General features: G+C 72.1%; 49 protein-coding genes, 1 tRNA gene and 3 pseudogenes (2 of these 53 running past the window's edge). 24 read left to right on the forward strand and 29 right to left on the reverse strand.

The window, feature by feature from the left end:
- Nucleotides 1–138, forward strand: partial view of a serine/threonine-protein kinase gene (locus CRP51_RS11260; RefSeq protein ID WP_097230956.1) — the 3' portion only. Its footprint begins 1,902 nt before the window's first position; only the last 138 of its 2,040 coding nucleotides appear in the window; its start codon lies beyond the left edge, outside the window; its stop codon occupies nt 136–138.
- Nucleotides 139–282: 144 nt separating this feature from the next.
- Nucleotides 283–2,433 carry a serine/threonine-protein kinase gene (locus CRP51_RS29150; protein WP_097230957.1) on the forward strand — a complete coding sequence of 717 codons (2,151 nt, stop codon included), beginning with the start codon at nt 283–285 and terminating at the stop codon, nt 2,431–2,433.
- Between the two features lie 107 nt (nt 2,434–2,540).
- On the opposite strand, the gene CRP51_RS11270 is transcribed toward CRP51_RS29150, so the two are convergent.
- Nucleotides 2,541–3,824: an adenylosuccinate synthase gene (locus CRP51_RS11270; RefSeq protein WP_097230958.1), complete on the reverse strand. Its 1,284-nt coding sequence runs from the start codon at nt 3,822–3,824 to the stop codon at nt 2,541–2,543.
- 130 nt (nt 3,825–3,954) lie between these two features.
- Between CRP51_RS11270 and CRP51_RS11275 the strand changes: the two genes are divergently transcribed.
- Complete coding sequence (locus CRP51_RS11275) at nt 3,955–4,728, forward strand: diacylglycerol kinase family protein (RefSeq protein WP_342749034.1); 774 nt, start codon at nt 3,955–3,957, stop codon at nt 4,726–4,728.
- Nucleotides 4,729–4,899: 171 nt separating this feature from the next.
- Here the strand turns inward: CRP51_RS11275 and CRP51_RS11280 are convergent, their stop codons facing one another.
- Nucleotides 4,900–5,418: a GbsR/MarR family transcriptional regulator gene (locus CRP51_RS11280; RefSeq protein ID WP_245880524.1), complete on the reverse strand. Its 519-nt coding sequence runs from the start codon at nt 5,416–5,418 to the stop codon at nt 4,900–4,902.
- Between the two features lie 87 nt (nt 5,419–5,505).
- Here CRP51_RS11280 and CRP51_RS11285 point away from each other — a divergent pair, with 87 nt between their 5' ends.
- The 4 genes from CRP51_RS11285 (at nt 5,506) to CRP51_RS11300 (ending at nt 10,259) form a co-directional block, all read left to right on the forward strand.
- Nucleotides 5,506–6,498, forward strand: a complete 993-nt coding sequence (locus tag CRP51_RS11285; protein WP_097230960.1) for an ABC transporter ATP-binding protein — start codon at nt 5,506–5,508, stop codon at nt 6,496–6,498.
- Entirely contained in the window at nt 6,495–8,174 is a 1,680-nt protein-coding gene (locus CRP51_RS11290; RefSeq protein WP_097230961.1) for an ABC transporter permease, read from the forward strand. The genes CRP51_RS11285 and CRP51_RS11290 overlap by 4 nt, the downstream gene beginning before the upstream one ends.
- 194 nt (nt 8,175–8,368) lie before the next feature.
- Nucleotides 8,369–8,992 (forward strand): hypothetical protein, encoded by a 624-nt coding sequence (locus CRP51_RS11295; protein WP_097230962.1) that lies wholly within the window; start codon nt 8,369–8,371, stop codon nt 8,990–8,992.
- 10 nt (nt 8,993–9,002) lie between these two features.
- Complete coding sequence (locus CRP51_RS11300) at nt 9,003–10,259, forward strand: class F sortase (RefSeq protein WP_097230963.1); 1,257 nt, start codon at nt 9,003–9,005, stop codon at nt 10,257–10,259.
- Between the two features lie 39 nt (nt 10,260–10,298).
- Here CRP51_RS11300 and CRP51_RS11305 read toward each other — a convergent pair whose 3' ends face one another.
- The 9 genes and pseudogenes from CRP51_RS11305 to CRP51_RS11345 all read right to left on the reverse strand — a co-directional run bounded on the left by CRP51_RS11305 (nt 10,299) and on the right by CRP51_RS11345 (nt 18,116).
- The gene (locus tag CRP51_RS11305; RefSeq protein ID WP_097230964.1) at nt 10,299–11,057 is read right to left on the reverse strand and encodes an alpha/beta hydrolase family protein; all 759 of its coding nucleotides are present in this window, start codon (nt 11,055–11,057) and stop codon (nt 10,299–10,301) included.
- Entirely contained in the window at nt 11,054–12,304 is a 1,251-nt protein-coding gene (gene kynU / locus CRP51_RS11310) for a kynureninase (RefSeq protein ID WP_439333153.1), read from the reverse strand. The genes CRP51_RS11305 and kynU overlap by 4 nt, the downstream gene beginning before the upstream one ends.
- 154 nt (nt 12,305–12,458) lie before the next feature.
- Nucleotides 12,459–12,872, reverse strand: a complete 414-nt coding sequence (locus tag CRP51_RS11315; RefSeq protein WP_097230966.1) for a DUF3151 domain-containing protein — start codon at nt 12,870–12,872, stop codon at nt 12,459–12,461.
- An 80-nt stretch (nt 12,873–12,952) separates the two neighbouring features.
- Complete coding sequence (gene fbaA, locus CRP51_RS11320) at nt 12,953–13,975, reverse strand: class II fructose-bisphosphate aldolase (RefSeq protein ID WP_097230967.1); 1,023 nt, start codon at nt 13,973–13,975, stop codon at nt 12,953–12,955.
- A gap of 189 nt (nt 13,976–14,164) precedes the next feature.
- Nucleotides 14,165–14,701, reverse strand: a complete 537-nt coding sequence (gene pyrE / locus CRP51_RS11325) for an orotate phosphoribosyltransferase (protein ID WP_097230968.1) — start codon at nt 14,699–14,701, stop codon at nt 14,165–14,167.
- Between the two features lie 10 nt (nt 14,702–14,711).
- A complete protein-coding gene (locus CRP51_RS11330; RefSeq protein ID WP_097231097.1) occupies nt 14,712–15,518 on the reverse strand; it encodes an aldose epimerase family protein in 807 nt (268 codons plus the stop codon).
- Between the two features lie 125 nt (nt 15,519–15,643).
- A complete protein-coding gene (locus CRP51_RS11335) occupies nt 15,644–16,672 on the reverse strand; it encodes an SRPBCC family protein (protein WP_097230969.1) in 1,029 nt (342 codons plus the stop codon).
- Nucleotides 16,673–16,758: 86 nt separating this feature from the next.
- A pseudogene (locus tag CRP51_RS11340) lies at nt 16,759–17,535 on the reverse strand (spermidine synthase); the annotation flags it as partial.
- Nucleotides 17,532–18,116: a DUF2617 family protein gene (locus CRP51_RS11345; protein ID WP_097231098.1), complete on the reverse strand. Its 585-nt coding sequence runs from the start codon at nt 18,114–18,116 to the stop codon at nt 17,532–17,534. The pseudogene CRP51_RS11340 and the gene CRP51_RS11345, both read right to left, overlap by 4 nt.
- A gap of 379 nt (nt 18,117–18,495) precedes the next feature.
- On the opposite strand from CRP51_RS11345, the gene CRP51_RS11350 reads away from it, so the two are divergent.
- From CRP51_RS11350 to CRP51_RS11370, 5 genes are all read left to right on the forward strand, one after another.
- Nucleotides 18,496–20,247, forward strand: coding sequence for an ABC transporter family substrate-binding protein (locus tag CRP51_RS11350; protein ID WP_097230970.1), 1,752 nt, complete (start codon nt 18,496–18,498; stop codon nt 20,245–20,247).
- Between the two features lie 226 nt (nt 20,248–20,473).
- Complete coding sequence (locus CRP51_RS11355; protein ID WP_097230971.1) at nt 20,474–21,985, forward strand: ABC transporter permease; 1,512 nt, start codon at nt 20,474–20,476, stop codon at nt 21,983–21,985.
- A 12-nt stretch (nt 21,986–21,997) separates the two neighbouring features.
- Entirely contained in the window at nt 21,998–23,014 is a 1,017-nt protein-coding gene (locus CRP51_RS11360) for an ABC transporter permease (protein ID WP_097230972.1), read from the forward strand.
- Nucleotides 23,014–24,156: an ABC transporter ATP-binding protein gene (locus CRP51_RS11365; RefSeq protein ID WP_097230973.1), complete on the forward strand. Its 1,143-nt coding sequence runs from the start codon at nt 23,014–23,016 to the stop codon at nt 24,154–24,156. Before CRP51_RS11360 ends, CRP51_RS11365 begins: the two co-directional genes overlap by 1 nt.
- Nucleotides 24,153–25,220 (forward strand): ABC transporter ATP-binding protein, encoded by a 1,068-nt coding sequence (locus CRP51_RS11370; RefSeq protein WP_097230974.1) that lies wholly within the window; start codon nt 24,153–24,155, stop codon nt 25,218–25,220. The genes CRP51_RS11365 and CRP51_RS11370 overlap by 4 nt, the downstream gene beginning before the upstream one ends.
- A gap of 91 nt (nt 25,221–25,311) precedes the next feature.
- On the opposite strand, the gene CRP51_RS11375 is transcribed toward CRP51_RS11370, so the two are convergent.
- From CRP51_RS11375 to clpB, 3 genes and pseudogenes are all read right to left on the reverse strand, one after another.
- Nucleotides 25,312–25,629: an MTH1187 family thiamine-binding protein gene (locus CRP51_RS11375; RefSeq protein WP_097230975.1), complete on the reverse strand. Its 318-nt coding sequence runs from the start codon at nt 25,627–25,629 to the stop codon at nt 25,312–25,314.
- Nucleotides 25,630–25,727: 98 nt separating this feature from the next.
- Nucleotides 25,728–26,291, reverse strand: a pseudogene (locus CRP51_RS11380) (YbjN domain-containing protein); the annotation flags it as partial.
- A gap of 202 nt (nt 26,292–26,493) precedes the next feature.
- Nucleotides 26,494–29,097 (reverse strand): ATP-dependent chaperone ClpB, encoded by a 2,604-nt coding sequence (clpB, locus tag CRP51_RS11385; protein ID WP_097230977.1) that lies wholly within the window; start codon nt 29,095–29,097, stop codon nt 26,494–26,496.
- Nucleotides 29,098–29,349: 252 nt separating this feature from the next.
- Here clpB and CRP51_RS11390 point away from each other — a divergent pair, with 252 nt between their 5' ends.
- A complete protein-coding gene (locus CRP51_RS11390) occupies nt 29,350–29,961 on the forward strand; it encodes a Uma2 family endonuclease (RefSeq protein ID WP_245880526.1) in 612 nt (203 codons plus the stop codon).
- Between the two features lie 176 nt (nt 29,962–30,137).
- Nucleotides 30,138–30,723 (forward strand): annotated as a pseudogene (locus CRP51_RS11395) (Uma2 family endonuclease).
- A gap of 138 nt (nt 30,724–30,861) precedes the next feature.
- Here CRP51_RS11395 and CRP51_RS11400 read toward each other — a convergent pair.
- Nucleotides 30,862–31,698 carry a trypsin-like serine peptidase gene (locus CRP51_RS11400; RefSeq protein ID WP_097230979.1) on the reverse strand — a complete coding sequence of 279 codons (837 nt, stop codon included), beginning with the start codon at nt 31,696–31,698 and terminating at the stop codon, nt 30,862–30,864.
- A gap of 154 nt (nt 31,699–31,852) precedes the next feature.
- Here CRP51_RS11400 and CRP51_RS11405 point away from each other — a divergent pair, with 154 nt between their 5' ends.
- Complete coding sequence (locus tag CRP51_RS11405) at nt 31,853–32,521, forward strand: phosphatase PAP2 family protein (protein WP_097230980.1); 669 nt, start codon at nt 31,853–31,855, stop codon at nt 32,519–32,521.
- Nucleotides 32,522–32,630: 109 nt separating this feature from the next.
- Here CRP51_RS11405 and CRP51_RS11410 read toward each other — a convergent pair whose 3' ends face one another.
- The 11 genes from CRP51_RS11410 to CRP51_RS11455 all read right to left on the reverse strand — a co-directional run bounded on the left by CRP51_RS11410 (nt 32,631) and on the right by CRP51_RS11455 (nt 42,536).
- Entirely contained in the window at nt 32,631–33,083 is a 453-nt protein-coding gene (locus tag CRP51_RS11410; RefSeq protein ID WP_097230981.1) for a heat shock protein transcriptional repressor HspR, read from the reverse strand.
- Between the two features lie 4 nt (nt 33,084–33,087).
- Nucleotides 33,088–34,290 (reverse strand): molecular chaperone DnaJ, encoded by a 1,203-nt coding sequence (dnaJ, locus tag CRP51_RS11415; RefSeq protein ID WP_097230982.1) that lies wholly within the window; start codon nt 34,288–34,290, stop codon nt 33,088–33,090.
- 81 nt (nt 34,291–34,371) lie between these two features.
- Nucleotides 34,372–35,058, reverse strand: a complete 687-nt coding sequence (grpE, locus tag CRP51_RS11420; RefSeq protein WP_097230983.1) for a nucleotide exchange factor GrpE — start codon at nt 35,056–35,058, stop codon at nt 34,372–34,374.
- Nucleotides 35,055–36,917 (reverse strand): molecular chaperone DnaK, encoded by a 1,863-nt coding sequence (gene dnaK, locus CRP51_RS11425; protein WP_097230984.1) that lies wholly within the window; start codon nt 36,915–36,917, stop codon nt 35,055–35,057. The genes grpE and dnaK overlap by 4 nt, the downstream gene beginning before the upstream one ends.
- 136 nt (nt 36,918–37,053) lie before the next feature.
- Nucleotides 37,054–38,169, reverse strand: a complete 1,116-nt coding sequence (locus CRP51_RS11430) for a PP2C family protein-serine/threonine phosphatase (RefSeq protein ID WP_245880527.1) — start codon at nt 38,167–38,169, stop codon at nt 37,054–37,056.
- Nucleotides 38,166–38,912, reverse strand: coding sequence for a peptidoglycan recognition protein family protein (locus CRP51_RS11435; protein ID WP_097230985.1), 747 nt, complete (start codon nt 38,910–38,912; stop codon nt 38,166–38,168). Before CRP51_RS11435 ends, CRP51_RS11430 begins: the two co-directional genes overlap by 4 nt.
- A 10-nt stretch (nt 38,913–38,922) precedes the next feature.
- A complete protein-coding gene (locus CRP51_RS11440; RefSeq protein WP_097230986.1) occupies nt 38,923–39,576 on the reverse strand; it encodes an NADPH-dependent F420 reductase in 654 nt (217 codons plus the stop codon).
- Nucleotides 39,577–39,724: 148 nt separating this feature from the next.
- Nucleotides 39,725–40,081 (reverse strand): DUF488 domain-containing protein, encoded by a 357-nt coding sequence (locus CRP51_RS11445; RefSeq protein ID WP_097230987.1) that lies wholly within the window; start codon nt 40,079–40,081, stop codon nt 39,725–39,727.
- On the reverse strand, nt 40,078–40,230 hold the full coding sequence (locus CRP51_RS28800; protein WP_170970516.1) for a hypothetical protein: 153 nt from the start codon (nt 40,228–40,230) through the stop codon (nt 40,078–40,080). Before CRP51_RS28800 ends, CRP51_RS11445 begins: the two co-directional genes overlap by 4 nt.
- A gap of 100 nt (nt 40,231–40,330) precedes the next feature.
- Nucleotides 40,331–41,797, reverse strand: a complete 1,467-nt coding sequence (locus CRP51_RS11450) for a DHA2 family efflux MFS transporter permease subunit (RefSeq protein WP_097230988.1) — start codon at nt 41,795–41,797, stop codon at nt 40,331–40,333.
- Between the two features lie 91 nt (nt 41,798–41,888).
- Nucleotides 41,889–42,536 (reverse strand): NADPH-dependent FMN reductase, encoded by a 648-nt coding sequence (locus CRP51_RS11455; RefSeq protein ID WP_097230989.1) that lies wholly within the window; start codon nt 42,534–42,536, stop codon nt 41,889–41,891.
- 241 nt (nt 42,537–42,777) lie between these two features.
- On the opposite strand from CRP51_RS11455, the gene CRP51_RS11460 reads away from it, so the two are divergent.
- From CRP51_RS11460 to dcd, 3 genes are all read left to right on the forward strand, one after another.
- Complete coding sequence (locus tag CRP51_RS11460) at nt 42,778–44,997, forward strand: (Fe-S)-binding protein (protein ID WP_097230990.1); 2,220 nt, start codon at nt 42,778–42,780, stop codon at nt 44,995–44,997.
- Nucleotides 44,998–45,064: 67 nt separating this feature from the next.
- A complete protein-coding gene (locus CRP51_RS11465; protein ID WP_097230991.1) occupies nt 45,065–45,874 on the forward strand; it encodes a Yip1 family protein in 810 nt (269 codons plus the stop codon).
- Nucleotides 45,875–45,984: 110 nt separating this feature from the next.
- On the forward strand, nt 45,985–46,560 hold the full coding sequence (gene dcd / locus CRP51_RS11470; RefSeq protein WP_097230992.1) for a dCTP deaminase: 576 nt from the start codon (nt 45,985–45,987) through the stop codon (nt 46,558–46,560).
- On the opposite strand, the gene CRP51_RS29465 is transcribed toward dcd, so the two are convergent.
- Complete coding sequence (locus CRP51_RS29465; protein ID WP_097230993.1) at nt 46,528–46,725, reverse strand: hypothetical protein; 198 nt, start codon at nt 46,723–46,725, stop codon at nt 46,528–46,530. The two genes, dcd and CRP51_RS29465, sit on opposite strands and share 33 nt — an antisense overlap.
- A 149-nt stretch (nt 46,726–46,874) precedes the next feature.
- Here CRP51_RS29465 and CRP51_RS11480 point away from each other — a divergent pair.
- From CRP51_RS11480 to CRP51_RS11490, 3 genes are all read left to right on the forward strand, one after another.
- Nucleotides 46,875–46,945, forward strand: a tRNA-Gly gene (locus tag CRP51_RS11480).
- A 183-nt stretch (nt 46,946–47,128) separates the two neighbouring features.
- Nucleotides 47,129–51,586 carry an RHS repeat-associated core domain-containing protein gene (locus CRP51_RS11485; RefSeq protein WP_245880534.1) on the forward strand — a complete coding sequence of 1,486 codons (4,458 nt, stop codon included), beginning with the start codon at nt 47,129–47,131 and terminating at the stop codon, nt 51,584–51,586.
- Nucleotides 51,565–51,924 (forward strand): hypothetical protein, encoded by a 360-nt coding sequence (locus CRP51_RS11490; protein WP_139642132.1) that lies wholly within the window; start codon nt 51,565–51,567, stop codon nt 51,922–51,924. The genes CRP51_RS11485 and CRP51_RS11490 overlap by 22 nt, the downstream gene beginning before the upstream one ends.
- A 405-nt stretch (nt 51,925–52,329) precedes the next feature.
- On the opposite strand, the gene CRP51_RS11495 is transcribed toward CRP51_RS11490, so the two are convergent.
- Nucleotides 52,330–52,992, reverse strand: a complete 663-nt coding sequence (locus tag CRP51_RS11495; RefSeq protein WP_245880528.1) for a hypothetical protein — start codon at nt 52,990–52,992, stop codon at nt 52,330–52,332.
- An 88-nt stretch (nt 52,993–53,080) separates the two neighbouring features.
- Between CRP51_RS11495 and CRP51_RS11500 the strand changes: the two genes are divergently transcribed.
- From CRP51_RS11500 to CRP51_RS11510, 3 genes are all read left to right on the forward strand, one after another.
- Nucleotides 53,081–53,320 carry a ribbon-helix-helix protein, CopG family gene (locus CRP51_RS11500; RefSeq protein WP_097230997.1) on the forward strand — a complete coding sequence of 80 codons (240 nt, stop codon included), beginning with the start codon at nt 53,081–53,083 and terminating at the stop codon, nt 53,318–53,320.
- A complete protein-coding gene (locus CRP51_RS11505) occupies nt 53,317–53,751 on the forward strand; it encodes a PIN domain-containing protein (protein WP_097230998.1) in 435 nt (144 codons plus the stop codon). The genes CRP51_RS11500 and CRP51_RS11505 overlap by 4 nt, the downstream gene beginning before the upstream one ends.
- Before the next feature lie 425 nt (nt 53,752–54,176).
- A complete protein-coding gene (locus CRP51_RS11510; protein WP_141514577.1) occupies nt 54,177–54,458 on the forward strand; it encodes a hypothetical protein in 282 nt (93 codons plus the stop codon).
- Nucleotides 54,459–54,905: 447 nt separating this feature from the next.
- Here CRP51_RS11510 and CRP51_RS11515 read toward each other — a convergent pair whose 3' ends face one another.
- Nucleotides 54,906–56,799: the 3' portion of an ABC transporter permease gene (locus CRP51_RS11515; protein WP_097231000.1), read on the reverse strand. The gene runs 677 nt beyond the window's last position; the window shows 1,894 of its 2,571 coding nt (coding positions 678–2,571); the start codon falls outside the window, past its right edge; its stop codon occupies nt 54,906–54,908.

Raw genomic sequence — 56,799 nt, forward strand, 5'->3', positions numbered from 1 at the left:
GAGAGCGGTGAGGACGCCGAGTGTCAGGTGTACGCCGCCATTCGCGTGCGGCTCAAGGAAGATGATCGGGACACGATCCAGATCTCCTGGCTGGACGACCTGGGGGCCGAGCCAGCCGAGCACACACGCAACGATTAGGTATGCCTCAGGTCACGAATCGACACGGTTGTGGGCCAAGGTGACAGAGCGGGAACCGATTGCGGTTCTATTTCTGTCCTCCTCCCCGTACAGGGGCCGCCGTATGCTCTTGAGGTTTACCGGACCGAAGAGGAGTAGGACAGCATGAAACCGCTCGGGCCGACAGATCCCCAACGCGTCGGCCAGTACCGGCTGTTGGGGAAATTGGGCGCCGGCGGAATGGGCAGCGTCTATCTCGCCCGCTCCGACCGCGGGCGCACGGTCGCCGTCAAGCTCGTTCAACCCGAACTCGCCCGCCAGCCGGAGTTCCGGCAGCGCTTCCAGCAGGAGGTGGACGCGGCCCGCCGCGTCGGCGGGGACTGGACCGCGCCCGTGCTGGACGGCGACACCGAGGCGGCGACCCCGTGGGTCGCCACCGGCTATGTCGCCGGCCCGTCGCTGCACGAGGTGGTCGCCACCACCTACGGCCGGCTGCCGGAGCGCACGCTGCGCATCCTGGCCAACGGCCTGGTGCGGGCGCTGCGCGACATCCACGCGGCCGGGCTGGTCCACCGTGACCTCAAGCCGTCGAACGTGATGATCACCATCGACGGACCCCGCGTGATCGACTTCGGCATCGCCCGCGCCCTGGAGGCCACCAACGAGGGCCTCACCAGGACCGGCGCCGCCGTCGGCTCCCCCGGCTTCATGTCGCCCGAGCAGTGCAGGGGCGAGACGCTGTCGGCGGCGAGCGACATCTTCTGCCTCGGCTCCGTGCTGACGTTCGCCGCCACCGGGCACACCCCGTTCGGCGACGCGAACAGCGCGATGACCGCGCTGATGCTGCGCATCGTGCAGAACCAGCAGGACCTCACCGAGGTGCCCGAGGGCATCAGGCCGCTGATCGAGGCGTGCCTGGCCCCGCACCCGGCCGAGCGGCCGACGCTGGAGCAGTTGCTGGAGGCCACCGAGGCGCCCGAGGACGACGAGCCCTGGCTGCCCGGCGCCCTCGTCGCGAAGCTGGGCCGGCACGCGGTCGAGCTGCTGGACTCCGAGGACCCGATGCACACCCCGCCGCCGCCCGGCGCGGCGCCGACCCCGGTGATGCCGAACGTGCCGCCGACCCCGGCGCCCCCCGGCCACGCGCCGCCCACGCCCACCCAGTTGGGCACGCCGTCGACGCCGCCGCCGAGCCCGCAGCCGAACGGCCCGGTGGACGCGATGGCCACGATGACCTCCAACTCGCCGCCTGCGGGCTACGGCCCGCCCGGCCAGAGCGGCTACGGCTACCCGCAGCAGGGGCAGGGCGGCTACGGCTATCCGCAGCAGGGAGACCCCAACAACCCCTACGGCGGCGGCTACGGCGGCTACAACCCGCAGGGCGGCCCCGCGGGGCCCGGCGGTCCCGGCGGGAAGAAGAACAACCAGACGCTGTGGATCGTGGTCGCGGCCGTCGCCGTGCTGGCCGTGGTCGCCGGCGTCGCGGTCTTCGCCCTGGGCGGGGACAGCGACGACGAGGCCGACGGCAAGAACGGGCCCACGACGGAGGAGACCGGCTCCGCCGACCCCACCGAGGACCCGACCGAGGACCCGGAGCCCACCGAGGACCCGACCGAGGGCGGCGACATCGGCGGCGGGGGCGGTGAGAGCGGCCGGATACCCACCGAGATGGCCGGTGCCTGGGAAGGCGAGATGACCACCGGCCAGGGCGAGGTCTTCTACCAGCGGATCGAGGTCTCCGAGGGCTCCACCGGCCAGATCGTCACCACGCAGTACACGGCGTTGGAGGACGTGGTCTGCAAGGAGTCGTCGACGCTGGTCAGCTACGACTCGGTCGCCACCATCAACAGCGAGACGGTCGAGCAGACCTGGCCCTCCACCGGCGGTTGCAGCCCCTGGGGCGAGCAGACGATGGAGATGCGCGGCGGCAACCTGGTCTGGAGCGCCGGCGGGTTCGGCGTCGAGGCCGAGATGACGATGTCGGACACCTCCTCCGGCTCCGACGCGATGCCGTACGCCATCTTCAGCCCCAACTGGGTCGGTTCCGGGATGACCTTCGACCCGGAGACCAGCGCCGCCTCCGGCGAGCCGGCGATGGTCGCCACCGGCGACGGCTGCACCTGGGAGATCCCGATGGTCGCCGGCGGTCTCCGCGCCGAGCAGCTGATCGTGGGCCCCGGCGAGGTCACCTCCGGCGACTGCGACCCGTTGCCCAGCTACCGCATCCACTGGACCGGGCCGGACGACCCGGACGCGATCACGTTCACCCCGCTCGGTGACGGCGGGGGCGAGTTCGTGGCCCAGCGCGAGAGCTGACGCCGGCACGGCCGTGACAAGAGAAGGGGCCGGGTGGTGGTCGGTCGACCACCACCCGGCCCCTTCTCGTTGGCGCGCGGTGGGCGGCGCACCGCCCACCGGGACCGTCAGAGGAAGGGATGCACCTGGATCGTCTCGTCCCGGCCGGGCCCGACGCCGACGGCCGAGATCCGGGCGCCGGACATCTCCTCCAGCGCCGCCACGTAGGACTGGGCGTTCTTCGGCAGGTCGGAGAGCGACCTGGCCCCCGAGATCGGCTCCTGCCAGCCGGGCAGGTACTCGTAGACCGGCTCGGCGTGGTGGAAGTCGCTCTGGTTGTACGGGAGCTCGCTGACCTCGCGGCCGTCGATCCGGTAGCCGACGCAGACCGGGACGCGCTCCCAGCCGCTGAGCACGTCGAGCTTGGTGAGGAAGAAGTCGGTGATCCCGTTGACCCGCACCGCGTAACGGGCGATCACCGCGTCGAACCAGCCGCAGCGGCGGTCCCTGCCGGTGGTGACGCCGAACTCGTGCCCCTCGGTGCGCAGCCGCTCGCCGTCCTCGTCGTGCAGCTCGGTGGGGAACGGGCCCGCGCCGACGCGGGTGGTGTACGCCTTCAGGATGCCGATGACCCGGTCGATCCTGGTGGGCCCGACCCCCGTGCCGGTGCAGGCGCCGCCCGCCGTGGGGTTGGACGAGGTGACGAACGGATAGGTGCCGTGATCGACGTCGAGCAGGGTGCCCTGGCCGCCCTCGAAGAGCACCACCTTGCCGTCGTCCAGCGCCTGGTTGAGCACCAGGGTGGTGTCGCACACGTACGGGCGCAGCGGCTCGGCGAAGCCCAGCAGTTCCTCGACGGCCTGCTCGACCCCGATGCCCCTGCGGTTGTAGATCTTGGCCAGCAGCTGGTTCTTGTGGTCCAGCGCGGCCTCGACCTTCTGCCGGAGAATCGATTCGTCGAAGAGGTCCTGGACGCGCACCCCCTGCCGGTTGATCTTGTCGGCGTAGGCGGGGCCGATGCCGCGCCCCGTGGTGCCGATCTTCCGCTTGCCGAGGAAGCGTTCGGAGACCTTGTCGAGCGTCTGGTGGTAGCCCGTGATCAGATGGGCGTTGCCGCTGACGAGCAGGCGGGAGGTGTCGATGCCGCGCTCGTTCAGCTCGCGCACCTCGGAGAGCAGCTTGCTGGGGTCGACGACGACGCCGTTGCCGATCACCGGGGTGCACTCGGGGCTCAGCACGCCGGAGGGCAGCAGGTGGAGCGCGTACTTCTGGTCGCCGACGACGACGGTGTGACCGGCGTTGTTGCCACCCTGGTAGCGCGCCACATAGTCGACGGAGCCACCGAGCAGGTCCGTGGCCTTGCCTTTGCCCTCGTCACCCCACTGAGCGCCGAGCAGCACAAGTGCGGGCACAGGCGTACACCCCTTTCGAGCGGGGCATCTACGCTGTGCTGCCCCGGATCGACGAAACCCCTGCGCAATCGCGACAGGGGCTCTTGCACAGAGAGCTTACGGGAGACGCAGCCGGGAGGCGAACAGTCAGGTGTTCATCGTCATCGACCCGAGAGCCCGGCGCGTGGACGGGGAGTCGGTCCGCATCGCCAGGGACGTGCTCAGCGCGGGCGCCGGCGGGGAGGTCAGGGTCTGCGTGCTGGAGCAGGGCGAGGCGCTGCCGAAGGGGCTCGCCCGGGGCAACGGCCGCCAGCTGGTGATCGTCGGTGACGACCGTGCGCTGCTGCGGGCCGTGCGGCTGCTGCACAGCGAAGGGCGCCTGAGCGCACGGCCGTTGGGAGTGGTGCCGGTCGGCGGCTCGACGGCGGTGGCCAGCGCGCTGGGGGTGCCGACGGACGCGGTCGCCGCGTCCCGCGCGGTGCTGACCGGGCGCACCCGCCGGCTGGACGTGCTGACCGACGACGCGGGCGGGGTGGTGCTGGGAACGCTCGGCATCCCGGCGCCGCGCGGCCGGGGCCCGGCCTCGGGATGGTGGCGCGCGGTGCCGTTCCCCAGGCCGCCGCGGCCGGGCCGGCCACGCGGCCGGGCCGAGCAGCGGCTGCGGGTGGAGGCGGACGGACGCCTGCTGGCGGACCAGGACCGGCCGGTCGCCGAGGTCTCGGTGCGGGCGGCGAACGGCCTCGCGGACGTGGTGGTGCGGCCGGGGCCCCGGGAGGTGGAGGTCAGGGCGCGGGCGAGTTCGGTGACGGTCTCCGGTCCGACGGGCTTCAGCTACCGGGCGAACGCGGTGGACCTGGGGCCCACGCGCGCGCGGACCTGGACCGTGCTGCCGGGGGCCCTGCCCCTGACCGTCCCCGGCACCTGACCCACCGGGCCGGCCCCCACCAGGCGCGCGAGCGCCCCACCACCGGGCCGAGGACGACACCCCGCCGGGACCGGCCAGGACCGCGGTCGACCACCGCCCGCCGCTCCCGCACCGCCCCACCACCGGGCCGAGGACGACGCCCCGCTCCGGCCAGCGCAGCGCGTCAGCGGGTCAGCGTTCGGCGCCGTGCTCCACGGGCCGCCCGTCGACGGAGCGTCTCGCGTGCCAGCGGTCCATGATTCCGCTCATCTCCTCCGTCAGAAAGGCCATGAAGTCGGCCGTCTCCCCCAGTCTCCGCCCCGCCGGGGAGTCCTCGCCGACCACCTCGGCCCCGGCGCGCACCGTCGTCTCCCAGCGCCGCAGGTACTGGTCGCGTTGGGTCATGGCCTCGTACCAGACGTCGTGGTGGAGCCGGTAGCGCTCGCGCCGCGAGCCCGGCTCGCGCTCGCGGCTGACCATGTGGATCTGCGCGAGGTAGCGCACCGCGCCGGAGATGGCGGCCGGCGAGATGCGCAGCCGTTCGGCCAGTTCGGAGGAGGTGAGGGCGCCCTCGTCCGAGACGGCGAGGCAGGCGAAGACGCGAGCGGCCATCCGCTGGAAGCCGGCGGCCACCAGGTCGGCGGCGAACCGTTCCACGAACTCGGAGACCGCCGGCGGATAGGGATCCGCTGCGCCACGTGGGTGGTCCATGGTCATCCCGCCATCCTGCCAGCCCTTAACGAGATTCTGACGATTCCCTAACTTCACAAATTCCTGAAATAAACGTAGCTTGCTGCCATGAAGTCCTCAAGCAACGCGATCGAGATCGCCGATCTGGTCAAGACGTTCGGCCCCACCCGGGCCCTGGACGGACTGGACCTGACGGTGCGCGCGGGCGAGGTGCACGGCTTCCTCGGGCCCAACGGGGCCGGGAAGTCCACCACCATCCGCGTGCTCCTCGGCCTGCTGCGTGCCGACTCCGGCACCGTGCGGCTGCTGGGCGGCGATCCCTGGGGCGAGGCCGTCGCCCTGCACCGCCGACTGGCCTATGTGCCGGGCGACGTCGAGCTGTGGCCCAACCTGACCGGAGGCGAGGCGATCGACCTGCTGGCCCGGCTGCGCGGCGGGCTCGATCCGAAGCGCCGCGCGCGGCTGCTGGAACGCTTCGAGCTGGATCCGGCGAAGAAGGGGCGCACCTACTCCAAGGGCAACCGGCAGAAGGTCGCCCTGGTCGCCGCGCTCGCCTCCCGCGCCGAGCTGTTGCTGCTCGACGAGCCGACGGCGGGCCTCGACCCGCTGATGGAGGCCGTCTTCCAGGAACTGATCGGGGAGGCGAAGGAGAACGGTCAGACGGTGCTGCTCTCCAGCCACATCATGGCCCAGGTCGAAAAGCTCTGTGACCGGGTGAGCATCGTCCGCCAGGGGAGCGTCGTGCAGTCCGGCTCGTTGGACGAGCTGCGCCATCTCACGCGCACCAGCGTGGAGGCCACCACCGGCCGGCCGGTCTCGGGCCTGGAGGAGCTGCCCGGCGTCCACGACGTGCGGGTGACCCCCGCCGACGACGCGGGGGCGGACGCCACCCGGGTCACCTTCTCCGTCGACGGCCCCCATCTGGAGCGGGCCGTCAGCCGGCTCGCCGAGTTCGGGGTGCGGAGTCTGCTGAGCCACCCTCCCACGCTGGAGGAGCTGATGCTGCGGCACTACGGCGACCGGCACAACGGCGACGGGCACAACGGCGACCGCCGCGACGACGACCGCCGCGACGACGCGCCCCGGGCGGCCGGCCGATGAGCGGGACCACGACCGCGCCCGCCGCCGGGGCGAACGACTCACGCGCGACCGGCCCAGCCCCGGCGGGCGGCCCCGCGGGCCCGTTCGCCGGGACCGGCACCATGGTCCGCTTCGCGCTGCGCAGGGACCGGGTCCGACTCCCGGTCTGGCTGGGGATGTTGACCCTGACGACGGCCGCCTCGGTCGGCAGTCTCCAGTCCACCTACCCGGAGCCGGCCGACCGGGCGACGGTGGCGGAGACGTTCCGCTCCCCCGCCGGGATCGCCATGTCCGGGCCCGAGCGCTACCTCGACGAGGGCTACTCGCTCGGCGCCATGACCGCCCACCAACTGCTCGGCTTCTTCGCGCTGGCCATCGGGCTGATGGCGGTGCTCACCGTGGTCCGCCACACCAGGGTGGAGGAGGAGACCGGCCGCGCCGAGCTGGTCCGCTCCGGGGTGCTCGGCCGGCACGCCCAACTCGCCGCCGCGATGCTGGTGGCCGGCGGCGCCGGCGTGCTGCTGGGCGCGCTGCTCGCCGGGACGCTGGCCTCGATGGGCGCGGACGGGATCAGCGCCGGGGGCGCCGCGCTCTACGGCGCGGCCTCCGCCGCGCTGGGGCTCGCCTTCGCCGGGGTGGCGGGGGCCGCGGCACAGGTCACCCCGTTCTCCCGGGGTGCCACCGGGCTCGGCTGCGCGGTGCTGGGCGCGGCCTACGCGCTGCGTGCCGTGGGGGACGTCGGGCCGTCGGCGTTCTCCTGGCTCTCGCCGATCGGCTGGGCGCAGCGCGCCTACCCGTTCCTCGACGACCGCTGGTGGCCGCTGCTGCTCCACCTGGGGCTGGCCGCCGCGACCGCCGTGGCCGCGTTCTGGCTGAGCACCCGCAGGGACCTGGGCGCGGGGCTGCGTCCGGCGCGGCCGGGCCGCCCCGAGGCGGTGGCGCGGCTGGCGACTCCGTTCGGCCTGGCCTTCCGGCTGGGCCGGGGGCTGACGCTGGGCTTCGCCGCAGGCGCCCTGCTCTTCGGGGTGATGCTGGGCTCGGTGCTCGCCGACGCCGAGCAGATGCTGGAGGAGATCGAGGAGATGGCCGCCGAGCTGGCCCTCGGGGGCGCCTCGATCTCCGACATCTTCACCTCGATCTGTCTGACCATCCTCGCCGTCGCCGCGCTGGCCGCCGTGGTGGCCGCGCTGACCAGGGCGCGCGCCGAGGAGACCGGCGGCAGGGCCGAGCCGCTGCTGGCCACCGCGCTCTCCCGGACGGCCTGGATCGGCGGCCAGTTGGCGTTCGCGCTGGCCGGCGCCACGCTGGTGCTGCTCGCCGCCGGGCTCGGCCTGGGGGCGGCGGGCGCGGCCTCCGTCGGCGACGCGGCGTTGCTGCCCGAGGTGGCGCTGGCCTCGCTGGCCTACGCCCCCGCGGTGTGGTTCACCGGTGGCCTCACGCTGGCGCTCTACGGCTGGCTGCCCCGGGCCACGGCGGCGGCGTGGGCGATTCCGGGGTACGCCATGGGGGTCGTCTTCCTGGGCGAGGTCGTGGACCTGCCGCGGGCGCTGCGCGAGCTGTCCCCGTTGGCCCATGTGCCGAGCGTGCCGGCCGAAAGTTTCGACGCGGTGCCGCTGCTGGTGCTCACCGCCCTTGCGGCCGGGCTGAGTTGGCTGGGCGTGCTCGGGCTGCGGCGCAGGGACCTGGAGCTGCCGTAGCGCGGGGGTCCCCCGGAAGGGGACGGACGGCGGCGCTGACGCCCGGTCAGCGCCGCCCGCCGGGCACCCCCCTGACGGAGCAGCGATGCACCCCCGGGGACCCGTTCCGGATGCGGAGTCGATCACTGACTGTTCGCATGGGTGACAGCACGTCACGCACCCCGCGTGCGGCATAGCCCGGAGGTCACCCGCTCATGAAGCGCACCCGCATTCCCCTCGTCCCCCAGGCCAGACCGCTGGCGCTGGCCGCCGTCGCCGCCGCCCTCACCCTGGGCCTCTCCGGCCAGGCGCTCGCCCAGGACCGCGAGCCGGCCCCCGAGGAGGTCTCCGAGATCTCGGAGGCCGTGCCGCAACAGGGCCTGGCCGTGCTGGAGGACGCCAAGCCCGCCTGGGACAACGTCGCCCCCCTCACCATCTCGCCCGCCTCCGGCGGCCCCGGCACCTCGGTGACGGTGCGCGCCAACTGCCGCCCGGACGGCCCGGCCCGTTCGGACGCCTTCAAGGAGCCGGTCAACCTGCGCCGCGGCGACGCCGGCCAGTGGGTCGGCACCGGCAAGATCAAGCACGGCCTGAAGGTCGGCCGCGGCTATCCCGTCACCGTGAACTGCGCCGACGGGGTGCAGCTCACCGCCACGTTCACCGCGACCGCCGGCACCCCGAGCGGCGGCGCCGAGGCCGGCTTCGGCGGCTCGGGCGGCTCCCGCGACGGCGGCACCCAGGCCACCGCGCTGGCGATCGGCGGCGGCGTGGCGGTGGCCGGCGGCGTGGGGTACGTCTTCCTCGCCAGGCGCCGTCGCTCCGGCAACCACGCCTACTAGAGGGAGCCCAGTGGCTAGGAACCGGCGCGCGGCCGCCAAGCCGCGCCTTCCCCGGCTGCCGAACGCGCTGCGCGCCGGCCCCGGTTGGCCGCGCGCGCTGGCGCGGGTGCGGCGTCGCCTCGCCGCGCCCCGCCGCGTGGCGGGGCCGGCGACGGCGCCGGCGCGGCCCCGCGGGCCGGCCGAGCGCCCGACCGAGCGCCCGGCCGGGCCGCGGCGGCTGACGGCCCGTGCGACGGCGGCGCTGCGGCGGCTGACGGGCGGCCTGCGCGACGCGGGCCCGGCGACGGTGCGGCTGGTGCGGGACCGGAAGGGCGGCGCGTCGCTCGGCCAGGCGAGGGTCGCGGTGGCCACGGCGGTGCGCGGCGCCGCCGGGCCGCCGCCCCCGCCGCCCGGCACCCGCACCCGGCATCAGCGGCAGTCGCTGCGCACCCGCCGGCTGGAGACCACGGTCGCGGTGGCGGTGGTGGTGGGCGGGCTGCTGGTCGGCGTCTTCGCGCCGAGCGGCGGCGAGACCTCGGTCCGGGAGGCCCGCGCGTCCAGCAGCATCGCCGAGGGGGTCTCCCGGCCGGACGCGGTGGACGCGCCGGCCGCGGCGCCCGACGCGGGCTCCACCGCGAACCTCAGCGGCTCGGGCGAGGCGGGGGCGGCCGCGGTCGCGCCGCCGTTGGAACGCTCGGTCCCGATCCGGGTCCGCATCCCGTATCTGGCCACCGACGTCGAGGTGTTCGGCGCCGACCTGACGCCGGACGGCGGACCGCCCTCCCCCTCCGAGGAGGACGCCCAGCGCGCCGCCTGGTACGCGGGCGGCGTCTCCCCAGGCGAACGCGGCGCCGCCATCCTCGTCGGCCATCTGGACACCTACGACGGTCCCGCGGCCTTCGCCGGGCTCGGCTCGCTCCAGCCGGGCGAGACCATCGAGGTCGACCGGGCCGACGGGGACGTCGCCGTCTTCACGGTCGACTCCGTCGAGCAGTACCCCAAGTCCGACTTCCCGGACGAGCGGGTCTACGGCTCGGTGACCTCGCCCCAGCTCCGCCTGATCACCTGCGGCGGGCGGTGGACCCAGGACGGCGGCTACGACTCCAACATCGTGGCCTACGCGCGGCTGACCGACTCCGCCACGTACACGCCCGAGGCCCACGACGCGTACCCGGAGCCGGCGCCCGAACCCGTCCCGCTCCAGGACCCGGGGCCCGACCCCGGCCCCGACCCGGCGCTGGAGCCGGAGGCGTACCCCGGGCCGGACCCGGCATGGAACGGCGGGTGAGCGGGGGCGTCGCCGCACCGGTTGGGCGCGCGTCGCCGGTCAGCGCCGGGCGGCGGCCTCCGCGAGCCGGTCCACCAGCCACGCCCCGGCCGCCAGGACCGGGACCATCGGCGCGTAGTGGCCGACGCCGGGCAGCAGCGCCAGCCCGGCGCCGTGGCGTTCCGCGAAACGGCGGGACAGCTCGGCGGGCACCTGGCCGTCCTCCGCGCCGTGCACCAGCGTGACCGGCACCGGCGGGCTCGGCCGCCGGAACGGGTCGGCGGCCTCCAGCGCCGCCTCCGGCCCGCCCTCCGCGTCCTCCAGATAGGCCAGCGTCGCGCCCCGGCCCAGGTCGAGCTCGACCGCCCGCGCCAGGTCGCTGACCGCCGCCACCCCGAACACCTCGCCCACCCGGGGATGGTCGGCGGCGACAAGCGCGAGCTGACCGCCGGCCGAGTGCCCCGCCAGCACCACCGGGCGCTCCCCCGGCAGCGCGTCCAGCGCCGCCCGTACGTCCCGGCCCGTCGCCGGCCAGCCACCGCCCCCGCCGACCCGCCGGAACTCCGGCACCGCGACCGCGACCCCGCGCGCCGCCAACGCGCGTGCGAACGGCGTCAGATGGGAACGGTCGAACGCCTCGCGCCAGAACCCGCCGTGCAGCACCACCACCGCCGGGTCACCCGAGCCGTGCAGGTCGACCAACTGCGCCGGGTGGTCCCCGTACCGGAGCGTCGCCTCCGGCGCGACCGGCTCGAACGGCGCGAGCAGCGCGGCCATCTCCACCGCGTCGGTGCCGGTCTCCGGTGCCCCGTTCGTCATCGCTCCCCCTCCCCGGCCAGCAGCGCGCCCAGCGTCGCCGCCGCCCGGACCGTCTCCCCGAACCCCGTGTACAGCGGGGTGAACCCGAACCGCAGCACGTCCGGCGGCCGGTGGTCGGCCACCACCCCGCGCGCGACCAGCCGCTCCCGCAGCCCGGCCGCGTCCGCGTGGCGCAGCGAGACCTGGCTGCCGCGCCTGGCGTGCTCGGTCGGCGTCAACGACTCGACCACCCCCGGCTCCACCAGCGCGTCCACCGCCTCCAGGAAGAGGTCGGTCAACGCCAGGCTCTTGGCGCGCACCCCGGCCAGCTCCACGCCCTCCCACACGTCCAGCGCCGCCTCGAGCGCCAGCATCGACAGCAGGTCGGGAGAGCCGACGCGCAGCCGGCGGATGCCGGCGTGCGGGGTGTAGTCGCCGCTCATCGCGAACGGTTCGCTGTGGCCCCACCAGCCGGGCAGCGGGGTGTCGAACCGCGGCAGAAGTCCGGCCCGCACATAGGCGAACGCGGGCGCGCCGGGCCCGCCGTTGAGGTACTTGTAGGTGCAGCCGACGGCGAGGTCGACGCCGTGCCGGTCGAGCGCGAGCGGCAGCGCCCCGGCGCTGTGGCAGAGGTCCCACAGCGAGAGCGCGCCCGCCTCGCGCAGCGCCGCCGTCAGCGCGGGCAGGTCCCGGAGCTCGCCGGCGCGGTAGTCGACGTGGTTGACCAGGGCGACGGCCGTGCGCGGCCCGGCGGCCCGCGCGAGTGCGGCGGCCGGTACCACCCGCAGCCGACGGCCGGTCATCCGGGCCGCCGACTCGGCGACATAGCGGTCGGTGGGGAAGGTCTCGGCGTCCAGCAGGATCTCGTCGCGCGCGTCGCCGGCCAGCCGCACGGCGCCGACCAGCAGCTTGAACAGGTTGACGCTGGTGGAGTCGCCGACCACCACCTGCCCCGGCGCCGCGCCCAGCAGCGGCGCCAGCCGGTCGCCGATCCGTTCGGGCGCGGTGTCCCACCCCGACTCGGTCCAGGACCTGATCCGCAGCCGCCCCCACTCCTCGGCGACCACCTCGGCCACCCGGCCGGGCACCGAACGGGGCAGCGCGCCCAGCGAGTTGCCGTCCAGATAGACCGTGTCGTCCAGCACGAAGCGCTCCCGCAGCGGGCGCAGCGGATCGGCCGCGTCCAGCGCCTCGGCGCGTGCGGTCAGCCGTGCGGTCCTGGTGGGGCGGTCGTCGCGGTCGTGCGCGGATCGCGCGGGTGGGTTCACGTGGCTGCACTCCGTCCGTCGTCCGGGTGCGACGAGGCGCGCACCGTCGAAGGCGCCCCACCAGCGAAGGCGCCCCACGGGGGAGCGCCTTGTGATGCCGGCGTGGCCGGGCCTGACCTGCTGGCCCCGGGAGGACCGGGGACCGGGGGGAACTCTACGAGAGGGTGTCCGCCGCCGTCGGGGAGCTGTCCCGCAGGAACTGCGTGCAGCGCTCGTGCTCCTCCTGCTCACCGATGGCGCCGGCGGCGCGGGCCAGGGCATGGAGGGCACGGAGGAAGCCCCGGTTGGGCTCGTGCTCGAACGGCACCGGGCCGTGACCGCGCCAGCCGTTGCGGCGCAACGCGTCGAGGCCACGGTGGTAGCCGGTCCTGGCGTAGGCGTAGGACTCGACGACCCGGCCGTCGGCGAAGGCGTCGTCGGCGAGTTGGGCCCAGGCGAGGCAGGAGGTGGGGTACTTGGCCGCCACCTCGGCGGGGGCCGTGCCGGAGGCCAGCAGCTCGCGCGGCTCCGGGTCGTCGGGCAGATGGGTCGGGGGCGGTCCCCCGAGCAGATTCTCGTGCGTGACCATGGTGCCCAGTCTGCCCCTTCCGCGACGGCCGCGCCCAGTCGTCCCCCGAGAGGTCTCCCGGGCGCGGCCCCGCGACGCGGTTACTTCAGCTTGGTGCCGGCCGAACGCAGGTCGCGGCAGGCGCCGGTGACCCGCTCGGCCATGCCCGCCTCGGCGGACTTGCCCCAGCTGCGCGGGTCGTAGGTCTTCTTGTTGCCGACCTCGCCGTCGACCTTGAGCACGCCGTCGTAGTTGCGGAAGACGTGGTCCACGATCGGGCGGGTGAAGGCGTACTGGGTGTCGGTGTCCAGGTTCATCTTCACCACGCCGTTCTCCAGCGCGGTGGCGATCTCCTCGGCGGTGGAGCCGGAGCCGCCGTGGAAGACGAAGTCGAAGGGCTCCTGCTTGCCGGTGGCCTCGGCGACGCCCTGCTGGAGGTCGCGCAGCAGCTCGGGGCGGAGCACCACGTTGCCCGGCTTGTAGACGCCGTGCACGTTGCCGAAGGAGGCGGCCAGCAGGTACCGGCCGCGCTCGCCGGTGCCCAGCGCCTCGGCGGTGCGCAGCGCGTCCTCGACGGTGGTGTACAGCTCGTCGTTGATCTCGTGGGTGACGCCGTCCTCCTCACCGCCGGTGGGGGTGATCTCCACCTCCAGCACGATCCGGGCGGCCGCGGCCTTGGCCAGCAGCTCGGCCGCGATCTCCAGGTTGTCGCCCAGGGTCTCGGCGGAGCCGTCCCACATGTGGGACTGGAAGAGCGGGTTGAGCCCCCGGTCCACGCGCTCCTGGGAGATTGCCAGCAGCGGGCGGACATAGCCGTCCAGCTTGTCCTTGGGGCAGTGGTCGGTGTGCAGCGCCACGTTCACCGGGTACTTCTCGGCGACGATGTGCGCGAACTCGGCCAGCGCGCGGGAGCCGGAGACCATGTCCTTGCTGTACTGGCCGCCGAGGAACTCGGCGCCACCGGTGGAGATCTGGACGATCCCGTCGCTCTCCGCCTCGGCGAAGCCGCGCAACGCGGCGTGCAGGGTCTGCGTCGAGGTGACGTTGATGGCGGGGTAGGCGAACTTGCCGGCCTTCGCCCGGTCCAGCATCTCGTTGTAGACCTCGGGGGTCGCGATGGGCATCTGTCCGCTCCTTGGAGAGTGTCCGATGGGCTGCTACTCGACATCAGGAGACGTCTTCGTCGGCGTCCCGCGCGTCATCGTCGGGGCCATCTTCCCAGACCGGGAAACACGCCCGTAACTGCCCGCCGAAGTTTCACGTGAAACCGTGACCGTACGTAGTGAACGCAGGTCAGTCCGGCCCGGCCCGGGTCAGTCCAGACCGAGATCCGCCAGGTCGAACGCCGCGTAGTACGGCAGCCCGGCCGCCTCGATCGCCGGCGCCGCGCCGCGTTCCACGATGACCGCGACCGCGACCACCTCGGCACCGGCCTCGCGCAGTGCCTCCACGGCGGTGAGCACCGAACTCCCGGTCGTCGAGGTGTCCTCCAGCGCCAGCACCCGGCGGCCCGTCACGTCGGGGCCCTCGATGCGGCGCTGGAGCCCGTGCGCCTTGCCGGCCTTCCGCACCACGAAGGCGTCCAGCCGCTCGCCCCGCGCCGCCGCCGCGTGCAGCATCGCGGCGGCCACCGGGTCCGCGCCCATGGTCAGCCCGCCCACCGCGTCGTACTCCAGGTCCGCGGTGAGGTCGAGCATCGTCTGACCGACCAACGGGCCGGCCTCCCCGTCCAGGGCGACCCGGCGGAGGTCGAGATAGCGGTCGCTCTCCTGCCCCGAGGAGAGGATCACCCGGCCGTGGACGACGGCCTTGTCCTTGATCTGCTGGAGCAGTCGTGTGCGCGCGCTCATGGCCACGACCCTATGCCAGCCGCCACTCCCACCGGGTGGAGACCTCCAGCGGCTCCAGCTCGGTGACCAGACGCGGATGGGTGTTCAGCCCGTTGGGCGGGCCGGACTGCGGCTCGACGCAGACCGCCTCGGGAACCTGGTCGTAGACCACCACCCACTGCGCGCGGCTGCGGACGGTCAGCTCCAGCTGCTCGGGCCAGCTCAGCCGCACGTCGACACCGTCCGGCATCCCGAAGCAGTCGTCCCAGGGGCCCGGCTTGGGCTCCATCCGGTGGCCCGTGGGGAGATGGTCCTCGCCCCGCTCCTCCTGCCACTCGGGGCTGAAGTCGATCTCCACCGGCCGGCCCCCCTCGCCGAGCCGCCGCTGGAACCAGGGGTGCCACCCGGCCTGCGCCGGGAAGGAGTCGCCGGCCGTCTCCACGCCGAGGGTGAGGGTGAGCGAGCCGCCGTCCTCGGCCAGCTCGACCAGTTGCGTCACCCGCCCCGGATAGGGCCAGGGCTCGACGAGGTCGCAGAAGAGGGCGGCGGAGCGCTCGTCCACCTGAGCCGTCCGCCACGGGCGCCGGCGCACCGTGCCGTGGATGGCGTGCTCGCCCGCGTCCAACGGGAGCCGGTGGTCGACGGGCCCGTTGCGGAAGTGCCCCTGCCGGGTGCGCCCGCACCAGGGCGCCATCACGAAGGAGCCGTAACGCTCCCCCTGACGCAGCAGTTCCAGGCCGCCGATCGACAGCGACGAGAGGCGCGCCCCCTGGTCGGGGCGGACGGTCACCTCGGCGGCGCCGGCTCGGAGCCGAATCCCACGTTCCGTGTCATCGATGGTCACCCCACGACGATAACGATCTGATGTATCAAATGACTAATGGTGACCGCGCCCCGGGGCGCGCCCCTCGCGCGTCCCACCCGTCTTCCGCACGCCCGGGGACACCGCCCCGGCGGCAACGGTCAACGACGCCGCAGCACCCGGCGCAACGCCACCGCCGAGGCCACGGCCAGGGCTGCGGCCGGGGCCGCCCAGCGCAGCACCGCGACGGAGCGTCCACGCTCCTCGGGCGCCGGCTCGGGGGCGTAACGCCCGCGCGGAGGGGCGTGATCGACCTCCTCCGCGCTCCGGCCGATCATCGTGCGCCTGGCGTGATCGGCCTCCGGCGCCGGCAGCGCCGACGGCTCGGCACGCTCGGGGTCGAGCGCGGAGGGAGTGCCCTCGCCGCGTCCCCCCGCCGCCCCAGGCTCGGTCAGCGGCTCCGAGGCCGCGGGCTCCGCCGGGCTCTCCGCGCGCGGCGCGGTCGGCGCGCCGGCGCCGGGCGCCCCCTCGCCGCGCGGCCGCCCGGCGGGCGGCTCCCCGGCCGCCTCACCCGCGCTCCCGGCCGCCTCGCCCGCGTCCTCGGCCCCGGGCGTCGCCTCGGGGGCCGCGGCCGGCGGCTCGCCGCCCGGCGCCGCCGGGATCCCGGGGATCGCCCGCTCGTTGTCGTCCGGCTCGCCGATCCCGCCGCCGGTCGCCGGCGGCGTCCGCGCCTCCTGGGACAGCTCGTCGGCCAGCGCCGCGGCGAAACGATCCAGCAGGCGTCGCCCCGCCGACTCCCGTTGCCCGTCGCTGAGTTCGGCCAGCCGGCCGGTCGCCGTCAGCCGGCCCTCGACCGCGAGCGCGCAGCCGGCGCCACCGTCCACCGGGCGCGGGGTGACCGTCAACTCCAGCGTGGCCGTGCCCGCCCCCCTGGCCTCCTCACCCTCGGCGCGCACCACGCCCCCCTCGCCGTCCGCCGCCACGGTCAGCGTGCCGCGGTAGGTGATGGTGGAGGAGCCGACGCGCAGCCTCAGCCGGCCGCGCACCGCGTCGGGCGCGGCCTCCCGGTCGGCCGGGGTGCCCGCCTGGGCCGGTTGGAGCCCCGGCACACAGCGCGCCAGCCGCCGGGGCTCGGCGACGGCGCTCAGGACGACAGCGGGGGCGTACGGGAGGTAGACCTCGTGCTCCATGGCGCGGAGCCTACCCACTGATCGGCGCATATGTTACTGGTCGGGCCAAACGCACCGCGCGCCGCAGGCGTCTCGTCCGGCACGGTCGCCACCCGCTCCTCCGCGCGCTGGCGCAGCAGCCGCTCGGCGCGCTCGCCCAGCGAGTCGACCGCCAGCGTGCAGCACAGCAGCACCGCCGTCACCCCGAGCACCACCAGCGTCAGCCGCCCGAGCGTGGCCCGGCCGAGGTCGCCGCGGAAGAGCCAGAGCACCACGGCGCCGCCGGCCAGCGCGTTGACGACCCCGGTGAAGAGCGCCGCGTTGAGATGGCCGAGCAGCGGCAACAACAGGAACGGGAAGGCCAGTCCGCCCAGCAGCGCCCCCACGTAGTCGGCCGCGGAGAGGTCGGCGACCGCGCGCCCCGCGTCCTGCCGCCTGATCCGCTGGATCAGCGTCATCAGCAGCGGCATCTCGGCGCCGATCAGCAGCCCGATGGTCAGCGAGAAGAGGATCAGCGCCGGCCTGATCTCCCCCGTCCACAGGAAGCACAGGTGCAGCACCGTCGCCGAGCAGCCGCCGACCAGCGCCAACAGGGCCTCGATGAGCGCGAAGTTGACCGAGGCGCGCTGCCGGAGCCGCTTGGCGCCCAACGAGCCGATGCCCATCGCGAAGACCATCGACGAGAGCACCAGCGAGGTGAGGGTGACCGTGTCCCCCGCCAGATAGTCGGCGAGGGCGATCAACTCCAGCTCGTAGACCAGTCCGCAGGCCGCGCAGACGAAGACCGCGGCCAGCACCAGGGCCCGCCCCACCGCCGGCGACACCGGGAGCGTCGCACCGGAGCGGGGATCGTCCGCGCGCTCGGCTTCGGACGTCTCGATCATGAACCGAACGTTACGTCACACCTCGAACTCGCCCTGTCACCCACAGGAGTGGACTTCCCGACGGTCTCCACGGTGCGCAGCGCCCCCACCACGCGCGTCCTGGTGGCCACCAGCCGCCGCTCCTGCGGATAGGAGTGCCAGGTGCGCCAGTGCACCTGGCCGTCCTGCCGCTGGGCGAGCAGGGCGGTGAACGCGTTGGGGTCGCCGGGGAACAACGCGGCCAGCCCCTGGGGGTGTTCGGCCACCAGCGCGAGCAGCTCCTGCGCCCGGCCCGCGAAGGAGCCGGCGCTCAGCGTCTCCACGTGGGCGGCGAACTCGTAGTCGAACTCCCCGAGCCGACGCGAGACCCCCAGCGGCAGCGGGGAGTTGTCCCCCGCGAGACACGCCACGGTCTCCGCGCAGGCGCCCCTGCTGCCGTTGAGCAGCACCTGGTGCGAGGCGCCGAGAACCCTCAACTGCACGGAGACGTCCGCGAGTTCGAGGTCGAGAGTGGCCAGCGCCGGCTGTGGTCCGCACTCCAGCGACCAGGTAAGGTCACCCGCCCGAGTGTCGGTGAAGGTGGTGTTGATGGTCGTCAGCATGGAACCGCCCCGCATGACACGCAGTTGAGGGCGGTGCGCCCGACCCTCCCAAGAGCAACGAATCCACCGAACCACGGAACTCCCCACGCCCACAGGCGTTTTACCCAACTCCGGGGGTTTTCCCCCGCGAGGGGACAGGCTAGGTCAGGTGTTCACCAATCGGCCGTCCGAGTATCGGACGGCAAGGTGCTGTCAACGCGCGGAGACCGGGGCGAATCGCCCCCGTGTGCCACCGAATACGCCCACTCGTTCCGCGGCCCGCCTCCGTCTTCACATCTCGGCTGCACAACGGTCACGGCGGCACACTTGTGAGGGCCTTCAAGTGTGACAAAGCTCTCGGCAACTTCACCCGAAGCCATTCACCGTGGAAGGCCCGAATATGACCAGATTCGGCAGGGCGTCCAAGCTCGCCGCGGCCATGTTGGGAGGGGCACTCGTCCTCTCAGCATGCAGCGACGACAGTGACGAGAGCAACGAGGATTCCAACGCCGGGGGCGGCGGTGGTGGCACCATCACGTATGCCATGGCGCAGCCCTGGGACAGCTTCAACCAGACGACCGCCGGGGCCAACACCGTGGCCAACGGCCAGGTGATGCACCAGGCGCTCTCCGGCTTCTGGCAGTTCGGCAACGACGACGGGCAGCCGATACCGAACGAGGACTTCGGCACCTTCGAGAAGACCTCCGACGACCCGCTGACCGTGGAGTACGACATCCACCAGGACGCGGTCTGGTCCGACGGCACCCCCATCGACTGCGACGACGTCATGATGTGGTGGACCGCGCAGAGCGGCCGCTGGGACGGCCTCTTCTCGGCCCCCGGCACCCAGGGCATCGAGGACACGGCGATGCCGGAGTGCGCCGACGGCGACAAGGCGTTCACCCTCGTCTACGACCAGCCGTTCGCGGACTGGCTGACCTCCGGCCCCGGACGCGGCAACAACGCGATCATGCCGGCGCACGTCGTCGCCGAGCAGGGCGGGCTGAGCCCCGAGGAGTTCCTCGCCGCGCTCCAGGGCGACGACCCGGAGGCCGTCCAGGCCGCCGCCGACTTCTTCAACGAGGGCTGGCTGATCAACGGCGCGCTGCCCGACGCCTCGATGATCCCGACCTCCGGCCCCTTCACGATCACCGACTACGTGCCGGACCAGTCGGTGACGCTGACCCGCAACGAGGCGTACTGGGGTGAGCCCGCCGCCGCCGACTCGATCGTCTTCCGCACGATCGCCGAGCCGGAGCAGGTGCAGGCGCTCCAGAACGGCGAGGTCGACATCATCGAGCCGCAGCCGACGGTCGACATGGCCCAGCAGATCGAGGCCGCGGAAGGCATCGAGTCCGAGGTCGCCGAGGAGTACACCTACGAGCACCTGGACTTCAACTTCCAGGACGGCCCGTTCGCCGACTCCCTCGCGCTGCGCCAGGCGTTCGCGCTCTGCGTGCCCTACGAGACGCTGGTCGACAACCTGATCAAGCCGGTCGTCCCGGACGCCACCGTCAAGCAGGTGCGCAACGTCGCGCCCTGGGACGAGGGCTACCAGGAGGCCATCGACGCCTCCTCCGCCACGCTTGAGGAGTACGGCGTCACCGACATCGAGCGCTCCCGCCAGATCCTGGAGGAGGAGAACGCGGTCGGCACCGAGATCGTGCTCGGCACCCTGGAGAACCAGCGCCGCAACGACGCCGGTCTGCTGATCCAGTCCAGCTGCGACGAGGCCGGCTTCCAGGTGGACTTCCAGCCCGCCGCCGACTTCTTCGACACCACCGGGGCGCTCTCCGAGGGCCGCTTCGACGTCGCCATGTACGCCTGGTCCGGCTCGCCCGACCGCTCCGGCTGGAACTCCACCTACCGGACGGCCGTCGAGTGCAGCCCGGACGGCAAGGGCAACAACAACGGCTGCTACTCCAACGAGGAGCTGGACCAGCTGCTGGACGACGTGCTGCGCACCTCCGAGCTGTCCGAGGCCGTGGACCTGACCGCCCAGATCGAGGCGCACCTCTGGGAGGACATGGTCACCATCCCGCTGTACCAGCACCCGGGCATCACCGCCTGGAACAGCCAGGTCTCCGGCGTGGTGCCCAACCCGTCGCAGAACGGCATCGTCTGGAACGCCGACACGTGGAGCAGGGGCTGACCGAGCCGGTGCGCCACCGCCCCCCGCGGTGAGCACCGACCGGCCGGACCGCGCCCGCGGCGCCCGGTAGCGAGGGAGCGGGGTCGGGAGAAGTACTTGCCCGACCCCGCCTCCCGTCCCGGAGCGCGGTCACGACCGCACGCGCGCCGAGCCCCGGCACCAACTCCCCAGTCCCCCCACGTCACACGCCACTCCCCCACCCACGTGAACCTCAGGAGTCTGCGCCATGCTCGTCTTCATCGCGCGGCGGCTCTTCGTCTCGATCTGGGTCTTTCTCGCCTCCACGGTCGTGGTCTTCTTCCTCGCGACCCGCATCCGTGATCCGCTCGCCGAGGCACGGCAGTTGCCGGACGGTGCCCGCGAGGCGCAGATGGCCGAGATCACCGAACGAATGGGCCTGGACGACCCCGTCATCGTCCGCTACTTCAACTGGCTCGCGGACGTTCTCACCGGCGACCTCGGTGTCGACCGACAGGGCCAGCAGGTCAACGCCGCCCTGGAGAACGCCTTCACCGCCACCCTCCAACTGATCACCGGCGCGACGGTGTTGGCCATCGTGATCGGCATCGCCGTCGGTGTCGTCTCGGCGCTGCGGCAGTACACGGCGCTCGACCAGACCGTCACCTTCGTCGCCTTCGTCTGCTTCTCGCTGCCGCTCTTCTGGGTCGGCACCATGCTGAAGCAGTTCCTCGCCCTCGACTTCAACGACTGGCTCGCCGACCCGACCGTCTCCCCCGTCTTCATCGGCGCGATCGCCCTGGTCGTCGGCCTCGCCTGCGGCTCGCTCGTGGTCGGCGACCGGCGCAGCCGGCTGACCGCGTTCGGCTCCGCCACTGCGGCGATGGCGGTGCTGCTGGCGGTGCTCTCCGCCACCGGCTGGTTCGCCGACCCCGGGCTCGGCCCGATCGTGATCGCGCTGACCGCGCTCGGCGGCGCGCTGGGCTTCACCACCCTGGTCAGCGGCCTCGAATGGAAGCCGCCGCTCCAGGCCGCGCTGATCACCGCCGGCATCGGCGTGGTCGCCTCGCTGGCGCTGAGGCCGGTGCTGAAGGACCCCGAGCTGCTGACCGTGGTGGGTCTCGCGCTGCTCACCGTGGCGATCAGCGGCGCCGTCGGCTGGTTCCTCGGCGGCGAGCTGTACCGCAGGGCCGCCGTTCCCGCGTCGATCCTGACCGGCCTGTTCGCCGGCGCGGTGATCTTCACCGACCGGATGCTCCAGTCGTTCGCCGACTACAGCGACTCCGTCGGCGGCCGCCCGATCTCGACGATCGGCGCCGAGACCCCCAACTACCAGGGCACGTTCTGGGAGTCGGGCCTGGACTCGGCCGGCCACCTGGCGCTGCCGACGCTCGCCCTGGTCCTGGTCTCGCTGGCGAGCTACACGCGTTACACCCGGGCCAGCATGTTGGAGGTGATGAACCAGGACTACGTCCGCACCGGCCGCGCCAAGGGGCTGAGCGAACGGGCCGTGGTCACCCGGCACGTGCTGCGGAACGGTCTGATCCCCATCACCACGCTGGTCGCCTACGACATCGGCACCATCGTCGGCGGCGCGGTGCTGACCGAGGAGGTCTTCGGCTGGTCGGCCATGGGCTCGCTGCTCTTCCAGGGCATCGAGCAGGGCGACCCCATGCCGATCATGGCCTTCTTCCTGGTGGCCGGTGGCGCGATCGTGGTCTTCAACATGGTCGCCGACATCGTCTACGCCTTCCTCGACCCTCGCATCCGGTTGTCGTAAAGGAGACTGACCATGACGCGAAACGCGGAGAGCGGGGTGGCGAAGTCCCAGGGCACCCCGCCCGAGGACGCGGGAAGCGAGGCGGCCGTCACCCACGGGATGAACGTCGTCGCCCGCTCCCAGGGCCAGTTGGTGCGCCGCCGGTTCTTCCGGCACAAGGGCGCGCTGGCCGGCATGGTGCTGTTCTTCCTGGTGGTGATCCTCGCGGTCACCAGCATCGGCGCCGGACCCATCCCCGGCTGGTGGGACAAGGACCCGTCCACCACCGGCTCGGTCGTCGGCGAGGGCCGGCCCACCCTGTCGGTGGTGCCCGGGTTCCTCGGCGGCGGCGGGGTGAGCCTCGGCGAGCACCCGTTCGGCCAGGACAACGTGGGCCGCGACTACTTCGCCCTGACGATGCGCGGCGCCCAGGTGTCGCTGCTGATCGCGGTGATCGTCGGTCTGGTGGCGACCCTGGTCGGCACCGTGATCGGCGCGCTCGCCGGCTACCTCAGGGGCTGGGTCGAGGCCGCGCTGATGCGGGTCACCGACGTGGTGATCGCCGTGCCGACGCTGCTGCTCGCCGGGCTGATCGGGGTGATCGTCGCGGGCAAGGGAGTGCTGCTCTTCGCGGTCTTCCTCGGCCTGTGCATGTGGACGCAGATCGCCCGGCTGGTGCGCGGGGAGGTGCTGTCGCTGCGGGAGAAGGAGTACGTGGAGGCGGCCCGTTCGGTCGGCACCTCGGCCGGGCGGATCATCTTCAAGCACATCCTGCCCAACACGGTCGGCATCATCATCGTCTCGGCGACGCTGACCATCGCCGGCGCGGTGCTCACCGAGTCGGCGCTGTCCTTCCTCAACCTGGGTGTCCGCCCCCCCGACACCTCGCTGGGCCGGCTGATCACCGACTACCGCACGGCGTTGAGCGTGCGGCCCTGGCTCTTCTACTGGCCGGGCGCCTTCATCATCGCGATCGCCCTGTCGGTGAACTTCATCGGCGACGGCCTGCGCGACGCCTTCGACCCCCGACAGACCCGGGTGCGTGACTGATGTCCCTGACTCCCCCCATCAAATCCCCGTCCGCGTCGCCACCCCCGGGGGAGGCGGCGGTGACGGAGACCGCAGAAGAGGTGCACGCCGCCCGCACGCTGGCCGACGCCAGGCCGCCCACGGACGAGGAGATCCTGACCGTCGACGACCTGACGGTCGAGTTCCCCACCGACGACGGCGTGGTGCGGGCGGTGCGCGGCCTGAGCTACACGCTGCGCTCCCGCGAGGTGCTGGGCATCGTCGGCGAGTCCGGCTCCGGCAAGTCCGTCTCGTCGATGGCGATCATGGGCCTGCTGCCGAGGACGGCCCGGATCCGCGGCTCGATCCGCTACCGGGGCCAGGAGCTGCTGTCGCTCCGGCCCAAGGAGCAAAGGGCGCTGCGCGGACGGAAGATCGCGATGATCTTCCAGGACCCGATGACCTCGCTGAACCCGGTGCGCAGCATCGGCGACCAACTGGCCGAGGCGGTGCTGGCGCACCATCTGGTGCCGCGCCGGCAGGCGTTGGCGCGGGCGCGGGAGATGCTGGACCTGGTCGGCATCCCGCAGGCGGAGCGGCGGCTGAAGGCGTATCCGCACGAGTTCTCCGGCGGGATGCGGCAGCGGGTCATGATCGCGATGGCGATCATCAACAACCCCGACGTGATCATCGCGGACGAGCCGACCACCGCGCTCGACGTGACGGTCCAGGCGCAGATCCTGGAGAAACTGCTGGAGGTCAAGGACGAGGTCAACGCGGCGATCCTGATGATCACCCACGACCTCGGCGTGATCGCCGGCATGGCCCACCGCACGCTGGTGATGTACGCCGGCAAGCCGGTCGAGGTCGCCGCGACCGACGACGTCTTCTACGAGCCCCGGATGCCCTACACGGCCGGTCTGCTGGGCTCGATCCCGGCGCTGGACGGCGAGCGCGACGCACGGCTGCGGCCGATCGGCGGCAGCCCGCCCTCGCTGATCTCGCTGCCGCCCGGCTGCCCGTTCTCGCCGCGCTGCCCGCTGGCCACGGACGTCTGCCGCACGGAGGAGCCGGGACTGACCGACGTCGGCGACGGGCACAGGGCCGCGTGCCACCACAGCGGGCGACTGGCCGAGGCCGAGGACGCCACGGCGTTCTTCCGCACCCCGAAGGAGGGCCGATGACCGCGACGACCGGGCTGGAGAAGGAAGGCGACGCGAGGGAGTTGCTGCGGGTCGAGGACCTGGTGGTCAACTTCCCGGTGCGCGGCGGGGGTCTGGTGCGCCGCGTGGTCGGCCAGGTCCAGGCGGTGAGCGGGGTGTCGTTCGCCGTCAACGAGGGCGAGACGCTGGGCGTGGTCGGCGAGTCCGGCTGCGGCAAGTCGACGACGGGCCGCGCGCTGCTCCAACTGATCAAGCCGACCTCGGGCTCGGTCCGGTTCGACGGCCAGGAGATCACCGGGCTGCGGGCCGCCCAGCTGCGCCCGGTGCAGCGCAAGGCCGGCATGGTCTTCCAGGACCCGTACGCCTCGCTCAACCCGAAGCTGCCGGTGAACGACATCATCGCCGAGCCGCTGAAGGTGCAGGGACTGTGGCGGGACGGCGGCCGGGCCCGGGTCGCCGAGCTGCTGGAGCTGGTCGGCCTCAGCCCCGAGCACGGCAACCGCTACCCGCACGAGTTCTCCGGCGGCCAGCGCCAGCGCATCGGCATCGCGCGGGCGTTGGCGCTCCAGCCGAAGCTGCTGGTGCTGGACGAGCCGGTCTCCGCGCTGGACGTCTCGGTCCAGGCCGGGGTGGTCAACCTGCTGGAGGACCTCCAGGAACGGCTGGGCGTGGCCTATGTGTTCATCGCCCACGACCTGTCGGTGGTGCGCCACATCTCCGACCGGGTCGCGGTGATGTACCTGGGCAAGGTCGTCGAGACCGGCACCAGGGACGAGGTCTACGAGCGGCCCTCGCACCCCTACACCCAGGCGCTGCTGTCGGCCGCGCCGCTGGCCGACCCGCGCCGCGAGCGGGAACGGCGGCGCACGGTGCTGACCGGGGACGTGCCGAGCCCGCTGGACCCGCCGAGCGGGTGCCGCTTCCGCACCCGCTGCTGGAAGGCCCAGGACATCTGCGCGACCGAGGAGCCCGAGCTGCGCGACCGTGGCACCGGGCACCCGGTGGCCTGCCACTTCGCGGAGGAGGCCGGTCCCGGGGTGGTCGCGGCGGCCGAGGCGCCGGCGGGTGGGGCGAAGGACGACTGAGCCCGGCGGGCGCCGGACCCTGCCACGGTCGGCGCCCGCCCGTTCGGCTCTCCGCCCCTGCGACAGGACCGTCCGCCAGGGGCGGTCCTCGTCAGGGGCTGTCGTCGTCCCGCGCGCCGTCCGCGAGGAGTTCCTCGACGCGCCGGACCTTGGCGTCCAGGCCGTCGGTGACGCCGCGCCTGATGTCGGCCTTGAGCACCAGACTGACCCGCCCCGCCCTGGCCTCGACGGCGGCGACGGCGTCCCTGACCACCGCCATCACCTCGTCCCAGTCGCCTTCGAGCGAGGTGAACATGGCGTCCGTGCGGTACGGCAGCCCGCTGTCGCGGACCACCCGCACGGCCTCGGCGACCTCCTCGCCCACGTCCTCACCGGCGCCGACGGGGGTCACGGAGAACGCGACGATCACGCCGAGTCCCCCGGCTTCCGGGTGTCGTTCCCGCCCTCGCCCGCGTCGGACCCGGCCGCCGGCTCGTCGGAGGCGTCGGCGACGGTGTCGCCGTTCTCCTCACCGTCCGAGCCCTCGGTGCCCTCGGCGTCGTCGACGTCCTTGGCCAGCCCCAGGCGCTCCACCAGCCACCGGTCGAACTCCATGCCGGCGCGCACCCAGCTGACGACGCTCGCCACGAAGTGGTCGAACGCGACACCGGCGCCCAGCAGCATGTGCACGTCGCCGACGAGGCGCACGGTGCCGTCGTCGTTGGTGTGCGTGTAGACCTTGGGCCACAGGGTGGTGTGGTTCCACTCGTCGACGCTCTCCAGCAGCCGGGGCTTGTCGTCGAGCGTGTGGGGGCGCGCGTAGAAGGTGCGCACCGAGAGCACGCGCTGCTTCTCCTCGCCCCGGAACATGAAGTACATCCGGTACTGCTTCCAGGGCGCCACCAGGTCGCCCTGCTTGTCCACCACGTACTTCAGCTGCATCCGGTCGAGGAGCTGCTTGAGCAGGTCCTGGTTCGGCATGATCGGGCCGGTCGGCTTCGCCGCCCTCGGCTGATCTTCCTGGCCGCCCTGCTGCTCGGGCTTGTCGGACCGCCCCCCGAAGTTCGGGATGGCGGACGGGTCAACGGACACGGGGGGTCCCTTCGTACGGATTAGCGGACTCCCCATCCTCCCCCACCACCGCCCCCGCCGGGCAACCAGCAGGAACGGTGCATGTCCCCCCAAGCCGCGCCCACAGGCGCGTGCCGGGGCGCGGGGAACCGCGCGAGCGACCCCGCCGGGGCGCCGACGACGGCACCCCGCCGCCACCGCCCCGGACCGTGGTCGCCCCCGCCTACGCCGGAGGCGGAGGCGCCTGCGGCTCGACGGTGAGGTCGCCGTCCAGCGCCGCGTCCACCAGGACCGTCGCCCCGTCCCGCACCTCACCGGCGAGGATGCGCCGCGCGAGCCTGTCGCCGACCGCCGTCTGCACCAGCCGCCGCAGCGGCCGCGCCCCGTACGCCGGGTCGTGGCCCTGGATCGCCAGCCACTCCAGCGCCAGGTCGGTGACCTCCAGCGTCAGCCGCCGGTCGGCCAGCCGCCGCTGCATCGCCGCCACCTGCAACGCCGCGATCCGCCGCAGCTCCTCGCCGTCCAGCGTCCGGAAGACCACCAGGTCGTCCAGGCGGTTCAGGAACTCGGGCCGGAACGCGGCGCGCACCGCCGCCAGCACCTCCTCGCGCTGCTGCTCCGGCTTGGCCAGCGGGTCGGTCAGGTGCTGGCTGCCCAGGTTGGACGTGAGGATCAGCAGGGTGTTGCGGAAGTCGACCGTGCGGCCCTGCCCGTCGGTGAGCCGACCGTCGTCCAGCACCTGGAGCAGCGTGTCGAAGACCTCCGGGTGCGCCTTCTCCACCTCGTCCAGCAGCACCACCGTGTAGGGGCGGCGGCGCACCGCCTCCGTGAGCTGGCCGCCCTCCTCGTAGCCGACGTAGCCGGGCGGGGCGCCGACCAGCCGCGCCACCGAGTGCTTCTCGGAGTACTCGCTCATGTCGACGCGCACCATGGCGCGTTCGTCGTCGAAGAGGAAGTCGGCCAGCGCCTTGGCCAGCTCGGTCTTGCCGACGCCCGTCGGGCCGAGGAAGAGGAAGGAACCGGTCGGCCGGTCCGGGTCCGCCACCCCGGCCCGCGCGCGGCGCACCGCGTCGGAGACGGCGGTGACCGCCTCCCGCTGGCCGATCAGCCGGCGGCCCAGCTCCTCCTCCATCCGCAGCAGCTTCTCGGTCTCGCCCTCCAGCAGCCGGCCGGCGGGGATGCCCGTCCAGGAGGAGACGACGTCGGCGATCTCGTCCGGGCCGACCTCCTCCTTGACCATCGTGTCCTTCTTGGCCTCCTCCTCGGCCTCCGAAGCGGCGGCCAGCTCGCGCTCCAGCGAGGGGATCTCGCCGTGCAGCAGCTTGGAGGCGGCCTCCAGGTCGCCCTCGCGCTGGGCGCGCTCCGCGACGCCGCGGGCCTCGTCGAGGCGCTCCTTCAGCTCGCCGACCCTGTTGAGCCCCTGCTTCTCCTTCTCCCAGCGGGCGGTCAGGCCGCGCAGCTCCTCCTCGCGGTCCGCCAGCTCGGCGCGGAGTCGGCCGAGCCGCTGGCGCGAGCCGACGTCCGACTCGTTGGCGAGCGCCAGCTCCTCCATCCGCAGCCGGTCGACGGCCCGCCGCAGCTCGTCGATCTCCACCGGCGAGGAGTCGATCTCCATCCGCAGCCGGGAGGCGGCCTCGTCGACGAGGTCGATCGCCTTGTCCGGCAGGAAGCGGGAGGTGATGTAGCGGTCGGAGAGGGTGGCGGCGGCCACCAGCGCGCCGTCCGCGATCTGCACCTTGTGGTGCGCCTCGTAGCGGCCCTTCAGTCCGCGCAGGATCGCGATCGAGTCCTCCACGTCGGGCTCGGCGACCAGCACCTGCTGGAAGCGGCGCTCCAGCGCGGCGTCCTTCTCGATGCGCTCGCGGTACTCGTCGAGCGTCGTCGCGCCGACCATCCGCAGCTCGCCCCTGGCCAGCATGGGCTTGAGCATGTTCCCCGCGTCCATCGCGGAGTCGCCGCCCGCGCCGGCGCCGACGACCGTGTGCAGCTCGTCGATGAACGTGATGATCTGGCCGTCGCTCGACCTGATCTCGCCCAGCACCGTCTTCAGCCGCTCCTCGAACTCGCCCCGGTACTTGGCGCCGGCCACCATGGCGCCCAGGTCGAGCGAGACCAACCGCTTGTCGCGCAGCGACTCGGGCACGTCCCCCTTGATGATGCGCTGCGCCAGCCCCTCGACGACGGCGGTCTTGCCGACGCCCGGCTCGCCGATCAGCACCGGGTTGTTCTTCGTCCGGCGGGAGAGGACCTGCACGACGCGGCGGATCTCGTGGTCCCGGCCGATCACCGGGTCGAGCCGGCCCTCGCGGGCCGCCGCCGTCAGGTCGGTGCCGAACTTCTCCAGCGCCTTGTAGGTCCCCTCCGGGTCGGCCGAGGTCACCCGGCGCTCCCCGCGCGCGGACTGGAACGCCTCCTCAAGCCGCTCGGCCTTCGCCCCCTGCTCGGTGAGCAGCCCGCCGGCCTGGCCGCCCCTGGCGGCCAGCCCCATGAGCAGGTGCTCGGTCGAGACGAACGTGTCCCCCAGCCGCCCGGCCCGCTGCTGGGCGTCGGCCAGCACGGCCAGCAGCTCCCGGTTCGGCTGCGGACGCGCGACGGACGCGCCCTGCACCTGCGGCAACTGCCCGAGCAGCCGCTCGGCGCCCGACCGCAGCGCGGCCTGGTCGGCCTCGACGGCGGCCAGCAGATCCTGCACGTTCTCGTTGTCCCGGCCGGTGAGCAGCGCCAGCAGCAGATGCTCCGGGGTGATGTCGGGATGCCCCTCGGTGAGCGCGCGCTGGCTGGCGCCGCTGATGGCGTCCCGACTCCTGTTGGTCAACTCGGCGTTCACTTCGCGGTACTCCTCCGATCCCACGGCCACCCTGCTCCGGCCCTGCCAGAGCTTACGTGCGATTAGTTGAGCGTACCTCACTCAAGCTCCTGGCGGGGGCCACCGAGCAAGCCGCGGGACGGTGATCACCCACCCCGTGGCCCGCGTCAACGAAGAGCCGAACTTCCCCACCTTCGTGTGCTTGACACCCTCGCCGCTGGCCCCGGCACGGCGTCCTCGAAAGACTGGTTCCCTGACAGGAGAGGAGGCACTATGACACTCATGGTTGCCCAGAACTCCGGACTCGCGTCGGCCGACGACCCCGGCGCGGGGACACCGGATGACATCCTCGACGTGGCTCTACGCGGCCTGGAGGTTCCCGAGGGCTTCCGGGTGGAGGTCTTCGAGGAGGAGATCGTCGTGACCCCGCCCCCGGACGGCGACCACGAGTACATGGTGGCCGCGCTGGCGCGTGAGGTTCTGCTCCGCGCCAAGGTGGAGATGCTCAGCGCAGGCAACAAGGGGCTGCTGCTGCCGCGCGGTGGCCTCTTCCCGCTCAACCGCGTGGTGCCCGACGCGACGTTCGCACCGCTCGCCTCCGAGCCGTTCCGGGGCGCCCCCGCGTGGATGACACCCGAGGGCGTGTCCATGGTTGCCGAGATCACCAGCTCACGGCCCGAGCGGGACCGCGTCGACAAGTTGCTGGCCTACGCGCAGGGCGGCATCCCTCTCTACCTGCTGATCGACCGCGACCGGCGCGCGGCGACGCTGTTCAGCGAGCCCTCGCCACAGGGATACGCACAACACCACCAGGTCCTGCTCGGCAAGCCCCTCCCGCTCCCCGACCCGTTCGCCTTCGACCTCGACACCGGCCGCCTGCTCTGACCGGGGGCAGTCGACCGCGCCGGAACTCCGGGCGACCTGTCGACGCGGCTCGTCCGCCCTGACTGCCGGCGGTCAACGGATCGCCCCGTTCAACTCCTTCAGGTGAACGGAGCGGAACGCACCCTCGGCCGCGCCCCTGCCAGGGATGCTGGTCAGCGAGGAAACGGAGGTGCACTATGACGGTTATGGCGCATGAGCAGTCCATGCCGATCGATGACGACTCCCTCCTGGACGGCTTTCTGGCGTTGGACACGCCCGAGGGCTTCCACGCCGAGCTAGTCGAAGGTGAGATCGTCGTGACCCCGCCACCGGTCGGCGCCCACGAGGCGAACTTCAGCCATCTGGTCCGCCAGGTGCTGAGACTCTCGGCCACCGACATGGACGTCGCGGGGAACAAGGGGCTCGCCCTCCCCGGCGACGGTCGGAAGCTGCGCAACATGACCGTCCCCGACGCCACCTTCGCGCCTTGCGACCTCGCCCTCTTCGACGACGCGCCCTCGTGGATGGAGCCGGAGGGGGTCGCCCTCGTGGCCGAGATCACCAGTTCCCGCGCCGAGCTGGACCGGGAGGCCAAGCGCCGCCTCTACGCCCTCGGGGGCCGTCCCCCTCTATCTGCTGATCGACCGGGAGCGGGGGGCCGTCACCCTGCACAGCGAGCCCGCCGGCCGGGACTACCGGGCGACCTACTCGGTCCCCTACGGCAAGCCCCTCCCGCTCCCCGACCCGTTCGCCTTCGACCTCGACACCGGCCGCCTGCTCTGAGCCCCGGCGGCGGGCGGCCGTGCGGCCGTCGTTCGACCCTCGCCGGCCCCGAAGCCCTCGGAGGGGCCGGCGAGGAGAATGTCCCGTCCTATCAGTTCCCCGGCCCCGGAAGCCAGTTGGGCCCACCGGCACCGGCCCTCACCTGTCCGAGAGGGGCACCTCCGGGCCGGCGGGCAAGGTGTCGCCGGCGGCCTCCGCGCCCGCCGCGGCGAGGAGGGGGCGGGCCGCCTCGGGGTAGGGGCGGCCGACGACCTGCCCTTCGCCGCTGCCGACGGACATGACCGCGACCACCGTGCCGGACTCGGTCTCGGCGTCGTAGTCCTGGATCCAGGGCCCGCCGCTCGAACCGGCCGTCAGGTCGCAGCCGTCGAGCAGCAGCCCGCCCAGGTTGACCGGCTCGGCCTCGTTCTCGTCGAGCACGTTGGTCTCGCCCGCGCAGTACCGCAGCGACTCGCCGTCGTACGGGTCGGCCGCCGGGTAGCCGAGGACCGCGACCTCGCCGCTCTCCCGCACCGGCTCGAACCGCAACGCGTTGGCGCCGACGGCCTCCTGAACGGTCACCCCGTCCTTCGGCTCCAGCGTCAGGAACGCGTAGTCGTGCGGGAGGATCGCGCCGGTCTCGCCGTTCGGGTCCCACTCCTCGGGGAGATGGAACGCGGAGACCCGCCAGCCGTCCTTGCGGTAGCTGTCCCTGCCGTGGTCGTACGCCGGCACGAAGTAGACGTCCCCCGGGGCGCTCGGGCTCTCCCGCGCGCTGACGCAGTGCGCCGCCGTCGCGACGACGCTGCCGTTGGGCGCGTCGACGACCGCGCCCGAGCAGAGCCCGAGACGGCCGTCGCCGGCCTCCCAGATGATCTTCCCCACCGTGTTCACCGTCCCCTGGGCCCAGGGGTCGGCGGCCACCGCCGGGGGCGCCGTGACGAACAGCGCCGCCACGACGGCGGCGACGGCTATGGGAAGGCGCACAAGGTTCATAACGAACACCCTCGGATCGCCCCGGGGTGAAGTCCAGCCACTCTCCGCCGAACGAGTGGGTGATGTCGGATCGGCCCGTGGCGCGGCACGTTGACACCCCGCGCGGGCGCACGCCCGGCTGACGTTTCGCCAGGTGCGCGCCTAGGATCGGGCCATGGTGCCCCGCCGCCCGCGCGCCGTTGGCCGGCCGCCGCTCGCCGTTCCGGCCGCGGTGCTGTGCGCGGCGCTGTGCGCGCTGCTCGTCGTGGTCGTGGTGGCGGGCGGGAACGATCCGCTGGCGGTGGACCGCTCGGCGCACGAGTGGGCGCTGCGGCACCGCACGCCCGGCTGGGACGACGTGTTCACGGTCGTCTCCGCCTCCGGCACCCGGGTGCCGGCGCTGCTGCTGGCGATGGCGGCGGGGGCGCTGGCGGCGCGGCGCGCCCGGTGGTTCGGGGCGGTGGCCGGCGGGGCCGCGCTGCTGCTGGCGTTGCTGCTGCGGTTCGCGCTGGTGACGGTGATCGACCGGCCCAGGCCGCCGGAGGCCGACTGGGTGATCCATGTGCACAACCCGTCCCTGCCCTCCGGGCACGCCACCACCTCGGCGCTGGTCGCGATCGGGCTGGCGGTCGCGCTGCTGACGCGCTGCCGGCGGCCGTGGACGAGGGCGCTGGCGGTGGGCGTTCCGGCGCTGTGGGCGGTGGCGATCGGCTTCAGCCGGGTCTATCTGGGGGTCCACTGGGTGTCGGACGTCGTCGCGGGCTGGCTGCTGGCCACGGCGCTGAGCTGCGCGTTCCTCCCTCTGCTCGGCCGCGCCCTGGACCGTTACCCGCGGGCGCCCTGACCCCGGCGCCACGCCGGTGCCGCGTCGGGAACGACGCACGCCCGCTCCCCCGGGGGGAAACGGGCGTCGCGAGGACCGAGGCGCCGGAGCGAGCCGGCCCGGCCGGGGCTCAGCGGCGGCGGTCGGGCCGCCACACCACCAGCGCCGACGACTGGGTCACGTCCTGGTAGGGCACCAGGTCCCTGCGGTAGGAGGCGTGCACCTGCGCCTCCCGCTGCCGCATGGCGACGGCGGCGCCCTCCACGGCCTGCTGGAGCTCGGCCACCCGCGACTGGAGCGCGGCGACCTGGTTCTCCAGCTCGATGATCCGCTTGATCCCGGCGAGGTTGATCCCCTCGTCCTGCGAGAGCCGCTGCACCTGGCGGAGCAGCTGGATGTCGCGCGCCGAGTACCGGCGGCCGCGCCCGGCGGCCCGGTCCGGGGAGACCAGGCCGAGCCGGTCGTACTGCCGCAGCGTCTGCGGGTGGAGCCCGGAGAGCTGCGCGGCCACGGAGATGACGTAGACCGGCGTCTCTTCGGTGAGTTCGTAGGGATTGCTGCTGGGTCCGTGCCGGCCGTCCATCTCGTCAGTCTCCCTTCGCGGCCTCGAACAGCCCCGCTCTCGGGTCCTCTCCCTCGGCCGCGGCGCGATATTCCGTCAGGGCCTTCCGTGCGGCGTCGCCCATCTCGCGTGGCACGGCGATCTCGATCGTGACCAGCAGATCGCCCCGGGTGCCGTCCTTGCGGACCGCGCCCTTGCCCCTGGCGCGCATCGTGCGACCGCCCGGGGTGCCGGGCGGCAGCTTGAGCGTGACCGGGGGGCCACCGAGCGTCGGCACCTTGATCTCACCACCGAGTGCCGCCTCGGGGAAGGTCACCGGCACGGTGAGGGTGAGATTGTCGCCACGCCGGCCGAAGAGCGGGTGCTCGTCGACGTGCACCACCACGTACAGGTCGCCGTGCGGGCCGCCCCGCTCGCCGGGCGCGCCCTTGCCGCGCAGCCTGATCCGCTGCCCGTCGTCCACGCCGGGCGGGATCCGGACCTGCATGGTGCGGGAGCTGGTGGCCCGGCCGCTGCCGCGGCAGGCGTCGCACGGGTCCTGGGCGATCAGGCCCCGGCCCCGGCAGTCCACGCAGGGGTCGGTGAGCGAGAAGCCGCCGCCCCCGCCCCGGCTGACCTGGCCGGTGCCGACGCAGGTCGAGCAGACCCGGGGGGTGCCGTTCTTGTCCCCCGTGCCCGAGCAGGACTTGCAGGCGGCGCTCGACGACATCCGCAGCGGGACCGTGGCCCCGGAGACCGCCTCGGTGAAGCTGAGCGTCACCTCGGACTCGACGTCCTGGCCCCGGCGCGGCTGGGTGCGGGTGGCACCGGGACCGCCCCGGTTGAACAGGCCGCCGAAGACGTCGCCCAGGCCGCCGCCGAACCCGCCGGCCGCGCCGCCCGGCGCACCGGCTCCGCCGCCCGGCTGCTGGCCGGGGCCGCCGCCGAAGAGGTCGCCCAGGTCGAAGTTGAACTGGCCGCCGCCCCCGGGGCCCTGGCGGAAGCCGCCGTTCCCGAAGAGGGCGCGCGCCTCGTCGTACTCCTTGCGGCGCTTGGCGTCACCGAGGACGTCGTACGCCTCGGAGACGTTCTTGAACCGCTCCTCGGCCTTGGCGTCGCCCTCGTTGGCGTCGGGGTGGTTCTCCCGGGCCAGCTTGCGGTACGCCTTCTTGATCTCCGCCTCGGTGGCGTCCCGGGGGACGCCGAGGACCTTGTAGTAGTCCTTCTCGATGAAGTCCTTGGTGCTCATCCCCGGCGTCCCTCCTTCCGGTCCGCTGCCCGCGGGTCCGCGACCCGCGCGGCCACGGTGTCCCTGGTGTCAGCCACCGCCTCAGCCCTCGTCCGAGCCGCCGTCGTCGTCCTGCTCCGGCGCCCCGTCCTCCGGCTCGGCCGCCTTGCCCGGCTGGGGCTCGGCGACCCCGACCCTGGCGGGCCTGATGGTGCGTTCGCCGATGCGATACCCGGGCTGGAGGATCTGCACGCACGTCGTCTCGGTGACGTCGGGCGAGTAGCTGTGCATCAGCGCCTCGTGCACGGTCGGGTCGAAGGGCTCGCCCTCCTTGCCGAACTGCGCCAGGCCCATCTTCGCCGCGACCGTCTCCAGCGACTCGGCGACCTGCTTGAAGCCGCCGACCAGCTCGCCGTGGTCCCGCGCGCGGCCGATGTCGTCCAGCACGGGCAGGAGCTCGGTCAGGAGGTTGGCGACGGCCACCTCCTTGACCGCGACCCGGTCCCGCTCCACCCTGCGGCGGTAGTTCTGGAACTCGGCCTGAAGCCGCTGGAGGTCCTGGGTGCGTTCGTGCAGCGCGGTGCGCGCCTGGTCCAGCTGGGCGGTGAGCGCCACCTCGGCCGCCTGGGCGGCCGACAGCTCACCGTCCTCCTGGCCCTCGGCCGCGCCCGGGGCGGGGGCCTCGCCGCCCGCCTCGGGCACCCTCGGCTCGCTCTCGGCTTCGGGGGTCGCCGCTTCGGCGTCCGGGACCTCGGGCTCCTTGTCGAAGCCCTGCGGGTCCTGAGTCACGCCGCACCGCCCTTCGGCTTGTCGTCGTCGATGATCTCGGCGTCGACGACGTCGTCGTCACCCTGGGGCGCGCCCGCGGCGCCGGCCTGGCCGCCCGCCTCGGCGCCCTGGGCGCCGCCCGCGGCCTGCGCGTCGGCGTACATCGCCTGGCCCAGCTTCTGGCTGGTGGCCGCGACCTTCTCGGAGGACTCGCGGATCGCGGCGGTGTCCTCGCCCTTGAGCTTCTCCTTCAGGTCGGCGACGGCCGTCTCGACCTCGGTCTTGACGTCGCCGGGGACCTTCTCCGCGTTCTCCTTGAGGAAGTTCTCCGTGGTGTAGACGAGCTGCTCCGCCTGGTTGCGCGTCTCGGCGGCCTCGCGGCGCTGCGCGTCCTCGTCGGCGTACTGCTCGGCGTCGCGCATCATGCGCTCGATGTCGTCCTTCGGCAGCGCGGAGCCGCCGGTGACGGTCATCCGCTGCTCCTTGCCGGTGCCGAGGTCCTTGGCGGAGACGTGCATGATGCCGTTGGCGTCGATGTCGAAGGTGACCTCGACCTGCGGCACGCCGCGCGGCGCCGGCGGCAGGCCGGTCAGCTCGAACATGCCCAGCTTCTTGTTGTACGCCGCGATCTCGCGCTCGCCCTGGTAGACCTGGATCTGCACCGACGGCTGGTTGTCCTCGGCCGTGGTGAAGATCTCCGAGCGCTTGGTCGGGATCGTCGTGTTGCGCTCGATCAGCTTGGTCATGATGCCGCCCTTGGTCTCGATGCCGAGGGACAGCGGGGTGACGTCGAGCAGCAGGACGTCCTTGACCTCGCCCTTGAGCACGCCGGCCTGGAGGCTGGCGCCGATGGCGACGACCTCGTCCGGGTTGACGCCCTTGTTGGCCTCCTTGCCGCCGGTCAGCTCGCGGACGAGCTGGGCGACGGCGGGCATCCGGGTGGAGCCGCCGACGAGGACCACGTGGTCGATCTCGGACAGCTGGATGCCGGCGTCCTTGATCACATTGTGGAACGGGACCTTGCAGCGCTCCAGCAGGTCGGAGGTCAGCTGCTGGAACTGCGCCCTGGTGAGCTTCTCGTCCATGTGCAGCGGGCCCTCGGCCGAGGCCGTGATGTAGGGCAGGTTGATCGTGGTCTCGGTGGACGAGGACAGCTCGATCTTCGCCTTCTCGGCGGCCTCGCGGAGCCGCTGGAGGGCCATCTTGTCCTTGGAGAGGTCCACGCCGTGGGCGTTGGCGAACTGCTTGACCAGGTGGTCGACGACGCGCTGGTCCCAGTCGTCACCGCCCAGGTTGTTGTCGCCGTTGGTCGCCTTGACCTCGACGACGCCGTCGCCGATCTCCAGCAGCGAGACGTCGAAGGTGCCGCCACCGAGGTCGAAGACCAGGATGGTCTGGTCGTCCTTCTCCAGGCCGTAGGCGAGGGCGGCGGCCGTCGGCTCGTTGACGATGCGCAGCACGTTGAGGCCGGCGATCTCGCCCGCCTCCTTGGTGGCCTGCCGCTCGTGGTCGTTGAAGTACGCGGGAACGGTGATCACCGCGTCGGCGACCTTCTCGCCCAGGTAGGACTCCGCGTCGCGCTTCAGCTTCTGGAGAATGAAGGCGCTGATCTGCTGCGGGTTGAAGTCCTTGCCGTCCAGGCCGATCTTCCAGTCGGTGCCCATGTGGCGCTTGACCGAGCGGATCGTCCGGTCCACGTTGGTGACGGCCTGGCGCTTGGCCACCTCGCCCACCAGCACCTCGCCGTTCTTCGCGAAGGCCACGACGGACGGCGTGGTCCTGGCGCCCTCGGCGTTGGTGATGACGGTGGACTCACCGCCCTCGAGAACACTGACGACGGAGTTCGTCGTGCCCAGGTCGATGCCGACCGCACGTGCCATTTCGGATTCCTCCAGCTACTTGCTTGAGTGGGGCTGACTCAAGACTGCCCCACCGACCACCCCCCGGTCAAACGCCCTGAGCAAAGTCGACTCAACCTTGTTCTCCCCGGGCCCATCAAGGCGTCCCTGACCTGGCTCAACGAGAGGAACGCGCGGCGTCCCCGCCGCGTTCCGGACGCAGCGCGAGCAGCGCCACGTCGTCCTCCACACCCCGCGCGAAGCGCGTCATGTCCTCCCAGACGAACTCCACCAGCGCCCCCGGCTCCGGCCCCCGCCTCCCCCGCGCGGCATAGCGCCGCGCCAGCCGGCTCCCCAGCGGGTAGAACGCGCCCGACGCGTCCCGCGCCTCCGTCACCCCGTCCGTGTACCCCAGCAGCACGTCCCCCTCCCGCAGCCCCACCGTCAGCGGCCGCGGCTCCACCGGCCCCAGGCCGAGCCCCAGCGGCGGCGCCGGCTCCGCCGCCAGCTCCCGCACCGCGCCTCCCCGCAGCAGCAGCACCGGCGGATGGCCGCAGGACGCCAACCGCACCGACCGCATGTCCGGCGGGAACTCCAACAGCACGGCCGTCGCGAAGAGTTCTGAGGGACCGTCCCCCGCGTTCGCCGTCTCGATCCGCAACCGCCGGTCCAGCCGCGCGGCCACCCCCGCCAGCTCCGGCTCGTCCAGCAGCGCCTCCCGGAACGTGCCGAGCAACGAGGCGACCGTCCCGACCGCCGCGAGCCCGTGCCCCTGCACGTCCGCCACCAGCGCCCGCACCCCGTGGGGCCCCTCCCGCACGTCGTACAGGTCGCCGCCGACCAGCGCCGCGACCTGCGCCGCCCGGTAGAGGCCGGCGCACGCCACCGCGCCCACCCGCTCGGCGACCGGCGGCAGCACCGCGTGCTGCGCCGCCTCGGCCACCGTGCCCACCCGCACCAGCTCCCTGCTGTAGCGGCCCCGCACCCAGGCCACCAGCACGCTGAACGCCGCGATCGCCGCCACCGCCCCCAGATCCGCGTCCCCGATGTGCGCCGGCCTCGTCGGCGGCAGCATCAGCAGTCCCACGGTCGCCGCCCCCAACGCCGCGGTCCGCCACGGCCCGTAGATCAGCCCGGTCAACGGCGGCAGCGCCGCGAACACGAACCCCAGCTCCACCCACCCCGGCGCCAGCGACTGCACCAGCGCGGTCACCGCCAGCACCACCCACGGCACCAGCCACAGCTCCTTCGGCACCGCCGCCCGCCCACCGCCGTACGGCGCCGGAACGGTCACCGCGCGCCCGCCACCCGCAACCCCGCCGCCGTCTCCCTGATCTCCGGCAACGTCGCGTAGAGCGCGTCGCCCGGGCAGTCGGTCTGCACGATGTCGCGGTGGCCCGAGACCACGTCCAACTCCGCCGGGTCCCCCTCGGGAACCATGCTGTCGTCGTTCGTCGACACCAGCCGCACCCGCTCGCCCGGGTCGGTGCCGGGGCGCAGCTTCCAGGCGGCGACCTCCGCGATCGCCTCCACCAGCTCGGGCGGCACCGCCGTCGGGTCGGTGAAGGCACCCAGCGCGGCGATCCCCACGGTGTCGTAGTTGAACCCGGTGGTGTGCGCCCCCAGCACGTAGCGGTCGACGCCGCCGCCCCTGCCCTCGTAGACGGTGCCGCACTTGTCGACCACGAAGTTGTAGCCGAGGTCGTCCCACCCCTCACCGCTGACGTGGTGGCTCTGCATCGCACGCAGCATCTCGGGCGCGTCGGCGCAGTCGTAGTCGTCCGGGTGGTTGGTGTGGTGGATGAAGACCGCGCGCGCCGGGCCCGTGTAGGTGACCGGCTCGGTGCGCGACTCCTCGTCGGCTCCCCACTCCTCCCGGGTGACGACGTGCGGCGCCGCCGTGGGGCGTTCGACGGCGGGCAGCGGCCGTTCCGGTTCGGCGCCGGCACCCGGCGGGGAGAGCGGAGGGGCGTCCCAGGTGACCACGAGGGCGATGGGCAGTACCGCCGCGAAGACGGCGAGCCGGTGCACGGTCATCCTCGCCGCCTCAGGTCAGGAACTTGACGGCGCTCGACCAGTTCAGCCCGAGGCGCTCCTGGGAGGCCATGTGGAGGAAGCCGAGCGCCTCCAACTCCCGCGCCCGCCGCAGCGGCCCCACGTCCAGCGGGTTGAGGCCCCCGGCGGCGGCGAACGCGGCGACCCGCTGCCTGGCCCCCGCGTCGTCGCCGGCGATCAGCACGTCCAGCGGCTGCCCGGCGACCCGGCCGCCCAGCAGCGGCCCGGCGAAGCAGGTGTTGAACGCCTTCACCACCGGCACCCCGGGCGCCGCCTCGGCGGCGATCCGCTCCGCGGCCGAGGTGCCGGCGGGGACCGCCATGCCGTCGAGGGTGGCGAAGTCGACGGGGTTGCAGATGTCCACCAGCACGGAACCGGCCAGCGCCGCCCCGTACTCGGCGGCGACCGCGAGGCCGGCCGGGTACGGCACGGCCAGCACCACCAGGTCGGCGCCCTCGACCGCGAGGGCGTCCGAGCCCCGCACGTCGGGGGCCGCGCCGGCGGGGGCGGCCGACCGCAGCTGGTCGGCGAGGTCGGCGGCCTTCTGGGGAGAACGGTCGACGATGCGCACGGCGTACTCGCCGGCGAGCGCCCTGGTCGCTAGGGAACGGGCCATCCGGCCCGCCCCCACGATGGTCACTGTCACCCCCTCATGCCAGCACGGGCCCCCCGCCCCCGCATCTCGGCGACCCCGCGCCATCCAAGGGGGGCGCGGGCAACCGCGCGAGCGCCCCACCACCGGAACGGACCCGGCGACGACACCGCAGCCACGCCCACCCCGCCCCCGACCGGGCTCAGCGCATCTCCTCCAGCACCTCGACCAGCACCGCCGGATGCCCGTGCTCCGGGTCCTTCGCCGAGGTCAGCAGCGTCAACGTGCGCCCCGAGGTGTCCACCCCCGACAGCCGCCGCAGCGCCTCGGCCGCCGGCTCCTCGGCCAGCTCCGCCCGGTAGCGCGCGCGGAAGCCGTCGAAGTCCCCGTCGGGCCCGTGGAACCAGTGCCGCAGCTCCGTCGACGGGGTGACCTCCTTCGGCCACTCGTCCAGCGGCAGTTCCGCCTTCCTGACCCCCCGCGGCCACATCCGGTCCACCAGCACCCGGACGCCGTCGTCCCCGTCCGGCTCGTCGTAGACCCGTCGCACCCGAATCACCGTCCGCCTCCCTCCACTCCGTGGCCGCCGCCCGAGCGCTCGAACGGTGGGGACGTCCACAGCACCGTCGAACCCACCACCAGCAGCACACCGACGGCGAGCAACAGCCACCACCAGAACCGCTGCCGTTGGGTCCGCACGACCGCCATCCCGGTCCACCCTCTCCGCAAGAAGAACGCCGAAGACGAAACGAGCGGCCGGCTCAGGCGCCGGCCGCTCGTCCCATGGTGCGCGTAAACACCGGGCCACTTATCGGATTTCGGACGCCTCGTCCGCGGCTTCCTCCGATCGGGCGCCCCCCGCGACGGCATCTGGCCGAGCCGGCGGCCGCCGGGAGAGGAACGCGGCCGGCACCGCCGCCAGCAGCAGCAGCGCCACCGCCCACCCGTAGGTCCCCTGGAAGGCGTCGGCCCGCGCCGCCGGGTCCTCGCCCGTTCCCCCCAACCGGCCGGCCAGCAGCACCGCCATCACCGCGGCACCGACGGCGGTCGCCAGCTGCATCCCGATGTTGAGCAGCGTGCTGGCCGCCGGCACATCGGCCGCCCCGACGGAACGACTCGCCGCCGTGATGCTCGGCATCATCGTGGCGCCCGCGCCCACCCCGAGCAGCGCCAGCGAGGTCCGCAGCTCCCACTCCGCCGCGCCCACCTCGGCCACCAGCGTGAACCAGCCCATCCCCGTCGCCGCCAGCAGCACCCCCGGCAGCACGATCCACCGCGGCGCCACCCGGTCCGCCAACCGCCCGGCCACCTGCATGGTGACCCCGGCGGCGAGCCCCAGCTGGATCGTCATCAGCCCGGACTCCATGACGGTGTCCCCCCGGACCAGCTGGAAGTACATCGGCGTCAGCAGCATCGAGCCGAAGTACCCCATGACGAACGGCAGCAGCCCCACCAGCCCGAGCGCCAGCGGCCGGTGCCGCAGCAGCCGCAGGTCGAGCAGCGGTCCCCGCGTCGTCAACGCCCGCCGGACGAAGCCCCCCACCAGCGCGAGCCCCAGCAGCAGCGGCAGCCACGAGTCGACGGCCGCGAACCCGTCGGGCGACTCGTTGGCCCGGGTCAGCCCGAAGATCAGCGCGGCGAACCCGGGCGAGAGCAGCAGCAGCCCCGGCACGTCCAGCCGGCCGGCCCGCCCCGGCTCGTCCGCCGGGATGATCCGCGCGCCCAGCACGACGGCCAGCGCCCCCACCGGCGCGTTGACCAGGAACATCCACCGCCAGGAGACCTCGTCCACCAGCCAGCCGCCGAAGACCGGTCCCAGCGCCGGCGCGACCAGCAGCGACAGCCCGGAGAGGCTCATCAGCATCCCCTGCCGTCCCCCGCCCGCCGCGGCCGCCGCCCGCAGCACCAGCGACATGGCCACCGGGGTGATCAGCCCGCCGCCGAACCCCTGGAACGCGCGGAAGGCGATCAGCGACTGCGCGTCCCACGCCAGCCCCGCCAGCGTCGAGCCGAGGACGAAGACGCCGATCGCCGACAGGTAGACCCGCCGCGCCCCGAACCGCCCCATCGCCCAGGGCGCGGCCGGGATGACCGAGGCCAGCGCCAGCACATAGGCGGAGGTGACCCACTGGATGGTGGTCAGCCGGGCGTCGAACTCGGCGGCCAGCGCGTGCAGCGCGACGTTGACGATGGTGGTGTCCATCACGATGGTGAACGAGGCGAGCGCCGTCACCAGGGCTATGGCGACGGGCGAACGCGGGGCGGTGGGCGACATGGCCGGCCTCTCGGGAAACGGAAGACGTTGCGGGGCGGCCGGCGCCTCGCGGTGCCGGCCGCGCGATCGTGCGAAAGGTGGAGCGGTCGACTCAGGCGGCGTAGGGACTGGCCTCGCGCGCGGCGCGCAGCGCGTCCCCCCACCAGACGATCTGGTCGAGCAGCCCGTGGGCGGCCTTCGCGCAGGCGGCCTCGTCGTCGGGGCGGCCGGAGGCGTCGAACCAGTTCCACGGGTGGTGGAAGCTGACCGCCCGACGCACGGTGACCGCGTGCAGCTCGGCGAAGACCCCGCGCAGTTGCTCGACGGCGCGCAGCCCGCCGCCGACGCCGCCGTAGGAGACGAAGCCGACCGGCTTGGCCTGCCACTCGCCGAAGTGCCAGTCGATGAGGTTCTTCAGCGCGGCGGGGAAGCTGTGGTTGTACTCCGGGGTGATCACCACGAAGGCGTCGGCCTCGGCCAGCCGGCCGGCGACCGTGGCCAGCCGTTCCGCGACCTCGGGGGCGACCTCCTCCGGCCGCGTCGCCATGTCCAGCGGCAGCGGCACGTCGGCCAGGTCGAGCCGGTCGACGACCACGTCGCCCCGGCCCCCGGCCCGTTCCTGGGCGACCCCGGTGAACCAGTCGGCCACGGTCGGCCCGAAACGGCCGTCCCGCACGCTGCCGAGGATCACGGCCAGCCGCAGCGGCCTGGTCCGCGCCGTGTCGGTGGGAGAGGCGGCGGTGGCGAGGGCGGTGGACATGGCTGACCTCCAGGGTTTACGCGCGAAGCGTGCTCGAAGCGCGGGGAGCCCTTCGCTCCCCGGCACGCTCACAAGCCTGGAATCTCAACCCAACTTGAAGTCAAGCCTCGGCCCCAACTCCCCCTCGACGCGGCGGACATGGGGCCCCCTTCCGCATGTTCGCCAATCCGGTTACCGATCAGTAGGATGCCTCTGAGCTATCGTGCATCCGCCCGCCCGTCCGCAGGTCCGAGGAGCCACCATGCAACTCGCCGCGATCGTCATCTCGCTGACGCTCACCGCGGTCGCCGTCGCGCTGTTCAGCCGAGCCGCCGTGGAGATCGTCCGCTTCCTCCGTCTGGGCCAGCCGGTGCCCGAGGGCACGCGGACCGACGACCCGAAGGCCCGCTCGGTGACGCTGGCCAAGGAGTTCGTCGGCCACACCCGGATGAACCGCTGGGGCGTGGTCGGCGTCGCGCACTGGTTCGTCGCGGTCGGCTTCCTCACCCTCGGGCTGACGATCGTCCAGGCGTACGGGCAGCTCTTCCAGGCCGACTGGGTGCTGCCGGTGATCGGCGGCTTCCTGCCGTACGAGATGTACATCGAGTTCATCGCGGCCATGACGGTGCTCGGCATCGCCACCCTGATCGTGATCCGGCTGCTCAGCCTGCCGAGCCGCCCCGGGCGCAAGTCCCGCTTCACCGGCTCCACCGCCTGGCAGGCGTACTTCGTCGAGTACGTCATCCTGATCATCGGCCTGGCGATTCTCGTGCTGCGCGGCCTGGAGGGCGCGCTGCACCACGTGGACGGCTACGACCCGGCGTACTTCGTCACCTACCCGCTGGTCGCCGCGTTCGACGGCCTCTCCGCCGGCACCCTCCAGAACCTGGTCTACCTGGCCGCCCTGATCAAGCTCGGCACCACCATGACCTGGGCGATCACCGTCGCGCTCAACACGGACATGGGCGTGGCCTGGCACCGCTTCCTCGCCTTCCCCAACATCTGGTTCAAGCGGAACGCGGACGGCGACCCGGCGCTGGGCGCGCTGCTGCCGATGACCTCGGGCGGCAAGCCGATCGACTTCGAGACGGTCTTCGACGACGAGGACGCGGAGGAGGAGCCGCAGTTCGGCGTCTCGCAGGTCGAGCACTTCTCCTGGAAGGGCCTGCTGGACTTCTCCACCTGCACCGAGTGCGGGCGTTGCCAGTCCCAGTGCCCCGCGTGGAACACGGGCAAGCCGCTCTCCCCCAAGCTGCTGGTCATGTCGCTGCGCGACCACGCGCACGCCAAGGCGCCCTACCTGCTGCCCGGCGCCGACGAGGCCGCCCTGACCGAGGCCGGCGACGGCCCGGTCCCCGAGCACCAGCGCCCGCTGGTCGGCACCGCCGAGCAGCACGGCGTGATCGACCCCGACGTGCTCTGGTCCTGCACCACCTGCGGCGCCTGCGTCGAGCAGTGCCCGGTGGACATCGAGCACGTCGACCACATCGTCGACATGCGCCGCTACCAGGTGATGATCGAGTCCGCGTTCCCCAGCGAGGCCGGCACCATGCTGAAGAACCTGGAGCGCAAGGGGAACCCGTGGGGCCTGGCGAAGAAGAAGCGCCTGGAGTGGACCAAGGAGGTCGACTTCGAGGTCCCCGTCGTCGGCAAGGACGTGGAGAGCCTCGCCGACGTCGACTACCTCTACTGGGTCGGCTGCGCCGGCGCCCTGGAGGACCGCGCCAAGAAGACGACCAAGGCGTTCGCGGAGCTGCTGCACATGGCCGGCGTCCGGTTCGCCATCATGGGCGGCGACGAGGCGTGCACGGGTGACTCGGCCCGCCGCCTGGGCAACGAGTTCCTCTTCCAGCAGCTCGGCGAGCAGAACGTGTCGGCGCTGAAGGAGGCCGGCGCGAAGAGGATCGTCGCGACCTGCCCGCACTGCTTCAACACCATCGCCAACGAGTACCCGCAGCTCGGCGGCGAGTTCGAGGTGATCCACCACACCCAGCTGCTCCAGCACCTGGTCGACGAGGGCAAGCTCACCCCCGTCACCCCCGTCGAGGGCCTGATCACCTACCACGACCCCTGCTACCTGGGCCGGCACAACAAGGTCTACACCCCGCCCCGCGAGATCATCGGCCGCGTCCCCGGCCTGCGGAACGAGGAGATGCACCGCCACAAGGAGCGCGGCTTCTGCTGCGGGGCCGGCGGCGCGCGGATGTGGATGGAGGAGCGCATCGGCAAGCGGGTCAACGACGAGCGGGTCGACGAGGCGCTCGCCCTGGACCCGGACATCGTCTCCACGGCCTGCCCGTTCTGCCTGGTCATGCTGAGCGACTCGGTCAACGGCAAGAAGAACGACGGCAAGGCGAAGGAGGAGCTGCGGGTGGTGGACGTGGCCCAGCTGCTGCTGGACTCGGTCCGCACCCCGGGCCCGGACGAGGCGCCGAGCGACGAGCCGGCGCCGGAGCCGACGCCCGAACCGACCGGAAGCTGACGGTCTGGGGGTTCGCTCCGGGGGATCCCGGAGTCCGAGGCCCCGAGGAGAAGGTACGTTCTAGGGCGTGGCCGGATTCCGAAGGAAGCGCGACGAGCAGTATCCGCAGGGTGGTTACCCCTCTCCACCGGGACAGGGGTACCCGCCGGGGCCCCCGCCCCACGCGGGCGCCCAGCCCTATCCGCACGGTGGTTACCCCCCGGACGACGACTACGCGGACGGTGCGCACACCGGTTACTACCCGGCGGTGCCGCAGGGCGGCGACGGCCACGCCGACGACGGGTACGGCGCCCCGGCGCCGCAGGGCGGCCCCCAGCCGCCGGCCGGGCCGCCGCCGGACCCGCTGACCTGGCGGCCGCTGCTGACGGGCATCGTCTTCAAGCCCAGCGGCACGTTCTGGACGATGCGCGACTACCAGATGTGGTGGCCGGCGCTGATCGTCAGCTTCCTCTACGGGCTGGTCGCCGTCTTCGGCCTCGACGACTCCCGCGACACCATCCTGGAGACCACGATCTCCAGCCTGATCCCGTATCTGCTGTTCACCGGCGTCGCGATGGTGCTGGGAGCCCTGGTGCTGAGCACCGTCACCCACCACCTGGCGCGCCAGTTCGGCGGCAACGGCCTGTGGGCGCCGACCGCCGGCCTCGCCATGCTGATCATGACGCTGACGGACGTACCCCGGCTGGCGCTCGCCCTCTTCCTGGGCGGCGGCAACCCGGCGGTGCAACTGCTGGGGTGGGCGACCTGGCTCTACGCGGGGCTGCTCTTCACCATGATGGTCAGCCGCTCCCACGAGATCGCCTGGCCCAGGGCGCTGGCCGCCTCCGGCATCCAACTGCTCGGAGTGCTGATGCTGATCAAGCTCGGCACCCTCTGACCCCGGCGGAGCCCCCGGCTGACCCCGGCGGAGCCCCCGGGAGACGTTCCCCACCCACCCTGGCCTCGCCCGGCCCACGCCGGCCGGGGCCTCTTCGGTAACCTCGGGGGGTGCTTCTGTCAGACAAGGACATCCGGGCCGAAATCGACGCGGGCCGGATGCGGATCGACCCGTTCGACCCCGCGATGGTCCAGCCCTCCAGCATCGACGTCCGACTCGACCGGTACTTCCGGGTGTTCGAGAACCACCGCTACCCGCACATCGACCCCTCGGTCGAGCAGCCGGACCTGACGCGGATGATCGAACCCAAGGGCGACGAGCCGTTCATCCTCCACCCCGGGGAGTTCGTGCTGGCCTCCACGCTGGAGGTCATCACCCTCCCGGAGAACCTGGCCTCCCGACTGGAGGGCAAGAGCTCCCTCGGCCGGCTCGGGCTCCTCACCCACTCCACGGCCGGATTCATCGACCCGGGCTTCTCGGGCCATGTCACGCTGGAGCTGTCCAACGTGGCGACCCTGCCGATCAAGCTCTGGCCGGGGATGAAAATCGGCCAGCTCTGCGTCTTCCAACTGACCTCCCCCGCGGAGAACCCCTACGGCTCCACCGGCGCCGGCTCCCGCTACCAGGGGCAGCGGGGGCCGACGCCGTCGAGGTCATACCTGAACTTCCACCGCACCGACGTCTGAGCCGGTCACCGGCACGACACTGCGCATCCGCGCACACCGCGGACACCGCAACAACCGCCCGGGTCCGATCCGTTCACTCCCCAACTGCGGCATGGGAAAGCGCTCGGTACGGAACACATGTCCCTCAACACAACGAACGACGGTAACGACGGCGGCACCAGACAACGTGGCAATCTCCCTGCGTCCTGCGTCCTGACAACGCACGCCACCCTAGGCGACCACCCCACCACCCCCACGCCGGCACTCCGACGTCCCCGCGCCTCGCCGAGATGGGGTACCCTGTGACAGCGGAACGCCCCTCGGGGGCGGTTCAGGCGGGCGTAGTTTAATGGTAGAACATGAGCTTCCCAAGCTCAGAGCGCGAGTTCGATTCTCGTCGCCCGCTCTTGTAGGCAAGGCCCAGGTCAGCGACCCGGGCCTTGTTCTTTGGGTCCTCCTGTGCCCGACCGCCTTGGTCCCGTCGGTCACCCGTTGCTCGCGTCGACTTCTCTGAGTAGTGTTTCGTCCGCTTTGGGGAGAGCGGCCTGGGGGGATCATGGCGCGACCGTCTGATTGGTCACCGGTGGACATGGATCGGGACCCGACGCCGGGTGATCCGGACGAGGTCCGGGAGCTGGCGGATGAGTTGGAGGAGTTCGCCGACGACGTCGGTGAGGCGCTCGGCAAGATCCGGGGCATGGCGGGCGAGCGGGCCATGTTGGAGTGGGCGGGGCTGTCGGCGGACGCGTTCCGGCGTGAGTTCGACGGCGTTCCGGACAACCTCACCAAACTCGAGGACTCCTACTCCCTGTGCGCCCAGGCGCTGCACACCTACTGGCCCAAGCTCCAGACCGCGCAGGGCATGGCCGACCGCGCCCTGGACCGCGCCGTCACCGCCCAGGCCGACCTCGCCTCCGCCCAGACCGCGCTCGGCGACGCCACCGACTGGGTCGGCCGCGCCGGCGACGAAGCCGAACGCCTCCAACGCGAAGGCGAACGCGACAACGTCGAACCACCCGACGAGGCCGACGTCCGCGCCGCCACCCGCGACCAACAGGCCGCCGAAGCCGCCGCCGGCGCCGCCCAAAGCAGAGTCGACGACGCCCAGGAACGCCTGACCGCGGCCCGCCAACTCGCCCTCGACGCGCAGGAGATGCGCGAGGAAGCAGCGCGCCAGTGCGCCCGCGACATCGACGAGGCGAGCGACGCCGGCATCCAAAACCGCCGCTGGTGGGAGAAGGCCATCAAGTGGGTGACCGACAACTGGGACACCCTGGTCGAGATATGCAAGGTCATCGTCGCCGTCCTCGGCATCGTGGTGATGATCATCGGCGGCCCTCTCGCCTGGGTGGTGCTGGCGGCAGCGCTGGTCGTCCTCGCCGACACCCTCATCAAATACGCCAGAGGAGAAGCCGGACTCCTCGACGTCGCCTTCGCCGCACTCGACTGCATCCCCGGCATGAAAGGCCTCACCACCCTCGGCGGCCTCGCCCGGGGGCTCCGGTCAGCGGCACGAACCGGACTGAGAGGCATATCCTCCGGTGTCCAGGGAATGGGGCAGGGGTTGCGCCACCTGGGGCGCGAGTTCCGGCGGCTCCTCTGCAAGAACGACCCCATCGACATGGCCACCGGCGAAGTGGTGATGTCCGTCACCGACGTGGAGCTGTCCGGCAAGTTGGACCTGCTGTTCCGCCGGGTGCACCGATCCGGTGTGGCCAACGGTGTCTGGCTTGGACCTGCCTGGTTCTCCACCCTTGACCAACGGTTGGTCCTGGACGACAACGGCGTGCGGTTCTTCGCAGAGGACGGCATGGTGCTGCACTACCCGGTTCCGCTTCCCGACGGGGAGACCCCAGTGATGCCGGTGGAGGGACCGCGTTGGGGCCTGCTGTGGGACGGCGAGTCCCACGGCCAGCTGACGGTTCGGCAGTACGAGAGCAACCGGACGCTGCACTTCGAACCGGTGGCCAGCGATGCGAGCCAGCTCTCCCTGGTCGCTGTCGCCGACCGCAACGGCAACAGGCTGGACGTGCGGTATGACCCGGCCGGCCTCCCCGTACTGCTGGAACACACGGGGGGCTACCGAGTAGGACTGACCATCCGGAGTGGACGGCTTCGCGAGCTGGTCATGCTGAGCGCCCCGGAACAACCCGTGCTCCGGCGCTACGAGTACACCAGCGACGGTGAGTTGAGCGGCGTGCGGAACGCCTCCGGGCACCTGTTCACGCTGCGTCACGACGCCCACCGGCGACTCACCGGCTGGCAGGATCGCAACGGCAACTCGTTCACGTACAGCTACGACGAACGGGGCCGCTGTATTCGAACGGGTATGCCGGACAGCACGCTGCGCAGCACCATCGCTTACCCGGACGGCACCGGAACGACCGAGTACACCGATTCTCTTGGCAATGTGACGTTGTTTCGGTTCGACGACGCCTATCGGTTGGAGAGCGAGACCGGCCCTCTGGGCCACGTCACCCGGTATCGCTATGACCGTTATGACAACCTGCTTCGGCGCACGGACCCGTTGGGCCGGACAGCGGAGTACGCCTACGACGAGTGGGGGCAGTTGGTCTGGTGCCGTCGTCCGGACGGGGGCGAAGTCACCATCACGTACGCGGCTCCGGGCCTGGAGGCGCGGGTGGTGGAAGCCGACGGCTCGGTACGCGAGCAGACGTTCGACGGGGCGGGCAACCGCACCTCGTACACAGATCCGTCGGGGGCCACCGTGCGTTACGGCTACGGCCCCCGGGGGATGCTGAAGTCGATCACCGATCCCTCGGGAGCCATCACTCACATCGAGTGCGACGCGGCGGGCCTGCCGATCAGTTCGGTGGGTCCGCTTGGGCAGACGTCCGCGGAACAGCGTGACGCCTTCGGGCGGCCGGTGCTGGTCGAACAACCGGACGGCACGCTGTTCCGGCTCCGGTGGGACGCCGAGGGACACCTGGTCGCGGCCACGGATGCCGCCGGCCACACCCGCACATGGGAGTATGACGGGCAGGGCAACCGCGTCGCCTACACGGACCCCGGCGGTGCCGTACACCGGGCCGTGTACAACGCCTTCGGCCAGCGCGTCAGCAGCACGGCGCCTGACGGTACCGAGACCAGGTACGAGCGGGACAGCGAACTGCGACTGGTCCGTGTCGTGGCTCCCGACGGCAAGGAATGGCGAAGGAGCTACGACGAGGCCGGTCGGCTCGTCGCGGAGTTCGACTTCGACGGCCGCGCGACCACCTACTCCCACGACGCCGCGGACCAGCTGGTGTCCCGGACGAACGCCTCGGGACAGGAGGTGCGGTACCAGCGGGATCCACTGGGGCGAATCGCGGTCAAGGAGTCCGGAGGGGACCGCACCGAGTTCCGCTACGACCGACTGGGACGACTTCAGTCGGCGGCTGGGCCAGGGTCCGAGTTGCGCCTCGACCGGGACTCGGTGGGGCGCGTCATCGCCGAGCACCACAACGGCCGGACACTGCACCAACGCTTCGACAGGGCGGGACGGTTGGTCTCACGCACCACGCCGAGCGGGCACCACACGAGGTTCGTACATGACGCGGCAGGTCGGCGCACGTGCCTCGTCTCGAACGAGGTCAGCACGGAGTTCGACTACGACGCGATGGGGCGCGAGGTCGGGCGCCACGTGCGCCAGGGCCCCACGTTGCGGCAGGAGTGGTCAGGCGAGGGGTGGTTGACCAGGCAGACCATGACCGCCCCGGACGGTCGGTCCAGCGAGCGTGGCTTCGTCTATGGTCCGAATGGCCTGCTGAGGGAGTTGCACGACGACACACGCGGGCGGCTGACGCTCGACAGCGACCCGCTGGGCCGGGTCACGGCCGTGACAGGCGAGGACTGGTGGGAGAGCTACACCTACGACTCCAGGGGCTACCAGACGAGGGCTGCCTGGGTGGGTGACGAGGATGCCGGCGTGGCGGGCGAACGAATCCACGAGGGAAGCCTGTTGCTGTGCGCGGGCGACACCACCTTCGACTACGACCCTGCCGGCCGCACCGTGCGGCGCACGCGGCGCCACGGTTCCCGTCCGCCCTCGGTGTGGCAGTACAGCTGGAACGCGGAGGACCAGCTCACGGAAGTGCGAACGCCGGAGGGCGATGTTTGGGAGTACCGCTACGACCCACTTGGCCGTCGGCTCGCCAAGTGGCGGCGGGACGCTGGGGGCCGAGCCGTCGACCGCACGGAGTACGTCTGGGCTGGCACCACCCTGGTGGAGCAGACGGAGTTCTCTGGTTCGGCGGCACCGCGCACTACCTCGTGGGACTACATGGCTGGCGTCCCCATCGCGCAGACCGTCACGACCGGTGCGCTGAGGCTGGACGAGCAGCAGGACTATGACCGTGCGTTCTACAGCATCGTCAGCGACCTCGTGGGGACGCCAACTCACCTCGTCGACACGCGCGGTGACGTCGTGTGGCGTAACGGCGCCTCCCTGTGGGGCGTTCCGGTCCCTGACCGTGGGGGGGAGTTCCAAGGCGATTCCGCCGACTGCCCTCTTCGCTTTCCGGGACAGGTCTTCGACGCCGAGAGTGGCCTGCACTACAACCACTACCGGTACTACGACCCTTCCGTCGCCCGGTACTGCACTCCCGACCCACTCGGCCCACGACCACAGATCAATCACTACGGGTACGTCCCCAATCCGCTGCACTGGAGGGACCCGCTCGGACTTGAGGGCGACGGCTACCTGTACCGCGGTCTCTGCCGCGACCACTACAAGTTCTCCGAGGGCATGGAGGGACGAGCGGTGCCTCTGGGGGGCGACGCGGACGCCGCCCTACACAACGGCGGGAATACCAACAGTAATCTCACCTCCTGGACCACTGACTTCGAAGATGTGGCCCTGGACGCGGCCGACGAGATGGGCCCAGGAGGCATCGTGCTGAGAATTCCCGAGGACCACGTTCCCGCCGACCGATTCGTCGAGTCGCAAGATATCTACGGCGAGAGCGAGTATCTCATCCGGGACGAGGTCACCGGCGCGGAAGTCACCACGGACCGGGGAAGGTCGTGGTTCCAGTGTCCGGGCTGAGCCAGTTGAACCAGCGGGTCACCGAGGCCGTGGCATCGTACGAGCAGTCGCCGGCCCTGGCCTCCCTGCTGGTGACAGTGACCCACGTGCGGGGTACTGACAGGGACATTTCTGTCGATTCCCTGCGCCGCACCTACCGCCGAAGGGGGAACCGGCTTCCCGCCGGCTCGCCGTTGCGGCAGGAGGTCGAGGCTCTGCTGCACAGGCTCGACGAACTCGACGGCGCTCCAGTGAAGCTGGTGACAGTCACGGGCAGTACGGGCGCGACGACCCTGGTGCTGCTCGACCGACATATGTCCCGGGTGCTCTTCTGGTCGCCCATGTGGGTAGCGGGCTAGAGTCTGTCGAAATGTTGTGTTCACTGGGTGGGGCGCGGGCTGCGATTAACACGGGGAAACCGGAGAGCCTAGCCACGGGCGGCGACGTGGACGGGGCCAACACAAGAAGCGCCAGCGGATGAGAGCGGCCACAATGGTCCAGACTCCGTGCCCGATGCGTGCCCGTGCTGTCGGTCCCAATCGGTCACCGGCGGCATGTCGGGGAAGGGTGATCCAGCCAATCGCAGCAGGTCTACATGGGGTTTCGCCGCACAGTACCTCTGATTCCCAAGCTCAGAGCGCGAGTTCGATTCTCGTCGCCCGCTCTTAGCGTGAAGGCCCAGGTCAGGGACATGATCCCCAGCCTGGGCCGTTGTGTTGTCTAGTCCGATGCACGAGCCGTGTGCCAAATGGCCCGGCGGTGGGTCAGTTTGGCTCCCCATCCGCAGGCATCGGAAGCGGTTCATGGTGATGCCACAACAGGTGTTTGTCGTCATGCCGCAGCTCCGCGTCGCCCCACTCAACGCGCACCACACCCCGTTCCATCGAACAGGCGTAGGCCAGGAGAACCAGCCTGGTGTCCGGACTGATCCGGAGAAGATCCCGGTGAACCTCGGCCTCCCGAAGCTCGTCCAGCCCCAGATCCAACTCTGCCTGCACAGGCTCCGGGCCATGCCGGCGAATCAGGTCGGCCCGGAACCCGGTCGCGCGGCGGAGATGCGCCTCCGTTACGGGCACGTCCTTCTTTGCATACCGGAGGGGGTAGAGGAGATAGCCTGCGACGATCATGACCGTTCGCCCCTGGAGACGGGCAGGGGCTGCCTCCGGCAGATTCTCCAGGCCAGCGGTCAACTCCTCGTACTGCGCAGCGTACAGGCCGTGCCCGTACGCCTCCAGAGTCTGCGTCCCCACTCCCTGATGTCCGTGCTTGGCCCGCTGGTGGGCTCGGACCAGACATCGCGGTATTTCGCGCGCCAGCGGTTCCGTCAAATCGTTGAAGATCTTGCGCGCCCACGTCACAGCAGGGCCTTGGTCCACAACGGCCTTCCCTCCCGCGCATACGACACTGTCAGGGACATACCACTTCATGTATGACTTTGGCGGTTGGCGTCGCCAACGACAAGAGCGCGTCTCTCCACCTCGAAGCGCGGAGATATGGTTCAGGTACCATAACCATATGGCTTTGAAGAAGACGACCGTCATGGTCGACGAGGAAGATCTCGCGCTGATCAAGGAAGCCGCCGCGCGGGAGGGCCGGCCCGAGTCGGAGTACTTCCGGGAGGCGTTCCACGTCGCGGCCCTGCGTACCCGGCGTTGGGACGACGACTGGGACATTCCTCGCCTGGACTTCGGCGGACCGGTCACCGACGAGGACATCGACCGAGCGGTCTCGGACGGCGTGGCGGACGCCGAATGATCGTCGTCGGCGACACGTCCGGCCTGGTGGCCGCCCTCAACACCTCGGATCCCGAGCACAAGTCGGCCCGCACCGCCATGCGCCAGGCCGCGCTCACCGTCGTGTCACCACTGGTGATCCTGGAGATCGAGCACATCACCACGCGCAACGTCGACCGCGAGGCAGCGCATACCGTCAACGACTGGTTGTTGGCACAGGAGCGGACCGGCCGTGTTGCCGTTCCCGGGCTGTCCGCCGACGCCCTGCGCAAGGCCCGCAAGGTCCAGGCCCGCTACGCGGCCCTGCGACTCGACCTCACCGACGCGGTGAACGTCGTCCTGGCCGAAGCTTACGACACCGAGACCGTCCTGACCCTCGACCGCCGCGACTTCAGGGCCATCACCCCACTCACCGGCAACCACGCCTTCCGGCTGCTGCCCGACGACCTGTAGCTGCCCGGAGCCTCCGTGCCAGACGCGTGCCAGAAGGCTCAGGGAACCACGGCCGATCACGGGGCACTGCCAAGCCCGCAGAGCACCCGATTGAGGTCACGTTTATACAGGTCAGGTGGTACGCCGGGCCGTTCCGTACGGTGATTCCCAAGCGCAGAGCGCGAGTTCGATTCTCGTCGCCCGCTCTCACGGTTAAAGCCCAGGTCAGCGACCTGGGCCCTGTTCTTTGTGCCCCCATGTACCCGACCGTCTCAGAACGAGTACCTTGTCCGGGACGAGGTCACCGGCGCGGAAGTCACCGCGGACCGGGGAAGGTCGTGGTTCCGGTGTCCGGGCTGAGCCGGTTGAACCAGAGGGTCACCGAGGCTGTGGCATCGTACGAGCGGTCGCCGGCCCTGGCCTCCCTGCTGGGAACAGTGCCCCACGTGCGGGGTGCTGACAGGGACATCCCCGTCGACTCGCTGTGCCACACCTACCGCCGAAGGCGGAACCGGCTTCCCGCCGGCTCGCCGTTGCGGCAGGAGGTCGAGGCTCTGCTGCACAGGCTCGACGAACTCGACGGCGCTCCGGTGAAGCTGGTGACCGCCACGGGTGGTTCGGGCGCGACGACCCTGGTCCTGCTCGATCGACGTATGGGCAAGGTGCTCTTCTGGTCGCCCATGTGGGTCGCGGGGCAGGTGTATTGGCCACGTTTGGATCTTCGCTGATCAGGGGGCGGCTCCCCCAGCCCTGCGGCTGGAAGGAGGGGACCCTACGACGCGGTACATCGCGAGGCGCCGGATCGCTGCTCGTACGTTGGGGGCGTTCCCGGACGAAGCCTGGGGAGGTCATGCCCCCGCGAAGATCCGAACGAGACGACCCGGCCTTGGACTTCGCCGCTTCGATCAACCCCAGGCCCTCCACGAACGGGGCGGCGGGAGGGTCCCGGAGCCGCTGCGTGTGTGTCTTCACCAAGTGGAGCAGCGGCTCCGGTTGGCCGTGGGAGAGTCCGTCGGCCGGCGTCCTCGCGTGCGGGATGACGCGGTTGTCGTGGGCTGCGCCGGCCAGGTGCCTGCCGTTGCGCGGGCGGCGAGTTCGGCGGGCAGGTCCCGCGTGACGCGCCCCCTCAGGACCCCTGGGTTCACCGGCGGCGTCCGGTTCCGGCCGGCGGGTTCCTACTGGGCGTTGATCGACTGGAGCATGTTGAGTCGGGCGGCCCGACGGGCCGGCCAGATGGCGGCCAGAACCCCGATGGCCAGGGCCGTCAGCAGGAAGAGTCCGAGGCTGACCCAGGGCAGGACCGTTTCGTATGTCGCCAGGGAGGACTTGGTGAGGTTGCCGCTGGCCCAGGCGATGAAGATGCCGAGGCCGATGCCGAGGACGGCGCCGAAGAGGCAGATCACGACGGACTCCAGGCGCACCATCTGCCGGATGTCGGTGCGGTCGAGGCCGATGGCGCGGAGCAAGCCGATCTCGCGGGTCCGCTCGAAGACGGACATGGCGAGGGTGTTGACGACACCGAGCACCGCGATCAGGACGGACATGCCGAGCAGTCCGTAGATCATGTTGAGAAGGCCGGCGATGCCGCCGGCCTCTTCCTGGGTGATCTCCTCCCGGGTCTGCACCTGGAGCAGCGGGCTGTTGTCCAGGGCCTGCCGGATGTCCAGGTCGAGGCCGGCGGCCTGACCGGACTCGGCCTTGACGTAGACGCTGTCGTACGTGTCGGACGAGCTGTGGGGCATGACCTGGTCCAGGGTGCCCAGCGCGCCGTCGATGGCGCGGTTCTCCTGGTAGACACCGACGATCGTCAGCCGCTGCACCTGGGCATCGCTGTCGCCGCCCAGCTCGGCGTCCACCGTGTCGCCGTGGGACAGGCCGGCCCGCTCGGCCAGGTCCTCGGAGATCGCGATCCGGCCGGGGCCGACGGCGTCGGGGGAGCCGCTGGTGTAGGTCAGGTCAGTGACGTTCCGGAGCTGCGCGGGGTCGGCGCCGGTGATCGTGGTGAACTCGCCGTTCAGGTCCAGCGGCGCGGTGACGAGGGCGGCCGTGTCGGCGACGCCCGGCACGTTCTCGACGCGGTCGCCGAGTTCGGTGTCCAGGCCCTCGCGGATGGAGACCTTGTAGTCGGCGGTCAGCCCCTCGACAGCCCCCTTCTCGATGGCCTTCTCGGTGGAGGTGCCGGCCACGCTCAGGCCGGTGATGAGAGTGAGGCCGATCATTAGGGCGGAGGCGGTGGCGGCGGTACGGCGGGGGTTGCGCAGCGCGTTCTCGGTGGCGAGCTTGCCGTTGGCGCCGAAGAGCCGGGTGGTGAACCAGCCGGCGAGCGAGACCAGGGGCCGCGACAGCAGCGGCGCGAGCATGATCACGCCGATCAGGAGGATCACGGAGCCGAACATCGCGATCATGAAGTCGCCCTCGTCGCCGCTGTCCAACCTGTGGACGTTCAGCATCACCAGCACGCCCACGCCGGTCACGGCGCCACCGAGCCCGTTGCGGATCGTCATGGAGCGGGCCGGCGGTGCCTGGTCGACGGTGCTCAGCGCCTCGACCGGAGGGATCTTCGCGGCCTTGCGCGCCGGCAGCCAGGCGGCGAAGACGGTGACGCCGACGCCGACCACGAGCGACCACAGGAGCGCGCCGGTGGAGACCACCAGGGAGCCGTCGGGCAGACCGGCGCCGCCGGCGTTGAGGAGCGGGCGCATACCGGTGGCGATGCCGAGGCCGATGGCGAACCCGGCGACGGAGGCGACGAGTCCGAGGAGGGTGGCTTCGACGAGGACCGAACGCACGACCTGCCGGCGGGTGGCGCCGACGGCGCGCATCAGGGCGACCTCGCGGCTGCGCTGGGCGATCAGCATGGAGAAGGTGTTGGCGATGATGAAGACGCCGACGAAGAGCGCGATCCCGGCGAAGATCAGCAGCATCTGGGTCATCGCCCGGGTGGCCTCGGTGATCTGCCGGGCCTGGTCCTCCGCGAGCTGGGCGCCGCTGGTGGCCTCTGCCCCCTCGGCGGGCAGCAGGTCGCGGATCTCGGTGGTCAGGGTCTCCTCGTCGGTGCCGGGCGTGGAG

It is taken from the genome of Streptomyces zhaozhouensis (genome assembly GCF_900230195.1).
GTDB lineage: Bacteria > Actinomycetota > Actinomycetes > Streptomycetales > Streptomycetaceae > Streptomyces > Streptomyces zhaozhouensis.

Bases quoted from the DNA above. Each gene is read 5' to 3' on its own strand.
- CRP51_RS29150 (WP_097230957.1), top strand. From the start codon at position 283: ATGAAACCGCTCGGGCCGACAGATCCCCAACGCGTCGGCCAGTACCGG.
- CRP51_RS11280 (WP_245880524.1), bottom strand. From the start codon at position 5,418: ATGGACCACCCACGTGGCGCAGCGGATCCCTATCCGCCGGCGGTCTCC.
- CRP51_RS11285 (WP_097230960.1), top strand. From the start codon at position 5,506: ATGAAGTCCTCAAGCAACGCGATCGAGATCGCCGATCTGGTCAAGACG.
- CRP51_RS11290 (WP_097230961.1), top strand. From the start codon at position 6,495: ATGAGCGGGACCACGACCGCGCCCGCCGCCGGGGCGAACGACTCACGC.
- CRP51_RS11295 (WP_097230962.1), top strand. From the start codon at position 8,369: ATGAAGCGCACCCGCATTCCCCTCGTCCCCCAGGCCAGACCGCTGGCG.
- CRP51_RS11305 (WP_097230964.1), bottom strand. From the start codon at position 11,057: ATGACGAACGGGGCACCGGAGACCGGCACCGACGCGGTGGAGATGGCC.
- CRP51_RS11315 (WP_097230966.1), bottom strand. From the start codon at position 12,872: ATGGTCACGCACGAGAATCTGCTCGGGGGACCGCCCCCGACCCATCTG.
- fbaA (WP_097230967.1), bottom strand. From the start codon at position 13,975: ATGCCCATCGCGACCCCCGAGGTCTACAACGAGATGCTGGACCGGGCG.
- pyrE (WP_097230968.1), bottom strand. From the start codon at position 14,701: ATGAGCGCGCGCACACGACTGCTCCAGCAGATCAAGGACAAGGCCGTC.
- CRP51_RS11335 (WP_097230969.1), bottom strand. From the start codon at position 16,672: ATGGAGCACGAGGTCTACCTCCCGTACGCCCCCGCTGTCGTCCTGAGC.
- CRP51_RS11345 (WP_097231098.1), bottom strand. From the start codon at position 18,116: ATGCTGACGACCATCAACACCACCTTCACCGACACTCGGGCGGGTGAC.
- CRP51_RS11350 (WP_097230970.1), top strand. From the start codon at position 18,496: ATGACCAGATTCGGCAGGGCGTCCAAGCTCGCCGCGGCCATGTTGGGA.
- CRP51_RS11355 (WP_097230971.1), top strand. From the start codon at position 20,474: ATGCTCGTCTTCATCGCGCGGCGGCTCTTCGTCTCGATCTGGGTCTTT.
- CRP51_RS11360 (WP_097230972.1), top strand. From the start codon at position 21,998: ATGACGCGAAACGCGGAGAGCGGGGTGGCGAAGTCCCAGGGCACCCCG.
- CRP51_RS11365 (WP_097230973.1), top strand. From the start codon at position 23,014: ATGTCCCTGACTCCCCCCATCAAATCCCCGTCCGCGTCGCCACCCCCG.
- CRP51_RS11370 (WP_097230974.1), top strand. From the start codon at position 24,153: ATGACCGCGACGACCGGGCTGGAGAAGGAAGGCGACGCGAGGGAGTTG.
- CRP51_RS11390 (WP_245880526.1), top strand. From the start codon at position 29,350: ATGACACTCATGGTTGCCCAGAACTCCGGACTCGCGTCGGCCGACGAC.
- CRP51_RS11400 (WP_097230979.1), bottom strand. From the start codon at position 31,698: ATGAACCTTGTGCGCCTTCCCATAGCCGTCGCCGCCGTCGTGGCGGCG.
- CRP51_RS11405 (WP_097230980.1), top strand. From the start codon at position 31,853: ATGGTGCCCCGCCGCCCGCGCGCCGTTGGCCGGCCGCCGCTCGCCGTT.
- CRP51_RS11410 (WP_097230981.1), bottom strand. From the start codon at position 33,083: ATGGACGGCCGGCACGGACCCAGCAGCAATCCCTACGAACTCACCGAA.
- dnaJ (WP_097230982.1), bottom strand. From the start codon at position 34,290: ATGAGCACCAAGGACTTCATCGAGAAGGACTACTACAAGGTCCTCGGC.
- dnaK (WP_097230984.1), bottom strand. From the start codon at position 36,917: ATGGCACGTGCGGTCGGCATCGACCTGGGCACGACGAACTCCGTCGTC.
- CRP51_RS11435 (WP_097230985.1), bottom strand. From the start codon at position 38,912: ATGACCGTGCACCGGCTCGCCGTCTTCGCGGCGGTACTGCCCATCGCC.
- CRP51_RS28800 (WP_170970516.1), bottom strand. From the start codon at position 40,230: ATGGCGGTCGTGCGGACCCAACGGCAGCGGTTCTGGTGGTGGCTGTTG.
- CRP51_RS11450 (WP_097230988.1), bottom strand. From the start codon at position 41,797: ATGTCGCCCACCGCCCCGCGTTCGCCCGTCGCCATAGCCCTGGTGACG.
- CRP51_RS11455 (WP_097230989.1), bottom strand. From the start codon at position 42,536: ATGTCCACCGCCCTCGCCACCGCCGCCTCTCCCACCGACACGGCGCGG.
- CRP51_RS11460 (WP_097230990.1), top strand. From the start codon at position 42,778: ATGCAACTCGCCGCGATCGTCATCTCGCTGACGCTCACCGCGGTCGCC.
- CRP51_RS11485 (WP_245880534.1), top strand. From the start codon at position 47,129: ATGGATCGGGACCCGACGCCGGGTGATCCGGACGAGGTCCGGGAGCTG.
- CRP51_RS11495 (WP_245880528.1), bottom strand. From the start codon at position 52,992: ATGAAGTGGTATGTCCCTGACAGTGTCGTATGCGCGGGAGGGAAGGCC.
- CRP51_RS11500 (WP_097230997.1), top strand. From the start codon at position 53,081: ATGGCTTTGAAGAAGACGACCGTCATGGTCGACGAGGAAGATCTCGCG.
- CRP51_RS11505 (WP_097230998.1), top strand. From the start codon at position 53,317: ATGATCGTCGTCGGCGACACGTCCGGCCTGGTGGCCGCCCTCAACACC.